The organism is Rhodopseudomonas sp. NSM, assembly GCF_052445935.1.
GTDB lineage: Bacteria > Pseudomonadota > Alphaproteobacteria > Rhizobiales > Xanthobacteraceae > Rhodopseudomonas.
Genome location: NZ_JBQTCH010000008.1, coordinates 55,953 through 113,623, shown reverse-complemented (window position 1 = coordinate 113,623; position 57,671 = coordinate 55,953). Strand labels below are relative to the sequence as shown.

The window sequence follows — 57,671 nt, the reverse complement described above, 5'->3', positions numbered from 1 at the left end:
CGGACTGTCCGATCGACGCGAACGACCAGTTCGAGGCGCGGATGCTGTGGATGCACGAGCACCCGATGGTGCCCGGCCGGCAGTATCTGCTGAAACTGGCCTGCTCGGAAACCACGGCGATCGTGACCGAGATCAAGTTCCGGGTTGATATCAACACCGGACATCGCATCGCGGCCAAGACTATCGCCATGAACGAGATCGCGCAGGTCACGCTGTCCGCCAACGCCAGGATCGCGTTCGAGCCCTACACCGCCAATCGGGCGCTTGGCGGCTTTGTTCTGATCGACAAATCGACCTTCGAGACGGTCGGGGCGGGTATCATCGACGCCGCGCTGAGTGACGCTCATCACCTGCATTGGCAGACGCTCGAAGTGTCGTCCGTCAGTCGCGCGCGGCAGAAGTATCAGAATCCGCAGTGTCTCTGGTTCACCGGATTGTCGGGCGCGGGGAAGTCGACGATCGCCAATCTCCTCGACAAGCGCCTCAACGCCGAGGGTCGGCACACTTATCTGCTCGACGGCGACAACGTCCGTCACGGCCTCAATCGTGATCTCGGCTTCACGGAGGCGGACCGCGTCGAAAACATTCGGAGGGTGGCCGAAGTCGCGAAGCTGATGGTCGACGCCGGGTTGATCGTGCTGGTGAGTTTCATTTCGCCGTACCGGAGCGAAAGGCAGATGGCGCGCGAGCTGTTTCCGCCGGATGCGTTCAAGGAGATATTCGTCGATACCCCGCTCGAAGAATGCGAGAGGCGGGATTCCAAGGGGCTCTATGCGCTGGCCCGCGGCGGCAAGCTGCGGAATTTCACCGGGATCGACAGCGTCTACGAGGCGCCGCTCGATCCCGACATTCACGTTCGCACCATCGACATCGGCCCCGACGCGTGCGTGGCGAAGATCATGTCGATGATCGGCACGGGCGCGGCCGACAGCGTTTTTTGACAGCCATCGGCGTCGCCGATGACGCCATTCCATTTTTCAGATTGCCGGCATTGCCGATCGAGGAGCGCGAGCATGATTCACAAGGTCACCCGGGACGACGTCGTGTCCGGCTACAAAGTCATTCTCGGGCGCGAACCCGAAAGCGAGCGGGCGATTCAAAGCCACATCGACAGCGGAAGCGAGCTGTGGCCCTGGGTCGAGTCCCTGACGCGCTCGGCCGAGTTTCGCCGGAGGAGCGGATGGCGCCCGTTGTGCTTCGTCCACATCCACAAGACGGCGGGCTCCTCGATGCTGGTCGGCCTGCAGAAGGCGCTGGGTCCCGGCGGGCTGTATTGGCGGGGTGAAACGGAGCCGTTCGATGCCTTCGAGCATCGCACCGGTGACGAACTGACCGGCTTCGCGGCCATCGGTGGTCACATTTCCCGGACCGAGTTTCGTGAGAAGATCGGCGACGACGGAGTCTTTGCCGCGGTCCTCCGAGATCCCGTCGCGAGGGCGATTTCCCTGTTCGATTTCATGAAGTCGCCGTTCTCGACGTCTCACCCCATACGCGACGAAATCCTGGATCTCGATCTCGAAGGAGCGTTGCGGCGGTCGCAAGGATTTGTCGATCTCGTCGCAAATCAGCAATGCAAACTGATCGGGAGCGAACCCACCTTCGCTGCGGCGGTCGCCGAGATTGCGTCCAACGCCTGGATCATCGGTGATATCGCCCAATCCGAGAAGATGTTTGTCAGGATGTGCGGGAAAGCAGGTGTTGCCGCGACACAACTGCCGCGTGTCAATATCGGCCGCGACGGCTATGCGGATGGCATCACCGAGAAGTGCAGGAGTATGCTGCGGGAGTTGAATGCCGAGGACGTGAAGCTCGTCGATTGGGTGAGATCGCTTGGTGATTGACGGGCAAGCGGCGGCCCGATGCCAGTCGCGGAGCAACGACGAGAAGCGATGGGAAACTTGACAGACAAGCGGTTCACTGGAAAAGCGAGTTGATGCGCTGGCGAAATAAGAGGTCAAGCCCCCATGAATCACGTGCTGATCAATCGCGATGAAATCGATGGCGTTTACAGGGAGGTTCTGGGGCGTCCGGTTGATCAGGCCGGGCTTGACCATTTCGGATCGCTGATCGTTCCCTACAAGATGACGAAAGGGCGGTTGATGTACATCCTTGCGGGGAGCGAGGAGTTTGCCAACCGTGATGACGATAGCAGGAACAGGGTGCTGTCTACGATCAAGAGCACCGTTCATCCCGCCGAACGATTGCACTGGTTTCATTCCATCAGACTGTCCGATGGGTTCGTCACCAACGGGATGCAGCAGCAGGACCAAGTCGCCGAACTGGTCTTTAAGCATTCCGTTCGCGGAAAGTCGGTGCTCGATATCGGCGCGTGGGATGGGTATTATTCTTTCGAGGCTGAACGGCGCGGTGCTTCGGATGTTTTGGCGACCGATTGGTTCTGCTGGGGCGGCCCGGGGTGGGGGACGAAAGCCGGCTTCGATTTTGCTCATGCCGAGCTCAATTCGAAAGTTCGGACTGCTGAAGTCGACCTGTTCCAGCTCGATCCGGCGCAGCACGGGACGTTCGACGTCGTGCTGTTTCTCGGAGTGCTCTACCATCTCGTCGATCCGTTGGGCGGACTGCGCAAGGCGGCCGAGATGGCGGCAGATCAGTTGATCGTCTTCACACACACCAGGAACAATGGGACGGCGAGTCCCTCGATGGCGTATGTCGAGGGCCTCAATGGAGACGATACGACTTACTGGTACCCAAACCTGTCATGTATCACTGCGATCCTGGAGAAGAACGGTTTTACGCGATTTGAAACTCTGGAGGGGCCGGTTGGACCCGAGAACGGAGAGCCGCGTCATCTCGTTCACGCGTTCCGTTGATCCCCTTGGTCGCTTGGATCACGTCCAACTGGTCGTGATCACCTCCACAATCCGCGCGCTCGCCGTGCCGTCGCCGTAGGGGTTCGCCTTGCCGGCGAGGCGTCGGTCGGGGGTTTGCAGCAGGGCCGATGCGCGGGCGACGATCAGGTCTTCGTCGGCGCCGACCAGTTCGGCGAAGCCGGCGTCGATGCCTTCCTGCCGTTCGGTGGTCGTGCGCAACACCAGCACGGGAACGCCGAAGCTCGGCGCCTCTTCCTGAATGCCGCCGGAATCCGACAGCGCCAGCACCGAGCGGGCCAGCAGGTAGACGAAGTCGATGTAGCCGAGCGGGTCGAGCAGCAGGATGTTGCCGGTGTCGCCGAGCAGCGGCATCACCTGCGCGCGCACGTTGGGATTGAGGTGCACCGGAAACACGAAGCGCAGCCGCGGGTGCGCGCGCGCGATCCGGCGGATCGCCCGGCAGATCGCGGCGAGATCGTCGCCGAAGCTTTCGCGGCGGTGGCAGGTGATCAGCACGATGTCGCCCGGCGCCGCGGTGATGTCGTGGATTTGCGGCGAGATCATCGCGCGGCCGGTCGGTGCGGCGAGGCGGGCGTCGAGATCCAGCAGGGCGTCGACCACCGTGTTGCCGGTGAGGTGGATCAGGCCGGGATCGATGCCCTCGCGCAGCAGCGCGTCGGCGGCGCGCCGGGTCGGGGCGAAATGCAGGTCGGCCAGCGCGCCGATCAGCTTGCGATTGCCTTCTTCCGGGAACGGATTGTAACGACGATACGACCGCAACCCGGCCTCGACATGGCCGACCGGGATACGCTGATAGAACGCCGCCAGCGCGCCGGCGAAGGCGGTGGTGGTGTCGCCCTGCACCAGCACCAGGTCCGGCTTCACCGTGCGCATCGTGTCGGCCAGCCGGGTGATCAGCACCGCCGCGAGTTCCGTGAGATCCTGGTCGGGGCGCATCACCGCCAGATCCTGGTCGGGAACGAGGCCGAACGCGTCGAGCGTTTGCTGCAGCATCTCGCGGTGCTGGCCCGACACGCAGACGAAGGTGTCGAACTGCGCCGGCCGGCACCGCAATTCGGCAATCACCGGCGCGAGCTTGATGCACTCCGGGCGGGTGCCGAACACCACCATTATGGTCTTTGTCATGTCAGGCGGCCTGGTTGCTGCCGCCGAAACCGATCGACAGCGGCAGGTCTGTCGCACGCCCTCGGGAGACGGAGAAGGAAGCCTTCGCGGGGTCGTATGCGATCATCGCCGACGCCTTGTCCCGCATGAAGTCCAGGCAGGTCTCTTCATTGACGAACAGCAGCCGCTCGCCGGCGTCGTCGCAGTCGCGGACGATGGTGGCCAGGAATTCGCTGTGGGCGGACAGCCGATCCTGCTCGCTCTGCCAGCCATAGGCGTAGCGTTCGGAGAACGGGTGGTCGAGAAATCCGAAGAATTGCGAGCCGGCCCTGGCGGTCCGGAAGGCGTCCTTGAAGACCTGCAGGCGGTCTCCTTCCGCCAGCATGCAGTCGCCATGCAGCATGCAGGACTGGCTGTGCGAAACGAAGCCCGCCGGGCCGTAGGGCGCTTCGCCGCCACGCGCCATCAGATATTCCGGATCGTTGGCGATGATGCCGCCGACGAAGCCGTCATAGCCGGCTCGCGCCAGTGCCGCCGGGACGTAGGTCGGGTTCTGGTGGAACGGCGAGACGGCATAGCGCACGGTCAGGCCGGGGATGCGGCTCTCCAGCCAGTGTTTCGAATCTCTGGCCTCGGCTTCCGCGGCGTCGGCCGTGCCGCCCCAGCGCGGCGCGTGGCTCACCGAATGCGACAGGATCGAGCCGCCGGCCGCGCGCAGCTCGCGCAGCAGCGCCAGATGCTCGGCGCGCTCCGGCTGGTCGGTCTTGATCGCCAGCGACAGTGGGACGCGCTGCTGTCGGTAGAGCTCGAACAGCGGCCGCGCCGACGCAACATCCTCGTCACAATCGAGCCGCATCGTCACCGCGGCGCCGACGCCGTGCGGCACGTCGCGCAGATGCGGACGGCACGGCAATTCGGTGTGTCGATAGTGCGACACGAAGGTTTCGACGATCTGCCAGTCCGGCCCGTCGATCGGGCCCAGCGGCCGGGCGAACCACAGCACCGCGGAGGCCGGCAAATCGCGCAGCGTCGCGATCGCGCCGGCGGCCTCGGGGCCGCCACAGTCGAGCACGGCGACAGCGCCCGCCTGCACCGGCCGCGCCAGCGATCCGATCGACCAGGGATCGGCCCCGATGCCGATCCGGCCGTATCCGAGATTGTTCCATTCATCGGCGAAATCGAACCGGCACAGCCGTCGCACGCGCAGCGGCGACGACGCCCCCAGGCCGCGGCCGGCATACCGGATGGCGCCGGCGCTCTCGCTGCTCTGCTGAACGGCGGCCGGCGCGCAGCTCGCCACATGGGCGAGCCCGGCGTCGATCGGGCCGACCTCGATACCGGCGAGTTCCGCGATCGCGGACCCGAGCGAGCCGAACAGCATCAGCTTGGCGCCGCGGCCGATCAGGGCGCGGAAATAATCCGCCTTGCTGTCGTCTGGTGATACCGCAAGCACGACGCTGCCCGGGCCGATGTCGGGCCAGTCCCCGCGCCACGCCCGAACCTGACCTCGCGTGAAGCTGCGCACCATGGCCCGCGAGAGAAGCTCCTCTTCAAGGGCCATCTCGGGGCCGAACAGGCAATTGATCATGATACTGACAGCAACTCGCGCTTCGACGCCCCGCGGAAGGTCGGCAGTGAATGCCATTTCAATGATATTGGCAATATCGCCGCGGAATCGAGGACGGCGTCAGCGACCGATCGGCGCAACGGGCCCGCGGATCGAGGCCGCTTCGGGGCGCGGAAGCGGTTGCGGCGGTGTTGCGTGCACCGGGCGATCGCAGCGGCGGCCGTTTCCGAAGAGCGGCTGCCGCGCGAATCATCAGGTGTGTATCATAACTGCATCGCCAAACGAGATCGGCGGTAAGAGGTTGAAACAATTCGGCATTTATAATGGCTGCGGAGCCTTGTGTCGTGCCGGCAGAATCTATATCAATCGCCCCGATCCAGCCCGACGGCACAATCGATTAGTTGTTCGATATGGAAGATCCGCGCTTTCAGGAGGCGTCTACGTGACCGTGAGTTACCGCAAGATCGACAAGTGCAGAATCTCGGGAAGCGAGAATCTCGTCTCCGTTCTCAATCTCGGCAAGCAGGTGCTCACCGGCGTGTTCCCCAAATCGGTGGACGAGAACATCACGGCGGGACCGCTCGAACTGGTTTGGTGCTCCGACAGCGGCCTGCTGCAACTCGCGCATTCCTACGATGCCGGCGAGATGTACGGCGAGAACTACGGTTATCGCTCCGGCTTGAACCAATCGATGGTTCGCCATCTGGTGCAGAAGATCCACGGCCTGGAAAAGCTGGCCAATCTGTCGCCCGGCGACGTGGTCGTCGATATCGGATCGAACGACGCGACCTCGCTGTCGGCCTACACGACGCCGTCGCTGAAGCGCATCGGCATCGATCCCACCGGTCACAAATTCCGCCAGTACTACAAGGACGACCTTGTCCTGGTGCCGGACTTCTTCTCGGCCGAGGCGTTCAAGTCCACCGGCGCCAAGCCGGCCCGCATCATCACGTCGATCGCGATGTTCTACGATCTGGAGTCGCCGATCGACTTCGCGCGCCAGGTTGCGGAAAGCCTCGCCGACGACGGCATCTGGCATTTCGAGCAGAGCTACATGCCGTCGATGCTGCGGATGAGCAGCTACGACACGATCTGCCACGAGCATCTCGAATACTACTCGCTCGGCGTCGTGAAGCAGATTCTCGACGCCGTCGACATGAAGATCGTCGACGTGCAGATGAACGCCGTGAACGGCGGCAGCTTCGCCGTCACGGCGGCCAAGCGCAGCAATCCGATCCGAAGCAACCAGGCGGTGATCGAGTGGCTGCTCGGCCAGGAGGAGCGGATGGGTCTCGGCACGCCGCGTCCGTTCCGTGATTTCGAGGAGCGGGTCTACCGCCACCGCTCGGACCTGACGCGCCTGCTGCGCTCGCTGGTCGCCGACGGCAAGAAGATCATCGGCTACGGCGCGTCGACCAAGGGCAACGTCGTTCTGCAGTTCTGCGGTATCACCAGCAAGGACGTGATCGCGATCGCCGAGGTCAATCCGGACAAGTTCGGTTCGTTCACCCCGGGCTCGCACATCCCGATCATCTCCGAGGCCGAGGCCAAGGCGATGAAGCCCGATTATTTCCTCGTGCTGCCGTGGCACTTCAAGGAGGGCATCGTCGCACGCGAGCAGGAATTTTTGAACAGCGGCGGCAAGATGATTTTCCCGTTCCCTGAAATCGAAATTCTTTAACGGTCCCGCGGGCAGGTATTCTCAATGAAGCGTGCACTTATTACCGGCATTACCGGGCAGGACGGCGCCTATCTCGCGCAGTTCCTGCTCGGCAAGGGATACGAAGTCCACGGCCTGATGCGCCGCAGCAGCGCCGCCGACGTGGTCGATGCGAAGCTGCGCTGGCTGAACATTCACAAGGATATCCGCGAAGTCGACGGCAACCTCATCGACCTCTCGTCGCTGATCCGCATCATTCGCGAAGTGAAGCCGGACGAGGTCTACAATCTCGGCGCGCAGTCGTTCGTGAAGGCGTCGTGGAATCAACCGCTGTTGACCGGGACCGTCACCGGTCTCGGCGCCGCCAACGTTCTCGAGTCGATCCGTCTCGAACGTCCCGAGGCTCGCTTCTATCAGGCGTCATCCTCGGAAATGTACGGGATGATTCAGGAAGAGATGCAATCGGAGAGGACCCCGTTCTATCCGCGCTCTCCGTATGCGGTCGCCAAGCTGTATGCGCACTGGATGACGGTGAACTACCGCGAGAGCTACGGCATGCATGCCAGCAGCGGCATCCTGTTCAATCACGAGTCGCCGCTACGTGGCATCGAATTCGTCACGCGCAAGGTCACGGATGGCGTCGCGCGGATCAAGCTCGGTCTGGCCGACGAGTTGCGGCTGGGAAATATCGACGCCAAGCGCGACTGGGGTCACTCGAAGGAATACGTCCAGGCGATGTGGCTGATGCTGCAGCAGGACAAGCCGGACGACTACGTGATCGCCACCGGGCGGACGACGACCGTTCGCGACATGTGCCGGATCGCCTTCTCCCATGTCGATCTCGAAATGGAAAGATACCTCAAGATCGACCCGGCATTGTTCCGGCCCGCCGAAGTCGACGTGCTGTTCGGCAATCCGGCGAAAGCCAAGGAAAAGCTCGGCTGGTCCGCAAAGATCACGCTCGAGGAGATGATTCGCGAAATGGTCGATGCGGATCTGGCTCGCCTTCGCAACGTACGGACGTAACGGGCGGTTCAGTGTCGCAAGTCGAGGCGATCAAGGTACTGATTACCGGCGGCGGCGGCTTCGTCGGCCAATGGGTCGTCGAGGCGTTGACGCGGGCTCTGCCGGCCGGCAGCGAGATATTGATTGCGGATCGCGCCCAGCCCGAGGTCGTCAGCGGCGATATCCGATCGGCGTCGCTCGACGTGACGGATACCGATTCCGTCAACGATCTGCTTCGGCGCGAACGTCCGACGCATATCCTGCATCTGGCAGCGATCTCGGCCGTCACCGACGCCTCGCGCGACACCCGGGGCGCCTGGGCCGTCAATTTCGGCGGCACGTTCAACATCGCCCTCGCGATCGGTGACTTCTGCCCCGGCAGCCGGCTGGTCCATTGCAGCAGCGCCGAGGTCTACGGGGCGACGTTCAATAAAGGGCTGCCCGTCGACGAGACCGCGATGCTCGATCCGACGAATTCCTACGGCGCGGCGAAGGCGGCCGCCGACATCATGCTCGGGCAGATGGCGCGGCTGCAGCTACGCGCGATCCGGATGCGTCCGTTCAACCATACCGGGCCCGGGCAGAGCGAGAAGTTCGTCGTGCCCGCTTTCGCGGCGCAGATCGCCCGGATCGAACGCGGCGAACAGGAACCCGTGATCAATGTCGGCGACATCGACACCCGACGCGACTTCCTAGACGTTCGCGACGTCGCGGACGCCTACGTCAAGGCTCTGCTCGAATTCGATCGTCTGCCGCAGGGATGCGCCATCAACCTCGCATCCGGTCAGGCGCGGACCGTCCGCAGCGTGCTCGAATTGATGCTGGCGCAATCTCAGGTCCGGATCGAGGTTCGGTCGGATCCGAGCAGGGTCAGGGTGAACGATACGCCGCTGATCGTCGGCAATGCCGACCGCGCCAAAGAGCTGCTGGATTGGGAGCCGAGGCGGTCGTGGGACGAGACCATCCGGAACGTGCTCAATTATTGGCGCGAGAGACCTGATCGCGCTTAGCGGGGCGGCCGGGGCGGTTTGTGTTCCGAAAAAGCGGTGCTAGAAGCATCCTACGTCTGATGGAGCATGGATCATTTCGGCGCCTGGAACGGGACTGGGACTTGCCAAGGCCTTTTGCAGAGCGTTTTTCGCGCGTATCAGGGCAGCGCGCTCTGTTGCTTTCCGAAGGGGACAGACCGAGCCTTTCGCTTCGATACTGTCCAATTCGATCCTCTTCTCCCTCGCAAGGGAATCGTGCGTGAAAGATGCCCAGTAAAATTTTCTTGTTCGCCGATCACACCTCCATCTGCGAAGCAAACTCGGGTGTCCAGCGAGTTGTGCGGGGCCTTGCCAGCGCCCTGCGCCGGCATCCGATCGACGTCGTTCTGGTCGGGTGGTCGCCCGATGATTGCGCGCTGATCGAACTGGATGCAGAGCGCCAGCGCCATCTCGCCAAGTATCATGGCCCGCAATTCCAGGAGCCGTCGGCGCCGAACGTCCCGCTGCATCTGTCGCCTCATGCCGATGATCTGGGCGGTAGCTGGCTGATCGTTCCCGAAGTCACCCATCTGACCTATCACAGCAAACCGCCGACACTGGAAATCCTGCTGTATGCGCGACGCTTCCGGATGCGCAGCGCCGCGATCGTCTACGACCTGATTCCGCTGAAGCGTCCCGAATATGCGGACATCAGACCCGTTCATTCCGAGTATCTGCAGCATCTGTTCTTCGCCGATCTGCTGATCCCGATCAGCGATGCGGCGGGCAAGGATCTCGCGCACTTCCATCGCCACACCTCGCCGGAGCTGAGCGACCGCGCGCCGCTGAACCGGTTCTTGAGGCTGCCGCACGAACTCTCCAGCATCGCGCGCTCCGCGTTGCCGGAGCAGCAGGATGCCGACCTGATCCTTTCGGTCGGCACGGTCGAGCCGCGCAAGAACCAGGTCGCGCTGATCAAGGCATTCGCCAAGGTGCGGGAGCGCTTGCCGGAACGGCCGCTGCGCCTGAAGCTTGTCGGCAACGTGCACCCCCTGGTCCGGAGCGAGATCGACGCATTGTCGGCCGAGGTCGCCGGCGTCGAGGTCCTGAATTTCGTTGCGGAGGCCGATCTTCACGCGCTCTATGCAGAAGCTCTGTTCACCGTCTTCCCCTCGGTCGAGGAAGGCTACGGCTTGCCGATCGCGGAGAGCCTCTGGCTCGGCGTTCCCTGTGTCTGCGCGAATTTCGGCTCGATGCACGAGGTCGCCGCCGGCGGCGGCACCGTGGGGATCGATACCAATGACGGCGATGCCCTGGCGGATGCGCTCGAGCGCCTGATCGTCGATTCCGAGCGGCGCGCGACGTTGCGACGTGAAGCGGGCGAACGCGAGCTGCAGGATTGGGCTCAGTACGGCCGAGATTTTCTCGATCTGCTGAGCGATTCGCCCGGCATCACCCACGCTTATTACTGGGTGAGTTCGACGGTCACCTACCACGGCAATTCCGGCGTGCAGCGTGTGGTGCGCCAGTTGGCATCCGCCCTCGAGCGGCTGGGCGTCGCCCTCGATTTCGTCAAATGGGATCGCGAACGGCAGACCTTCATCGGCATCACGGCGGACGACGCCAGTCATTTGGGCAACTGGCATGGCCCGACGGCCGCGCGCGCCGGAGATCCGATCCCGCGCGACCTCGAGGATTCGTGGCTGATCGTGCCCGAGCTGGTGCTGCCCGATCCCAATTTGCTGCAGATCATCCACGCCGCCCGCGCGCTGAAGATGAAGATCGGCGTCGTGTTCTACGATCTCATTCCGGTGACGCTGACCCAGCTCTACTCGCCGGAAGCGCAGCAGGGGTATCACTATTATTTCGACGTGATGAAGCAGGCCGACGTCATCTTCCCGATCTCGCGGACGATGGGAGACGACCTGTGGTCCTATTATTGCGCACGGTTGCCGCGCCTGACGACGATCCGGCAGCGGATCGTCCCGCTGCCGTTGGCCGCGGAAATGCGGCCCCTGACGCGCAGCACCGAGATCAACCGCAATGCCGGGCCGACTATCACCGTGCTGATGGTCGGCACGTTCGAGCCGCGCAAGAATCACCTCCCTGCCATCCACGGATTCAGGCAGGCGCGAAAGGTTCTGGCGGCGAAGAGTTCGGCGACCAAGCTGCAGCTGAAGCTTGTCGGCTCGGTCAGGGATCACGAACTATACGCGCGCGATCTGATCGCGGAAGTCTCGCAGGAATCCGACATCACGATCGTTGACCTGCCGGGTGATGAGGAACTGGCGACCTTCTACAACGAGTGCGACTTCACGATCTTTCCGTCGCAGCTCGAAGGCTTCGGACTCCCGGTTGTGGAGAGCCTGTGGCACGCCCGTCCCTGCATCTGCAGCGACAAGGGCGCCGTCGCGGAGGTCGCGCAGGGCGGCGGCTGCGTCCTGATCGACGCGCAGGACGGCGACATGCTCGGCGAGAAGATCGCCTGGCTTGCCGAAAACCACGAGGCTCGCTGGCGGCTGGCGGAGGAGGCAGTCGCCCGCGTGCTGCCGACCTGGGAGGACTACGCCCGCCAGTTGACGTGGCATCTGCACGATCGCGGGCCGACCTTCCCCAACGCATTCGAGCGAAATCTGCCGGCTCTGCGGCCGCAGTCGGTGCAGCGGAAGCGGCAGCAATTCAGGCTGTCGGTCTGCATCTCGACCTACAACCGGGCGGAATGGCTGCGGCACAGTTTGAAGCTGCTGCTGGTGAGCGCCGAGGCGGCCGGCGGCAGCGTCGAGGTGCTGGTGGTCGACAATACATCGACCGACCATACGCCCGAGATCGTCGTTCCCTATCTGCAGAACCCGAACTTCCGCTACATCCGCAATCCCGAAAACGTCGGAATGCTCGGCAATCTCGCCGTGACCGCCAAGGCCGCGCGCGGCGACTACGTCTGGATCCTCGGCGACGACGATCTGACCCGGACCGGCGTGGTGCCTCGGATCATGCAGGCGATCGAGGCGCACCCGACCGCCGAGCTGATCTATCTGAACTACGCCTACACGCATTTCGACAAGCCCGAGCAACTGTCGAATATCGACGAGATCGTACTGAAGGCGATCCCGATCGCGCCGTCGACGCCGAGCCATTTCTCCAACGAGATTCGCTCCTTCGCCGCGCTGAACGAGAACCTGTTCACCGCGATCTACGCCTGCGTGTTCCGCAAGGATCATGCCGTGGCGGCCTACACGCAGGACACCTCCGGTCCGCCGTTCTCGAACCTGATGACCTGCATCCCGACGTCGGACTACGTGCTCAGGCACATGGTCAACCGGCCGGGCTACTGGATCGGCGACCCCTACATCATCGTCAACATGAACGTCTCGTGGCTCCGCTGGGCGCTGATCTGGCACCTCGAGCGGATGCCGGATCTGTTCGATCTGGCGGAGACGCAGGGAGTTTCGTCGGACCAGATCGCGCCCTACCGAGCCAACCACAGCGCCGATACGCCGACATGGGCGCGCCACGTCTATTTCGGCGCGGACGCCGAACTGGCTCCGATGTTCTCGATGGCCCGGCTGATCGAACGCTGCAAGCACATCCCGCGTTTCCAGGAGCAGCTGCCCGACTTGTTCGATGTGTATTCGCGGGCCTATCTGAACGATCGGGTCGTGGTCGACGATCTGTCGCCACGGCAGATGTTCGAGCGGTTCGGCTTCATCGACAAGATCGTGCGTTAGGTCGGCGCAGGTGAGTGCTTTAGCGGAGAGCGATAGAGCCATGGTGTTGCCCTATCTCAAGTCCCGTCTGGTCTTCCCGCTGGCCGAAAAGCTGTCGGCGCGGGACGTCCGGAGTCGGGTGCGCGCCATCAACCGGGATCTCGCCACGCCGTGGGCCGATCGCCAGCGCCGCAATCGCTTGCGGCTCGCCGAGATGGTCCAGTGGGCGCAGCACGAAATCCCGTTCTACAAGGATCTGTTCTCGCGTCTTCGGTTCGATCCGGTCAAGATCCTCACGGATATCCGCTATCTCAGCAACATTCCGGTGCTGACCAAGGCGGATCTGCTCGAGGCCGGCGATCGCATCGTTCATCCGGAGGCGATGACCCATCTCAACATGCAGATGAGCCGCACCAACGGCTCGACCGGGGCGTCCCTGCCGGTTTATTTCAGCCCCGCGGCGAAGGACGAATCGGCGGCCGTCACCCGCATCAGCCAGCAATGGATCGGATTCGGCGAAGCCGACGAGCAACTGCACATCTCGTCCGAGCTGCCGGGAGAGGTCCCCCCCGAGGCGATCCGGGAAGAATGGTGGCGCAGGGCCGCGACCAATCGGATCAGTGTCGAGTGTTCGTCGTGGTCGGATGATAACCTGCAGACCCTGTGGTCCGACATCGAGCGCCACTCTCCCTTCCTGATCCAGGGCCATCCGTCGACGATCTATCATCTGGCGAACTTCGTCAGGGAACGCGGCCTTTCCCCACGTGGAAAATTCAAGGTGTTCGTCTCCACCGGCGAGCGACTCGGCGAAACGCAGCGTGCGACGATCGAAGACGTCTTCGGTTGTCGGGTCGCCAACCGCTACGGCAACGCTGAATTCGGCATCGTCGCGCACGAGCGCTTCCTTTCGCCGCCCGACGAGCCGAACGGCGAGGGCGACGTGACGCCTGCGGAAGCGACCGCGCGGCACTATCTGCAGATCATGGACCCGTGCGTCTGGGTCGAAACATTGCCGTCGACGCCCGGCGTCAGCGGCCCGCTGGTGGTGACGTCGCTCGTCAATTTTGCGGCTCCGCTCATTCGCTATGCGACCGGAGACGAGAGCCGGGTCGTCAAGGGGCGCGCCGGCGTCTATCTGGACGGGGTCGAAGGCCGCGTCCACGATGTCGTCGTCATCAACGGCGCCCGCTATTCGACCAGTTTCGTTCAGGATGTGCTGTCGCGCCACATGCTTGTCACCGATTTTCAGTTCGTGCGCGGACCCGGAGAGGTGCTGGAATTGCGCCTGGCTCTCCACAGCCCCCGCGACGAAGAGGCCGTCCGAAATCAGGTGATCAGTGTACTCGGCGAAGGCGTCAGGCTATCTTTCGTGCCGCGTGCGCAGTTCATTAGGGTCGGCCGCCAGCAGAAATTCCGCTACGTCGTCGACGTCTGACCGACGACCGGCGCACGAAACTGCAACCCGGGACTGAGATGCCGCACCACTTTGATCTCGAAAAGTACCGACTGATCGCCGACGGCTACACCGAGTGCGGTGCGCTGCTGAATCGCGCGATTCGTGAGCTGCCGGCGCAGGGCGGCATCATCGCGCTCGGCCCGGGGGACTACCGGCTCGAAGAGCCTCTTCAGATCCAGCGTAACAACGTGTCGCTGATCGGTGTCGGGCGGGAAGCGACGAGACTGCTGGTCGACAATGGTCTGGGCTGCGGCGTGATCGTCGGAAATCCGAACGCGCGCGTATCCCGGATCTCCATTTCGGATCTGACCGTCAACACCAGACATTCTTTGGCGACGGGGTGCGGCGTCCAGTTCAACAGCAGTTACGACGTCCAGATGTGGCGATGCATGATTGCCAACATGAATTGCGGCGTCGAGGTCCTGGACTCCAGCTTTGTCTATCTGACAGATCTCGAAATCGTCGATCCCAGGGCGGAAGGTGGCGTCGGCGTTCTGGTGCACGGCGAGCGTGTCCACAATGATCAGTATCTGACGCGTGTGTTCGTGCAGTGCCCCGGCGCCTCGCAGCCGTGCGAGGTCGGGTTTCGAATTGCGAACTCACAGGGCATCTGGGTCGACGCCTGCGGCGCGTTTCATTGCGGCATCGGCATCCACTTGGTCGCCACACCCGAGCGATGGCTGGAGCACGTCTTTCTGGCGCGCAATGCGGTCGACAATTGCACCCGCAGCGGCCTGCGAATCGACTCGACCCCGACGGGGATGGTGCGACGCGTTCAATCGATCGGCGATTGGTCGAGCTCCAATCAGGGAGCCGGTATCGTGGTCAACGATCCTTACGGCACGGTGCATGACATTTCCTTCAACGGCGCCCGCGTTTACAACAACGGCGAGGCGGGCGTGGTGATCAATGGCGGCAGCCACATCTCGATCGACGCCGCTTCGATCGCCGGCAACGGCCGACTCAATCCGGATGCGTCCGGAATTCATGTGGACGCCTGCCGGATGCTTGCGGTCCGCAACAGCACCATCGGCGCTTATTCCGGCTTCGAGCCGACGCACGATTTTGCGATCTTCGGGCTCGACACGGTCGGGCGAGGGCTGGTCTCGGGGAACGTCTTCGAGCCGAGCCGCTCGGGCACCTTTCATTCGCTCAATGAAAGGGTGGTAATGCATGGCAACCTCGATTTGCAGAATGCGCAATGACACAAGATGAAGTCGTTCACGTCGCGGGCGCCTGCTTCGACATCGAGACGCAGCCGCCGTCCGCGGCCGATGCGCTGGTCGGCTGGCTGCGATTCGGTCGACGCGACCATCCGCACAAGCCCAAGCAACTCAGGCTCGGCCCGATCGACCTGCAGATCCGAGCCGGGTCTGTCCTCGGAATCCTGGGGCCTCGCCCGTTGCTCCATCGCAAGCTGTTCACGAGTATCGAAGGTCGCGAAGCGCCTTCGGCCGGAACGATACGGGTCACCGGCAGGGTGTCTTCGGCAGCAGCCATTCGCGACGGCCTGCAGCCGCGGCACTCGGTCGCCGACGCCCTGAGCGCTGCGCTGGTGTCGCCCGGTGGCGATCCCGACGCGGCCAAGCGCCGCCTCGAAGTCGCCTTCCTGTTTGCCGGGATGCTCGATCTCGCCTACGTCCTGGTGCGCGATATTTCCGAGATGGACCGCGCGCGGATCGCGGTCACCGCGTGCCTGTTCCGCGATGCCGATATCTATCTGCTCGACGAGATGTCGTTGATGTTCGATCCTCAGATGCTCGGAAAGATCCGGGGACACGCTGCGGTTATGGCGGCGTCGGGCAAGACCGTGGTGCTGGCGTCGGCGTCCGACGATTGGCTACGTTCGGCTTCGGACGTCATCGTCGAACTCGGTGCCGGGATAGCGAGGAACAGGTCGCGGGCGGGTTGAAGCGTGTTTCGACCAGAGCCGTTCTGTTTCCGATGGAATCAGCACTGGCGTTCAGGATCCTCGCCGCAGGCACAACCTCATGATGAGGAGGCGCGCAGCGCCGTCTCGAACCATGTGCCGCCGGCCCTGCGTCGCCGCATCCTTCGAGACGCCCGGCTTCGCCGGGCTCCTCAGGATGAGGAGTCAGTGCATCTGGCAAGGGCCAGATCGCTTCAATCAGTCGATGAAGCGCTCCAGCCGGCGGATCGATCCGCCGTCGCTCACTCGTACGACAGTTCCAGATAGTGTCCGAGCAGATGCATGACGACGTGCGGCCATGAGAAGTTGGTCACGACGTGGTGCCGCAGATCGTTGCCCCGCGGATTCGACAGCGCGCGTGCCAGCGCCGAATTGATCGAATTCTGATCGTTCGGATCGGCATATTCGGCATAGCCGGCGAAATAATCGCGCGTGCTGCCTTCGTTGGTGATCACCAGCGCGGCCCCGGCCGCCGCCGCCTCGAGGGCGGCGATGCCCGGTGTTTCGAGCTGACTGGGAAACAGGAAGGCCTCGCAATGCTGATACGCCGCAGCGAGGCGCGGGTCGCCCTGGTCGAGCGGACCGACGAACCGAAACGCTTCCGCGCCGTTGCGGACGCATTCGTCGAAATAGTCCTTCTCACGGATACGGCCGATGCACACCAGCGGAAGCCCGACCGACCGCGCGGCACGGATGGCGCCGATCTGGTTCTTGCGCCGCTCGATGTTGCCGACCGACAGAATATAGGGTCCGCTGATGTCGGCCCACTCACGAAAGGCGCCGTCCAGTACCGGCGTCATGAACGACAGATCCACGCCGTTCGGCACGACCCGCGCCTTTTCTCTCGGAAGGTTGGTGTGCTGAGCGAGGTTTTCGATTTCGGCCCTGGAGTTGCAGACGATCATGTCCGCGATGTCGTAGTATTGGCTGATCTGGCGGCGGTTCAGATTCTCGCTGTTCGACGCGTTGACCCAGAGATTCGGACTGAGGACGACCTTCGAACGCAGCGTCTTGACGTAGTCGAGAAACCCTTCGGCCCCGGCGACCATATGAAAATGATGGAAGATGCGGGCTTCGCTGAGCCGGGGATGCCAGATGTCGTGAAGGATGACTTCACATTCACTCGGCATGTATTGATGATATTTCAGGATCTGCATTTCGCCCCCGCCCGGCAACTCCATGGCGTAGGGGTGAACGTTGAAGATGGCTTTGATCATAAGACGCCCGGTCCTTTGGCTGCCGATTCTTAACATTATTTGCGGACTGAACAAGAGAGCAGGATCTCGACCTCTGCGGTGTGCGTCGAGGCCGGGCGGCAAAATCGTGCTGCGGCCATTTGACCGGCCGGGTGCGACGGCGGTCGGTCGGGATCGCCGGGCGCTGCGGATCGGACCTCCGCCGGCACCGCGTCATGCAGCGGCGGCGTCCGGTCGCGGCGGCGCGGTCACGATCCGCTCACACCCCGGCGGCAGTCGGCGCGTTCACTCGCTCTGCGGTTGGTACTTCGCCATCACCTCGGCAGGATCTCCGGAAGCGGCGATGCGATGGTTCTCGATGAAGAAGGCCTGGTCGCACAGTTTGATGATGTCGCCCGCGGCGTGCGACACCAGCACAATGGTGCCGCCGTCGGCGCGAAACCGCTTGATGACTTCCTGGCATTTGGCCTGGAATTTGTAGTCGCCGACGGCGAGGACTTCGTCGACCAGGAGTATCTCCGGGTCGAGCTGCGACACCACCGAGAAGCCGAGCCGCGCCAGCATCCCGCTCGAATAGAAGCGGATCGGCGTCTCGATATGTTCGGCGAGCTCGGCGAAGTCGATGATGCTGTCGAGCCGCCGCCGAATCTCGGCGCGCGAAAATCCGAGCACGACGCCGTACAGCTCGATGTTCTCACGGCCGGACAGATCGGGATGAAAGCCGGCGCCGAGCTCGAGCAGGGACGAGACCCGGCCGTCGACGTCGATCGTGCCGCTGTCCGGCTTCATGATCCCGGCGATCAGGCCGAGCAGCGTGCTCTTGCCGGCGCCGTTCCGGCCGACGAAGCCGACGGTCGATCCATGGGCGATTTCGAACGAGATGTCGTCGAGCACGAGGTGGTTGCCGCTGTACTTCGAGAACTGGAAACCGTTCAGGATGAAGTTCTTGAATCCCCCGGTCAGGAAGGTGCGGTCCGCAAACGTCTTGCGGACATGGTCGAACTTGATGGCGCAGCTCATGACGACGCGGCTCCGGAAGGACTAGATGACTTCGGCAAAGCGATCGACCAAAGCGCGATAGATCAAGATGCCGAACGCCATTGCGATCGCGGCATAAAGATACGCCAGGCCGATATTGCCCCATTGCAGCGTTCCGTTCAGGAAAACGCCGCGCCAGGCCTCGATCAGGGGTGTCATCGGATTGAGATAGATCAGCGTGGCGTACTGCGCGGGAACGCGCTCGATCGGATAGATCACCGGCGACAGGTAGAACATCATGTTCAGGCCGATCGCGAGAATCCGCTCCATGTCTCTGAAGAACAGATTGCTCGACGACAGCGCCAGGCCGAGGCCGAGCTGCAGCAGGAACTGCGCCGGGCAGATGATCAGGATGCCGAGCGGAATCGCCCAACCAAAATGCAGTCCGTAGGCGAACAGGAATACCAGCGTGACCGGGATCGACATCACGAAGTGGAACGTGTCCTGCAGGTTCAGCGCGATCGGAAGAACGAAGCGCGGAAACACCGACTTCTTGATCAGGCTGCCGTTCGCCAGGAAGACCCCGCAGGCCCCGATCAGGTAGTTGCTGAACCATTGCCACGAGAACAGCCCGATGATCAGGAAGACCACATAGTTCGGGACGTTCGTGGCCATGATGACCTGGAGCGCAAAATAGAACACCATCGCCGAGGCCAATGGATTGGCGATCGACCACAGATAGCCGAGGACGTTGTTCTTGTAGCGGACCTTGACCTCCTTCTGGGTCAGGGTCGTCACCAGATCGAAATACTGCTTCAGCGAGAAGCTTCGACGGCCACGCGGGGGGCGCGGCGGCGTGGCAGTGGTGTCGGCTATCATGGGCCGTTCCAATTGATCAGAGGGGAGGCCGGACAGCATCGGCGAGGAGACGTCGCCCGAAACGCTGATTTTGCGATCGTCGGCTCGGCAGATGCCGGTTCATTGCGTTCAAGTCAAGGCCTTCATTGAGCGCCGGCGGGTGGTCGGTCGCGTCGTTCCCCCAGCGCCGACGAATAGATCGACGACACCCGCCGGAGGAATGCAGACTGGGAATATTCTCCGTCGACACGCTCGGCGCCGGCGCGGCCGAGCCGGACCGCGTGCTCCGGATCGTCGAGCAGGCGATTGACGGCTTGCGCCAGCGCCCGGGAGTCGTTCGGCGCAACGCTGAGCCCTTCCAGCTCGTTGCGGGCGATCTTGGGCACGGCCGTCGGCAGGGTGGTATTGACGATCGGAAGCCCGGCCGCCATCGCCTCGATCTGGACGATGCCGAATGCTTCGGCGGTGGTCACGGAGGGCAGTACGAACACCCGCGCGGCGTGCAGATGGACCTTCATGTCGCCCCGCGGCAGCAGGCCGGTGAAGGTGACGCGGTCGGCGACACCGAGTTCGCCGGCGAGTTGCACTAGCGCCTGCCGTTCGCTGCCGTCTCCGATCAGGATCAGATGCGCATCGATGTCCTGCAGCGCTCGGAGCAGCACGGGGTATCCCTTGTAGGGGACCAGCCGCCCCATTGAGACGATCATGCGGGGATACCGGCTGCGCAATGCGGCCGCGCGCTGCGCCTGGTCGGCATCGAGCCCGGCCCATTCCTCGGGCTTGATGCCGTATGGGATGCTGCTGCACTTGGCGACGTGCGGCGCCAGGAATTCCGAGCGATCGATAATGCTCTGATCCGACACCACGATCCGGTCCGCCCGGGCGAGCGTGTGCCTGATGATGGGAGCAAGCAGCTTCACGATCGCGCGCCGGCCGATGATTTCGGCGTGCCAATGCACGACCACCGCGACGTCGTCCGGAACGCCGAGGGCGATTCCGAGGTCATTGAGCGGGAATGGCGCATGCAGCGCCAACACGTCGAAGTCGCTCGCCTTGCGCCGAAGCACGAACGGGAATTGCGGGGCGATCGGCATCGACAATAGCTCGCCGAACGATCCGACCGCTTCGACGCCGGCGCCCCCGATGTCGAAGCGACGGCCCCATCCGCGTTTGCGCGCGGTCAGAATGGCGCTGTGGTCGCCCGAACCGTTCAGCCCGATCAGTTGCGAGATGACTTCCGGGATACCGCCTTCGACGTCCGGGCGGTAGATCTTGTACGAATGAAGGATGCGCATCGGCCGAACGTTCCCGCAACTCGAAGCCAATCAATCGACGCGGTTGTAGGCATCCTCGAGCCGGACGATATCGTTCTCGCCGAGATACGAGCCGACCTGGACCTCGATCAGTTCCAGCGGAATACGCCCCGGATTGGCGAGCCGGTGCACCGCGCCGACCGGGATGTAGGTCGACTGGTTCTCGTGCAGCATGCGGACTTCCTCGCCGATCGTGATCTCGCCGGTGCCGTGCACCACGACCCAATGCTCCGATCGATGGAAGTGCTTCTGCAGCGACAATTGCTGTCCCGGCTTCACCAGGATGCGCTTGACCTGGTGCCGTCCGCCGTTGTTCAGCGTCTCGTAGTAACCCCACGGCCGATAGATCCGTCGATGCTCGGTGGCTTCCACGCGACCCGCGGCCTTGAGCTTTTCGACCAGCACCTTGATCTCGCTGGTGATGCCGCGAGGCGCGACCAGCACCGCGTCTGCCGACGCGATCACCACCACGTCGCTGAGGCCGATCACCGTGGTCAGGATCGACTCGTCGCTGTGCACGATCGCATTTTTGACGTCGACGACTTCGCAGGGGCCCGACAGTGCATTGCCGGCGCCGTCCTGCTCGGCGTTGGCCCAGATCGCTTCCCAGCTGCCGAGGTCCGACCAGCCGAAATCGACCGCCAGCACCGCACTCCGGTCGGTCTTTTCCATCACTGCATAGTCGATCGAGATTTTCGGCGCCGCCTCGAACGGCGCCTTGGCGAGCCGCGTGAAATCCAGATCGCCGACCGCGCCGGCGACGGTGGCTTCCGCCGCCTCTGCAAGCTCGGGTTGAAACCGGACGATTTCATTCAGCATCGTTTCCGACCTGAACAGGAAATTGCCGCTGTTCCACAAATAACCGTCGCGGATGTAGTGTTCGGCCATGTCGCGGGTCGGCTTCTCGGCGAATTTGTCGAGCTTGTGCACCGGTCCGTCGCCGAGGGGGAGGCCCGGCTTGAGATAGCCGTATCCGGTCGCGGGCTCGTCGGGAATGACGCCGAAGGTGACGATGTAGCCGTCCTCGGCGGCCTGCAGCGCGTCGGCGCAGGCCGTGTGGAAGGCGTCGACCTTCTTGATCGCGTGATCCGAGGCCAGCACCAGCAGAATCGATTCGGGAGACCGCCGCCGACCGAGCACGGCGGCGACCGCGACGGCCAGCCCGGAATCGCGTCGAAACGGCTCCAGCACGATGTCGGCCTCGACGCCGACCTGCTGCAACTGATCGGCGACGACGAAGCGGAACTCGGCGCTGGTGACGATGATCGGTTTGGCGAACAGCGCGTTGCCGACAACCCGGATCGCCGTTTCCTGGAAGGTCGAGCGCTCGGAGAACATCGCGATGAACTGCTTCGGCATGCTCTCGCGCGACGCGGGCCACAGCCGCGTTCCAGCGCCGCCACACATGATGACAGGAATAATCTGCGATGTCATAGTGCCTCGCACGGGCTCGCGCGGAGATATCGGCGAGCTTCGATCGATTGGAATTTGTCGGGGGTGTTTAGCATATCGCCCTTTGGGGGACAGCGCATTTTCGCAGCAGCAATCCGCCACATCGTCGCCACAGTAATCGATCCCTCTGCGACACGTTACTCTGCCAGCCACATGTTGGAGATCAAGCGATGCCGGCAATCGTCCCCACGTCCGTGATGCGGCAGTCGGCTGTCGCGAGCGGCGATCCGGATATCGTCGCGACGTTGAAGGCGTCGATCATCGACCACTCGCTACCGTTGTGGGCGACGGAGGGCTGGGATCAGGCGAGCGGCGGCTTCGTCGAACGCCTCGACCGGTCGGGGCGGGCGGACCGCGAAGCGCCGCGGCGGCTGCGGGTTCAGGCCCGGCAGATCTATTGCTTCGCCAAGGCTGCGAAATCGGGCTGGTATCCGGAAGGCCGCGCCATCGCGCTCAAGGGGCTGGAATACCTGCTGGAAAAGGCAAAGGGACCGGACGGCCGGCCGGGTTTCGTTCATCTGCTCGGAGCCGATGGAGCGACGCTCGACGCGCGCCGCGATTGCTACGATCATGCCTTCGTCCTGCTGGCGCTGTCGAATGTGTATGCGCTGGAACGTGACGCGCAGGTGCGTAGCGAGATCGACGAGTTCGTCGGCTTCCTCGATGGCGAGATGCGTTCGAGCCACGGCGGATATCTCGAGAGCGTGCCGCCCGCGCTTCCGCGCCGGCAGAATCCCCATATGCATCTGCTGGAAGCGATGGTCGCCGCATTCGATGCGACCAACGATGTAGGATTCCAAACCCGCGCGGGCGAGTTGTTCGCGTTGTTCGCCGCGCATTTCTACGACAAACCCCGTCGCGTCCTGGGCGAGTATTTCGAGGACGACTGGTCGAGGATCGAGCCGGTCCGCGTCGAGCCCGGTCATCAGGCGGAATGGGTCTGGTTGCTCAAGCAGTTTCAGCGGATCAGCGGATGTCCGACGGCCCATTACCGCGAGCGATTGCTGAGTTCGACCTTGCGCTACCGTGACGAAGCCACCGGCTGTCTGACCGACGAGGGTGACGCGAGCGGGCGCATCACGAAATCAACGAGGCGGTGCTGGCCGCAAACCGAACTGGCAAAGGCATGGCTGGCCCAGGCCGAGGACGGCATCGAGGGGGCACACGTCCAGGCCCGGGCGGCGTTCGCGAGTCTTCACGCGCACTATCTGTCCCACCCGGTGCGGGGCGGGTGGTACGACCAGTTCGACCAGGAGGGCCGCTCCCTGGTCGAATTCATTCCCGCGTCGACGTTCTATCACATCCTCTGCGCGGTTCACGAAGCCGACACCGTCCGGATCTGATCCGCGTTCGCGGGACGCAGCTATCGCGTTTCCGGGCGAAGAACACGCATCGCCGGGTTGGGAGCTCTGATTCCATCAAAAGCAGAGCTGCTCTAGTCTAGGATCGGCTGCCGCGAATTGCCTTGCTGAGCAGCCGCAGCGGGTAGGTGATCCGCCAGGACAGCGAGTTCTCGAATTCGCTGGCTCGCCGCCGCTCGTCTTCATAGGCCGCCGTGAGCGCGCGAATCGTCCTGCAGGGCAGGCACATCGGCTTCGGTGTGGGCCATGGTGCTCTTCATGACGTAGCGGCAGCTTGCGCCGATGCAGATCGGGTCGAGTGAATTGCTTTTGATGTTCTTCCGCAGCCGCTGCATCTCCGGTCCGTTCCAGATTTCCATGGCGCTGGCGTCGTGGGGGTTGGCGAGCGGCTTCGTGGCCATGCAGCAGGGTTTGACTTTGCCGCTCACCTCCATGGCGAGCCAATGCCACGGGGCGCGACACTCGCGGTATTCCGGCATCGCGCTCGATGCTTCGTCGGCCCGGCCGTACAGCGTGACCTGGAATCGGGGATCGACGAACAGGTACAACCCCAATTTATCGGCGGTTGCGCGCGCCTGTTCGATGCACCTCCGGATCAGCTCCTGATTGTGTTCCGGCAGATTTTCCCTGTAGTTGAAGGGGTGCCCGTTCTTGACGACGGTCCAGTTGAAACCCTGGCCGGAGTTCAGATGGTACAGTTCGACTCCGTCGACGCCGATGTCATGTGCGAGGCGAACCAGTTTCGGAGCATCGACCGCGTTGGTCTTGTTCACGGTCATGTTGAAAAGAACTCGGATCGGATTGCCGTTCTGCTTCCGCTGTTCGACCAGGGAACGCATGTTGCTGACGAGTCGGTCGAAATCGCCCCCGCGGATCTTCGCGTAGATTTCAGGGGTTGCGGCGTCGAACGAGACGCTGATGTGATCGACATTGTATTTCAGGAGGCGTTCGATGTTCTTGGCATTGAACGTCAGCCCGTTGGTGTTGAATTCGATCTTGGCGCCGGGATTGTTGTCGAGGAGCGTGAACCAGTCCCAGAATTTGCGCGCCATCAACGGTTCACCGGCGCCGCCATGGATCTGGATGCGCGAAGCGCCCATGGCTGCGTCTTTGATTCTTGGTATCAGTTCAGGCGGAAAGTCGTCGTAGTTCGCGTTGTTGTCGCCTTCCTGCCGGTGATGGGCGAAGCAGGTCACGCAGCGCAGGTTGCATTTGTCGCTGACGGCGATCGTGAGCTCGCTCGGGGTATAGTCGGCAATGAGAGGGAGCTCGTGCAATCCGACTTCGCGCTTGTAGCGGTTGATCGCCTCGGAGGATGGCGTGTCGACATTGAAGACCATCAGGCCCAGATCGCGGGGGTCGCCTTCCGGCCGGTACGGGCTCGACAGATCGAAATGCAGCAGGTCGCCCGACCGGGCATTCAGATGGGCGAGATCGATCAGCAATTTGCCGCGTCCGAGACGGATCGGAAGCGAGGCGTCGGCCGACGGGCCGGCGACCCGGCAGTCGGTGTCGCCGAAATATTCGGGACGGGCATAGTCGATCAGAAGGTATCGCCCGGCGGCGGCGGGCACCGCGAGCTCGGCCACTTTGCTGGACCACCTCCACGCGACATCGCCATTCGATTCGATCGGATGCCATCCGTCGCGGAAAATCAGCTCTTTAGAGGCAATCATTTGTGTCCCCAATCAACGGCGGATGTTCCGTCGCATAAAACGGCAATTGATAATTGCCGCCCCGCAATATTCAACGGTAAATTGTAACCACCGACGGGCGGCCGGGATCGGCAGGTGCGGGGAACATCAGCATCGACCGGGACGAACCCTGTTCCTGTGTTCAGTTGTGAGCGCTGCGCGATGCGAAGCCGGATAAACGGCATTGCGATGCCCCGGTGTCTTGCTGTACGCCGCTGATCTATGATGGCTGCAAACTCGAAACCCGTCGTGCTGTTCTCGACTGCCGATTGGGATTCGCCATACTGGACCAACAAGCAACACATTGCGAGCCGGCTCGCCGATCGCGGCTACCGTGTGCTCTACGTCGAGACGGTCGGGATCAGGAGGCCCGGCATCAATGCGCTGGATGCCCGGCGCATCGCGGCGCGTCTGCGACGCGGCACCGCGCCAATCCGCGAAGTGCGACCGAACCTGTGGGTATTCTCGCCGCTGACGATTCCGCTCGGCCATCGATTCGGCCCGATCAGCCGTTTCAACCATTGGCAGCTCGAACATCGCGTCCGGTCCTGGCTGCGCGCGCAGAACGCCGCGCATCCGATCGTGTGGACCTACCACCCCTACATGCTCGGCGCGGCGAGCGCCGTGCGGCCGAGCGCAATCGTGTATCATGCGGTCGATGATCTCGGCGCGATACCAGGGGTCGACCGGACCGAATTCGAGAGCGTCGAGCGCCGCCTTCTGGAGCGGGCGGATCACGTGTTCGTCACCAGCCTGGCGCTGGACGAGCATTGCCGGAAAATCGCGGGTGCGCGCACACACTATTTCAACAACGTTGCCGACATCGAACATTTCGGCGCCGCGCGGCGCGGTCGTCCGCTGCCGACCGACCTCGCGGAGATCCCGGGGCCGCGGCTGATGTATGTCGGCGCGCTGTCCAACTTCAAGATCGATTTCGGGCTGCTCGCCGCGCTGGCGAAGGCGAGGCCGGACTGGCACCTCGTCTTCATCGGCGAGGAGCGGGAGGGGCAGCGAGACGAGACGATCGCCGAATTGCGGGCGATGCCAAACGCCCATTTTCTCGGATGGCGGCCCTACGCGCAGCTTCCGGACTATCTGCGCGGCGCCGATGTCGCGCTGCTGCCGCAACTCATCAACGACTACAGCCGCTCGATGTTTCCGATGAAATTCTTCGAGTATCTCGCGGCGGGTCGACCCGTGATCGCGACCGCTCTGCCGGCGCTCAGGGACTTCGCCGCGATCCATCGCGTCGCCCACGGCGTCGCCGGGTTCGAGGTCCAGGTTGAGCATGCGCTTCAGCGGCCGGCGGAGGGGGTGCTGCCGCTCGACCATCCCGTGCTGACGGCGAATTCATGGGAGGCGCGGCTGGATGCGATGATCGCGATCATCGACGGCGCGCCGGCCAAGACCGATCGGACCTCTGGCCGAGGATCAAGCTGATCGCCGCGATCGCGCTCCGGGTTGTTCGAGGCGCGCGTTTCGCCGGCACTGCCGGACTTGCCACGCGGTGTGCCGCCGTTACAGCCAGCGCTTCCTTCGCTTGAAGCTTTTCAAATTCTTGAAGCTCTTGCGCTGATCGCCGGCGCCGCCGAGGTAGAATTCCTTGACGTCCTCGTTGTCGCGCAGTTCGTCTGCGGTGCCGTCGAGCACAACCTTGCCTTGCTCCATGATGTAGCCGTGGCTCGCCACCGAGAGCGCGGCGCGCGCGTTCTGTTCGACGAGCAGGATGGTGACGCCGAGGTCGCGGTTGATCTGCCTGATGATCGAGAACACTTCCTTCACCAGCAGCGGCGACAGGCCCATCGACGGCTCGTCCATCAGGATCATCTTCGGCCGGGCCATCAGCGCGCGGCCGATCGCCAGCATCTGCTGCTCGCCGCCGGACAGATAGCCGGCGAGCCCGGTGCGTTCCTTCAGCCGCGGGAAGTAATTGTAGACCATGTCGATATCGGCGGCGACGTTGCGGTCGCTGCGGGTGAAGGCGCCGAGCCGCAGGTTTTCCAGCGAGGTCATATCCGAGATGATGCGGCGGCCTTCCATCACCTGGAAGATGCCGCGGCGGACGATCTTGTCCGGGTCGACGCCATCGATCCGCTCGCCGTCGAACACGATTTCGCCGCGGGTCACCTCGCCGTCCTCGGTCTTGAGCAGGCCGGAAATCGCCTTCAGCGTCGTCGACTTGCCGGCGCCATTGGCCCCGAGCAGCGCCACGATCGCGCCCTGCGGCACGTCGAGGCTGAGGCCGCGCAGCACCAGAATGACGTCGTCATAGACCACCTCGATGTTCTTGACGCTGAGCAGCGGAGCGACGGTCGGAGCAGGGGAAGGGCGGGTGTCGGTTTGCGCGGTAGCTTGCACGACGAACTCCGAAGTTCTCTCTTGCGGACTGTGAGGCCGTTCGCGGCGCCATCCGAACACCTCTCCCCGCGCGCGGGGAGAGGTCGACCGGACGAGCGCAGCGAGGCCGGTCGGGTGAGGGGGCGCTTCAGCACGGCCGAGCCTCTGCGACTCGTTTCGGCGCCCCCTCACCCCGACCCTCTCCCCGCACGCGGGGAGAGGGAGATCAGGCGTGCGCGCTCAGCTCACCACCCCAGCCATTCCGGCTTGCGCGGCAGGTCGACGGTCTTGACCTTTTCGAGCTTGATCGTGCCCTTGGCGATCAGGTCCTTGAGGTCGCCGTCGGTCGGGCCCGACACCTTGGCGCGATACAGGTCGACCTTGGTGGTGCCGCGGTGATCCTTGTCGGTCCAGGTCGACGGATTGCAGACGCCGTCCATCCCGGCCGGCACCCAGTCCTTCTTCTGGTAGAAGCCTTTGCGGACGTTCTCGCCGGTCGCGCCGCCATTCGCCGCGGCCCAGTCGAGCGCTTCCTTCATGTACAGCGCCGAACAGACGGCTGCGACGTAGTGCACCGGGCGATAGACGTTGCCGGAGGGGTCGGAGGTCTTGGAGATCTCCTCGACGGTCTTCATGCCGGGCGCGTTGCCGCCCCAGGCGACCGCGGTGCGCAGCGGGAAGATCACGCCGTCGGCGGCATCGCCCGCGGTCTTCGCGGCGTTCTCGTCCATGCCCCAGACGTTGCTCATGAACTGCACGTCGACGCCGGCCGCCTTGCAGGCCTTCATTACCGAAATGTTCGACGCCGCGGTGTTGCCCAGATAGGCGTAGTTGGCGCCCGAGCTCTTCAGGCTGAGGCACTGCGCGCTGTAGTCGCCCGGTGCCAGCGCGAACACCAGCGGCGGCAGCACTTCGAAGCCGAGCTCCTTGGCGAGCGCTTCGCCGGCGGCTTTCGGCGCGTTGGGATAGGGGTGGTTGGCGCCCATATGGACGAATTTCGGCGCGCCGGACTTGCCCTTGGCCTTCCAGTCCTCCGCCGCCCACATCAGTTCGGCGCGCAGCGCATCCGAATAGGACGGGCCATAGAAGAAGTTGTAGGGCGCCGGCTTGGCCTTGCCGCTGGTGCCCTCCGGATCGGTCAGCGCGGCGGCGTAGGAGCCCGACAGATCGGGGATCTTGTCCTGGGCGAGAAAGCCGGTCAGCGCCTCGGTGTCGGCGGTGCCCCAGCCCATGATCGCCGCGACCTTGTCGCCGCCGGACCACTTCTTGTACAGCGCGATCGCGCGCGGCACCTGATAGCCGTAATCGTTGGTGTCGACATTGAGCTGCTTGCCGCCGACGCCGCCCTTCTTGTTGACCCAGGCGAAGGTGTCGGCGACGGCCTGGCCGTAGGGCGTGCCGACGTCCGAGGTGCCGCCCGAATAATCGGCGAGATGGCCGATCGCGATCTGCGCCTGCGCGGTCGCCGACGTCGCGGCGATCAGCAGCGCCAGCGACGCCGTGCTCAACAGGGATTTCATCGTCATGGTTGGTCTCCTCCTGTGGTTCTTCGTCGAGTTCTTGTGGTTCGTTCGTCCCGACCTCAGTGTGAAAACGGGTAGAGCTTCCAGTACGCCTTGATCTGCCGCCAGCGATGCGCCAGCCCGTCCGGCTCGAACACCAGGAAGGCGATGATGATCAGGCCGATCGCGATCTCGCGCAGGAAGGTCAGGTTGTTGTTGAGCTGCAGCGCGCGGTCGATGGCGCCGCCCTTCAGCTCCATGCTGATCCATTCCATCGCTTCCGGCAGCAGTACCACGAAGGCGGTGCCCATCAGCGTGCCCGAGATCGAGCCGATGCCGCCGATGATGATCATCGCCAGAAACAGGATCGAGCGCTCGATGCCGAAGCCTTCGTTCGACACCACGAGCTGATAATGCGCGTACAGCGCCCCGGCGATGCCGGCGAAGAACGCCGCCAGCCCGAACGACAGCGTGCGATATTTGGTGAGATTGATGCCCATGATCTCGGCGGAAAGGTAATGGTCGCGCACCGCCACCAGCGCCCGGCCGTCGCGGGTCCGCATCAGGTTGGTCACCAGCAGGTAGCTGACCAGCAGATAGGCCAGCACGACGTAGAAATATTGCTTGTCGCCCCGCAGCATGTAGCCGAACAGCGAGAACGGATTGGCGGAGGCCGGCACCGAGCCGCCGGAGAACCATTCGGCGCGGGAGAAGAAGTCGATCAGGATGTACTGCGCCGCCAGCGTGGCGATGACGAGATAAAGGCCTTTCAGCCGCGCCGCCGGCAGCCCGAACACCAGCCCGACCAGCGCGGTGATGACGCCGGCGAGCGGGATGGTGAAGAACACCGGGATCGGCAGATTGTTGTTGAGATAGGCCGAAGTATAGGCGCCGAGCAGGAAGAACGCGGCATGGCCGATCGAGATCTGTCCGGTGAAGCCGACCAGAATGTTCAGGCCGAGTGCGGCGATGCCGAAAATGCCGATCTGGATCAGCACGCTCAGCCAGTAGCCCGACAGCACCAGCGGCGCGAACGAGATCAGCACGATGCCGAGGATCGCCGCGTTGCGGCTGGTCCTGGTCGGGAAGATCGTGGTGTCGGCGGCGTAGCTGGTGCGGAAATCGCCGGCGGGGATCAGTGACGGGCTTGCCATATCAGATGCGCTCGATGTCCTTGGTGCCGAACAGCCCGTAGGGCTTGATCATCAGGATGATGATCATCACGTAAAACGGCGCGATTTCGTAGAGATTGCCCCAGTGCAGATATTCGCTGTCGATATACTGCGCGAGATTTTCCAGCAGGCCGATGATGATGCCGCCGAGCACCGCGCCCCCGATCGAGTCGAGCCCGCCGAGGATCGCCGCCGGAAACACCTTGATGCCGTAGGCCGACAGGCCGGACGACACGCCGTTGACCACGGCGACGACGACGCCGGCGACCGCCGAGACCGTGGCCGAGATCGCCCAGGCCATCGCGAACACGCTCTTCACCGAGATGCCGAGCGATTGCGCGACCTGCTGGTTGAACGCGGTGGCGCGCATCGCCAGGCCGTATTTCGACACTTTGAAGAACCACGCCATCCCGATCATCATCGCGATCGAAACCACGAGACTCATCACATAGACGGTCTGGATCTGCAGCCCGGCGAACGACACCGACTGGCTGGTGAAAATCTGCGGGAACGGCTGTGGGCTGACGCCGAAGATCCATTTCAGCGTCGCCTGGAACACGGTGGACAGCGCGATCGTCACCATGATCACCGAGATGATCGGCTCGCCGATCATCGGCCGCAGCACCACGATCTGGATCGCGATGCCGAACGCGAACATGAACACCAGCGTCAGCGGCATGCCGACATAGAACGGCACCTGATATTTGGCGAGCAGCGCCCAGCACACCCAGGCGCCGATCAGCAGCAGCTCGCCCTGCGCGAAGTTGACGACCTGAGTGGCCTTGTAGATCAGCACGAAACTCATGGCCACCACGCCGTACAGCGTGCCGACCACGAGGCCGTTGACGAGAAGCTGGAACAGAAGCTGTGTGTTCATGCGGCGTGACTACCAGCGAGGGGGCGCTTCCCCTCTCCCCTTGTGGGAGAGGGTGCCCGAGCGAAGCGAGGGCGGGTGAGGGGGCGCCGACGTCGCGCCCGACCCCTCACCCGGTTGTCAGCGGGGCGGGCGTTGATGCTGCCCTCTCCCACAAGGGGAGAGGGCGCAGTCACTGGCGTTGTTGCGATCGACAGCGCGCTCATTCCGCCGCCTCCGCATGCGCCGCGCCATGGCCGAGCTCGACGACCTTCAGCGACGTCCGGATCCGCTGCGTCGTGCCGTCCTGGAACTGGATCTGGGTGTCGACCGGGATCTCGCTCCGGCCGCCATAGATGCCGTCGATGATGTCGGCGTATTTTTCGTTGATGACGCTGCGACGGACCTTGCGGGTGCGGGTGAGTTCGCCGTCGTCGGCGTCGAGCTCCTTGTAGAGCAGCAGGAAGCGCGAGATCCGCTGCGCCGGCGGCAGCGTCGCATTGACCGATTCGACCTCGCTGCGCAGCATCTCGTAGACCTCGGGCCGCGACGCGAGGTCCGAATAGGTGGTGAAGCCGATCCGCTTTTTCTCGGCCCATTTCGAGATGATCGAGTAGCGGATGCAGATCATCGCCGCGAGCCGGTCTCGCCCGGCGCCCAGCACCACGGCTTCGGCGACATAGGGCGAGAATTTCAGCTTGTTCTCGATATATTGCGGCGAGAACTTCTCGCCATGCGAGGTCTCGGCGAGATCCTTGATGCGGTCGATGACGACGAGCTGGCCGCTCGCATTGAAATAGCCGGCGTCGCCGGATTGCATCCAGCCGTCCTTCATGTCGGCGGCGGAGGCCTCCTCGTTCTTGTAGTAGCCGAGATACATGTTGGGGTGGCGCACAACGATCTCGCCGATGCCCTGGACGTCGGGGTTCTCGACCTTGATCTCGATCTCGGCGCCCATCGCCACGCCGGTGGTGTCCGGATCGACCGCGTCCGCTCTGTGCAGCGTGTAGGCGCCGAGCAGTTCGGTCTGGCCGTACAGCGTGCGCAGCGGCACGCCCATCGCGCGGAAGAATTTGAAAGTATCCGGCCCGAGTGCGGCGCCGCCGGTCGCCGCCGAACGCAGTCGCGTGAAGCCGAGCCGGTCGCGCAGCGCGCGGAACAGCACGGCGTCGGCGAACGCCGAATGCTTGCCGTCGGCGAGCGCCGCGAGGCCGGCCTTCATGCCGGTCTCGTACAGCCGCTGCTTCAATGGCGAGGCGTCCATCACCCGCGACCGCACATCCGCCGCGATGCCTTCCCAGACGCGCGGCGCGAACAGCACGAAGGTCGGCGCGATCTCGCGGAAGTCGTTCATCATCGTGTCGGGCTCTTCGACGAAGTTGACCTTCATCCGGCACAACAGCGCTTTGCCGAGCGCGTAGACCTGCTCCATGATCCAGGGCAGCGGCAGCACCGAGACGTATTCGTCCTCCGGCCCCTTGGGATCGAAGCTGAGATACGTCGCGCAGTGCTTCAGCACGCGCCCCGCGGCCAGCATCGCCAGCTTGGGATGCGCGGTGGTGCCCGAGGTGGTGCAGAGGATCGCGACGTCCTCGCCGCCCGTCGCATCGACCAGGCGATCGTAGATCCCCGGCTCGCGCGCGGCGCGGGCGCGGCCCATTTCGGCGAGCTGGTCGGCCGGCAGCAGCCGCGGGTCGTCGTATTTGCGCATCCCGCGCGGATCGGAATAGACGATGTGCTTGAGGTTCGGCACGCGCTCGGCGAGAAGCAGCAGCTTGTCGACCTGCTCCTCGTCCTCGGCGAACACCAGCTTCGCCTCGCCGTAGCTCAGCAGATATTCGGCCTCCTCGTCGAGCACGTCGCGATACAGGCCGAGGCTCATGGCGCCGATTGCGTGCGTGGCGATCTCGGCGGACACCCAGTCCGGCCGGTTGTCGCCGATGATGCCGATGACGTCGCCGCGGCCGAGCCCGAGTTCGACCATCCCGAGCGCGAAGTCGTGCACCCGGGTCTGGTAGTCGGCCCAGGTGAAGACGCGCCACAGCCCGAGCGACTTTTCGCGCAAGGCGATCTCGCCGCCGAACTCGCGCGCATTGAGCCGCAGCAGCTTGGGAAACGTATCGGCTGCCGCGACGCGGCCGGCGTAGTCCATCATGCCACGCGCTCCGCAACGCCCGGATGGCCTGGCGCGTCGTCGGGATCGACCAGCACCTCGTCCTCCTCGCCGAGATAAGCACGCCGGACGTGCGGATCGGCGAGCACGTCTGCGGGTTCGCCCTCGGCGATCTTGCGGCCGAAATCCAGCACCACGACGCGGTTGGAGATGTCCATCACCACGCCCATGTCGTGCTCGATCATCACCACCGTCATGCCGAACTCCTCGTTGAGGTCGACGATGTAGCGGGCCATGTCCTCCTTCTCTTCGAAGTTCATGCCGGCCATCGGCTCGTCGAGCAGGATCAGCTTCGGCTCCAGCGCCATCGCGCGCGCCAGCTCGACGCGCTTGCGCAGCCCGTAGGAGAGGGTGCCGGCGGTCGCCTTGCGCACCGACTGCAGGTCGAGAAAGTCGATGATCTCCTCGACCTTGTGGCGATGTTCGAGCTCTTCGCGCCGGGCGCCGAGCCAGTACAGCGCCCCGGTGAGGAAGTTGTTCTTCAGCAGGTGGTGGCGCCCGACCATGATGTTGTCGAGCACGCTCATGTGGTGGAACAGCGCGAGATTCTGGAAGGTGCGGCCGATGCCGAGCGGCGCGCGCGCATTCGGCTTCAGCGCGGTGATGTCGCGGCCGCGGTAGAACAGCTGGCCTTCTGTCGGCCGGTAGCGGCCGGAGATGCAATTGACGATCGAGGTCTTGCCGGCGCCGTTGGGGCCGATGATGGAAAACAGTTCGCCGTCATTGACGGCAAAGCTCACCTCGCTCAGCGCGCGGACGCCGCCGAAACGCAAGGATACATTGCGCACTTCTAACGCGTGTTCCAACCCTGTTCCTCCCCCGGACGCCCTTCACCACATTGTTGTGTGGTGGCAGGATGCCCTCGCGTGCCTTGGCGGCTTTTTCGCTGGTCCGACTCTATAGCAGCCGGGTTGCCGAAGATATGCGACTATTTTAATCTGGAAAGTGGGTTCGAGCGCAAGGCGGAGGACGAGACGGCGCTTGAAGGCCGCGGGCGCGCGTGGCCGAATTCCGATTCGGTGTCGGAAACTGCCGGGAACGCCGCGTAACAGCACTTCGGGCTGGGGGCGCGGTTGCGCGTCCCCTGGTCATTCGGCCGTCGTCCTCTGTCCTCCATCCTGCCGGATCTGAGATGACCAGAAAATTCATGATCACGGGTGGCGCCGGCTTCATCGGGTCGGCGGTCGTGCGCCGGCTGATCGAGGCGACCGACCACGAGGTGCTCGTCGTCGACAAGCTGACCTATGCCGGCAATCTGGAATCTCTCGCGCCGGTGTCGTCCGATCCGCGGTTTCAATTCGAACGCGCCGACATCGCCGACGCCGCGGCGATGCGGAAACTGTTCGCCGATTTTTCGCCCGACACCGTCATGCATCTCGCCGCCGAGAGCCATGTCGACCGTTCGATCGACGGCCCCGGCGCGTTCGTCCAGACCAATGTGGTCGGCACCTTCGTCCTGCTGCAGGCGGCGCTGGAGCTGTGGCGCTCGATGCCGGCCCGTCGCAAGGCGGATTTCCGCTTTCACCACATCTCGACCGACGAAGTGTTCGGCTCGCTCGGGCCGACCGGCTGTTTCACGGAGCAGTCGGCCTATCAGCCGAACTCACCCTATTCGGCGTCGAAGGCCGGATCCGATCATCTGGTGCGCGCCTGGCATCACACCTATGGCCTGCCGACGGTGATGACCAATTGCTCGAACAATTACGGTCCCTATCAGTTTCCGGAGAAGCTGATCGCGCTGACGATCATCAACGCGCTCGAAGGCCGGCCGCTGCCGGTCTACGGCGCCGGTACCAATGTGCGCGACTGGCTGCATGTCGATGATCACGCCGAAGCGCTGCTGCGCGTCGCCGCCAACGGCGTCGTCGGCGACAGCTACAATGTCGGCGGCCATAACGAGCACACCAACATTTCGGTCGTGCGGGCGATCTGCCGCATCGTCGACGAACTGGCGCCGGACGCCGCCATCGGCCCGCGCGAGCGCCTGATCGAATTCGTGGTCGACCGGCCGGGTCACGACCTGCGCTATGCGATCGATGCTGCGAAGATCGGCCGCGAACTCGGCTGGCAGCCGCGCCACAGTTTCGAGACGGGATTGCGTCAGACCGTGCAATGGTATGTCGACAACGCCGACTGGTGGAAGCGGGTCCGCTCCGGCGCCTACCGGGGCGAACGCCTCGGCATCGCGGTCTGACGAAAGCCCAGGAGAACATTCGTGCTGACAGTCACGCCGACCGCGATCGAGGTCGTCAAAGTCATCGTTCCGAAGGGCTTCGCCGATACCCGCGGGGTGTTCTGCGAGACCTACAATCACCGCCGCTTCGTCGAGCACGGCATCGCGTTCGACTTCGTTCAGGACAACCAGTCGAGCTCGGCGCAGGCCGGCACGATCCGCGGCCTGCATTTCCAGAGCCACCCGGCGGCGCAGGACAAGCTGGTGCGCGTGCTGCGCGGCCGGATTCTGGACGTCGCCGTCGATCTGCGGCGCGCGTCGCCGACATATGGCAAATGGGTCGCGGAGGAGCTGTCCGCGGACAACGGCAAGCAATTGCTGGTTCCCGTCGGTTTCGCACACGGCTTCTGCACGCTCGAGCCCGATACGCTCGTGCTCTACAAGGTCACCGGCTATTACTCGCCCGCGCATGATCTCGGGGTCGCCTGGAACGATCCGGATCTCGCGATCGACTGGCCGGTCACGCCGGACAAGGCCGTTCTGTCCGACAAGGATTCGAAACTGCCGCCGTTCCGTTCTCTCCCGGCCTATTTCGAGTAGCCGATGCGCCTCGCAGTCACAGGGCGTCACGGCCAGGTCGTCCGATCGCTGCTGGAGCGCGCGCCGGCCGATGTCGAGATCGTCACGCTCGCCCGTCCCGAGGTCGACCTGCAGGAGCCCCGCGCGGTGGCCGAGGCGATGGTCGCGGCGCGGCCCGATGCGGTGGTCAACGCCGCGGCCTATACGGCGGTCGATCTCGCCGAAACCGAATCCGAACTCGCTCACCGCATCAACGGAGAAGGCGCAGGCGCCGTCGCAGCCGCCGCGGCCCGCCTCGGAATTCCGGTGGTGCATTTGTCGACCGACTACGTGTTCGACGGCAGCCTGTCGCGGGCCTATCGCGAGGACGACGTCCCGTCGCCGCTCGGCGTCTACGGCGCCAGCAAGCTCGCCGGCGAACGCGCGGTCGCCGGCGCCAATCCGGATCACGCGATCCTGCGCACGGCCTGGGTCTACAGCCCGTTCGGCAAGAACTTCGTCCGCACCATGCTGACGCTGGCGCAGAGCCGCGAGGAGGTGTCGGTGGTGTGCGATCAGCTCGGCGCGCCGACCTGCGCGCTCGACATCGCCGACGGCGTCATCGCGGTGGCGCGCAACCTGCTGGCGCGTCCGGAGGAGGCGGCGCTGCGCGGCGTGTTTCACATGACCAGCAGCGGCGAAACGAACTGGGCCGGGTTCGCCGAGGCGATCTTCGCGTGCTCCGCCGCCGCGGGCGGCCCCTCGGCCCGGGTGAAGCCGATCCCGACGGCCGATTATCCCACCCCGGCGCGCAGGCCCGCCAACTCCCGCCTCGACACCACGCGTCTCGCCGAGCGTCACGGCGTCCGCCTGCCGGCCTGGCAGGACTCGCTCGCCCCCTGCGTCGCCCGGCTGCTCGCCGCGGCGCGCGCCGCTCCATGAAACAGGCTTCGACATGACCCGCGTTTCCAGGGGCATCATTCTCGCCGGAGGCAGCGGCACGCGGCTGCATCCGATGACGGTGTCGGCCTCCAAGCAGTTGCTGCCGGTCTACGACAAGCCGCTGATCTACTACCCGTTGTCGACGCTGATGATGGCGGGGATCCGCGAGGTCCTGGTGATATCGACCCCGGCCGACCTGCCGCGGTTCCAGCAATTGCTCGGCGACGGCGCGCGCTGGGGCATGTCGTTCAGCTACGCCGAACAGCCGCGCCCGGAGGGGCTCGCCCAGGCCTATGTCATCGGCGCCGACTTCGTCGCCGGCGGGCCGTCCGCGCTCGTGCTGGGAGACAACCTGTTCTACGGCCACGATCTGATCCCGCTGTTGCAGAGCGCCGCGGGCCGAAGCGAGGGCGCCACGGTGTTCGCCTATCAGGTCAGCGACCCGCAGGCGTATGGCGTCGTCGCGTTCGACGAGAACCAGAATGCGATCTCGATCGAGGAGAAGCCCGCGAAGCCGCGATCCAATTGGGCGGTCACCGGCGTGTACTTCTACGATGCACAGGCGGTCGACATCGCCGCCGGCCTGAAGCCTTCGGCGCGCGGCGAGCTCGAGATCACCGATCTCAACCGCGCCTATCTCGAACGCGGCCAATTGCGCGTCGAAAAGATGGGGCGCGGTTTTGCCTGGCTGGATACCGGGACGCCGGACAATCTGCTGGAGGCGGCCGAATTCGTGCGCATCCTGGAGAAGCGGCAGGGCCTGAAGATCTGCTGCCCCGAAGAGATCGCCTTTCACATGAAGTGGATCGACGCCGGTCAGCTCGAAGCCCTGGCGAAGCCGATCGCCAACAGCGGCTATGGCCGATATCTGCTGGCGATCGCACAGCGCTGAAAAGCGGCAGCCACGCGGGCTACCTCAGCGCCTGACTGGAAATGCAGGCCGCCAAATCAACGCCTCCCTCCGTCATTGCGAGCGAAGCGAAGCAATCCAGAGGCGCCGAGTGGGATTGCTTCGTCGCGGAGCCTGTGCTCGGACGGCGCGGAGCGCCGATCCGGGTGCTCCTCGCAATGACGGACTTTAGTGCCTGATCTTGTTGCTCTCATTTTGAGTCAGCCTCTCAGCGCCGCCGCCAGATCGTCGCCTGCGCCTGCTGGTCCGGCAGATCGTAAGTGGTGCCGCGCGCGTAGCGGGTCTGGTCGTTCATGGCGTCCACGATCCCCGCCATCCGCGAATACACCCATCCGACCGAAGGCAGTTCGTAGCGGCCGGTCGGGGCGTCGATGGTGACTATGATGTCGGCGGTCGACCGCGCGATCCGTTCGGCCGTCACCCGCCGGACATCCTCGCGGGTGGCGAGGTCGGCGATGAACGGATCGGGCACGATCGTGTGGCAGCGGCAGTGCTCGCGGATCACCCAGGCGAACAGCTTGCTCGACCCGAAAGTGGCGAGCACCGTGACCTCGCGGGCGCCGTCCAGCTCCTCGAGATAGGGACGGATCAGACTGAGATCGGTCGGTCCGCTGTTCGGGCTGGGGTGGATCGCGTAGGTGTAGGCGACCTCCGGGATGGCGTGGCCGACATTGACCAGGAGAAGAGATGCTGCGGCAGCGACGGCGACGATGGCGCGCACCCACGCCGACAGCAGGTCGCGCAGCCGGCCGAGCATCAGCCCGGCGCCGACTCCGCTGCATATCCACACCGCGAACACCCAGGTCGACATGAAGCGACCCTGGTGCTGCGGGTGGATCAGCACGCCGATCCACGCCAGCAGCGCGAACAGAAACACCACGCGCGCGCCGGGCGCGAGGCGCCGGATGCCGAAAGCGCCGATCACCGCGAAGGCCAATGCGGGGATCGCCAGCCAGGGCTGGGTGTGGAAGGCGTCGGCGAACACGTGCCAATAGAACCGGGCGCTATGCCACAGGCCGTCGCCCTGGGGATTGTTGGCCGGCCCGACGAACCACAGGAAGCGCGACAGCCGGTGCGGCAGCAGGAACGAGATCGCGATCGGCGTGATGTGCCAGTACAGCAGGGCGCGGCCGGGAATGCCGAGCGCGCGGTCGATCGCGGCCTTGTGGCGCCACCAGAACAGCGCCCACCACAGGAACACCAGCGCGTAGGCGATGGTGGTCAGGTTCTCGGGCGGATACAGCGACACGGATTTGCCGAACAGCTCCAGCGCCGTCGGGCCGCGCGCATAGATGGACGCCACCAGCGCCGCCATCAGCGCGGCGAGGATCAATAGCGGCTGCCGGAGCAGGGCCGCGATTGCTGCGCCGACCCTGACCCGGCCAATGGCGCGTACGGTCGCCAGCGTGGCGCGCCAGTGTTCGGTGGCGAAGGCGATCGCGATCGGCGCCAGCAGCAGGCCCCAGTAATTGCCTTTGTGGAAGAACAGCGCGGTCAGGATCACGGCGAGCAACCGCCAGCGTGCGGCTTTCTCGGGTTCAGCGGATGCGCGCAGATAGGCCCACAGCGCGGCGGCGGAGAGGCCGGCGCCGAGGCCTTCCAGCATCACGTCGGCGCTGATCAGCCGGAATGCCGGGCTGGCCGCCGTCAGGATGGTCGCGACGGCCGCAGCGAACAGGCCCTCCATCCGGCCGGCGATCAGCCGGCGCGCGATCAGCCATGTGAAGGCGATCGTCGCGACCCAGCCGATCAGGCTCGGCACGATGCCGAGTCGATAATCGATACCGCCGACCAGCAGCACGGCGCTCAGCACCAGCCCGTGGAGCGGCGGCCACACCTTGGCCTTTTCCAGCTCGGTGAAGAACCAGACGGGATCGAGGTTGCGCATCGCCAGCGCGAGGTCGAGCCCGAAACTGTAATGCGAGTTGCGGTCGTGATAATAGTAGCGCCACAGCAGATCGGGCGCGCGATAATAGTCCGCGAACATCACGCCGGCGATCGCGATCGCGGCGGCCAGCACGATCAGGAAGGCGAGCAGGTCGAGCCGGTTGCGACGGCCGGTCACGTTTTGCTGCTTTCGGCCGGCACGGCGAACAGCCCGGAAAACACGATTCCGATGAAGATCGAGATCATCGCGGCGCTGATCGCGTTCATCGAAAACAGCGCAGCATATTCGTCGGCCGAATAGGCGTGCGGCGGCGCGCCGTAGCGGCCGTGCAGAAAGAAATAGGCCGCGACCGGCAACCCGGCCAATGGCAGCATCAGCAGCCGCTCGCTGCGGCGAAGCAGCAGGCTGGAGAGCGTGGCGCAGGGCAGCAGAAACAGCTCGATCCCCGATGGCACGCCGAGCAGCCAGGTGCAGAACACGGTGTTGCCGGTCGCCGTCAGCGACAGCGTGATCCGGCCGAGCCGCGGATTCCTGCGGGCGATGACGGGTACGAGGCAGAAGAACGGAAACGACAACAGCGTCAGCAACAGCCACGGCATCCCGCCCGGGCCGGCAACCACCGCGACATAGATCGGATAAAACGGCGTATTGCCGGCGAGCACCAGCGCGACCAGATTGCCGGTCGCCGCGAGCGGGTCGTTGTTGGCGGCAAAATCAGCGAGCCGGGTTCTCGTTCGGGTCAGCGCAGACAGCATCAAGGCTCATGATTCGGGGGCGCCCGGGGGCACAGCCCCCCGACCGTAGTCCGAAATGACCCGATGCGGAAGCTCAGACCTCCAGCCACTCCTTGCGGACGGCATCGTTGCCCTTGAGGTCGGCGGGGGTGCCTTCGAACACGATTCTGCCGTGGCCCATCACATAGACCCGGTGCGAGATCCGCATCGCGATCGACAGTTTCTGCTCGACCAGCAGGATGGCGACGCCGCGGCGGGCGATTTCGGCGATCAGGTCGCCGACCTGCTGGACGATGATCGGCGCCAGGCCTTCGGTCGGCTCGTCGATCATCACCAGTTCCGGATCGCCCATCAGCGTCCGGCAGATCGTCAGCATCTGCTTCTCGCCGCCGGACAGCACGCCGGCCGCGGTGTCGGCGCGCTCCTTCAGGTTCGAGAACATGTCGAGCATGTCGTCGGGTCGCCATTTGCCCGGATTGCGCGGGTTCTTGACGCCGAGCATCAGGTTCTGCCGCACTGTCAGGCTCGGGAAGATGTCGCGGTGCTCGGGCACGTAGCCGAGGCCGAGATGCGCGATCTTGTAGCTCGGCAGGCCGGCGATGTTCTTGCCCTTGAACAGGATGGTGCCGTGCGGCGGCACCTCGCCCATGATCGCCTTGACCGTGGTGGAGCGGCCGACGCCGTTGCGGCCGAGCAGGCTGACCACCTCGCCGGCGTCGATATGCATGTCGACGCCCTGCAGGATGTGGCTCTTGCCGTAGTAAGCGTGCAGATCCTTGACCTCGAGCATCATCAGGCCGCCTCCTCGCCGAGATAGGCTTCCTTGACCTTCGGGTTGCCGCGGATCTCCTCGGGCGTGCCGGAGGCGATCACCTGGCCGTAGACCAGCACCGAGATGCGGTCGGCGAGGCCGAACACCACGCTCATGTCGTGCTCGACGATCAGCAGCGTGCGACCCTCGGTCAGGCGGCGGATCAGCGACACCGCGCGCTCGGTCTCGGCATGGCTCATCCCGGCGGTGGGTTCGTCGAGCAGGATGACGTCGGCGCCGCCCGCGATGGTGATGCCGATCTCCAGCGCGCGCTGTTCGGCATAGGTCAGCAGGCCGGCGGGGATGTCGCGGCGCGACGTCAAATGGATGTCCTCGAGGATCTGCGCGGTGCGCTCGCGCACCTCGGGCAGGTTGTCGACGTTCTTCCAGAACGCGTAGCGCTGTCCCGTCGCCCACAGCACCGCGCAGCGCAGGTTCTCCCACACCGTCATGTTGGCGAACACGTTGGTGACCTGGAACGAGCGCGACAGCCCGCGGCGGTTGATCTGGAACGGGCGCAGGCCGGAGATTTCCTCGCCGCGCAGCAGGATGCTGCCCGAGGTCGGCCGCATATAGCCGCTGATCAGATTGAAGGTGGTGGATTTGCCGGCGCCGTTCGGGCCGATCAGTGCGTGGCGCTCGCCCTGGGCGATGCTCAGCGTGATGTTCTGGATCACCTTGGTGATGCCGAAGCTCTTCTCGACGCCGTGCAGTTCGATCGCATTGCTCATAGGGCGTGCACCTTGGCGCGGGCGGCGGTGAGGGTCTCGTCCCAGGTCTGGCCGACGCGGGCCCAGGCCATCCGGCACAGCACGAAGCCGACCACGATCAGCGCCGCGGAGATCGCCCAGGTCAGCGGGCTCGCCGCGTCGAACGGGATGCCGAACGCCTTGCGGTACGAATCCTCGTGCGGGTTGACGGTGTAGTGCACGATGGTCTCGATCATCAGCATCAGCCCGGTGACCAGCGCCAGCGTCGGCAGCGCGGCGATGAGATAGCTCGGCAACATCCGCGACAGCATGCCGGCGCGGATCAGCGGCCGGTGCATCATCAGGAGGCCGGTGATGCCGCCGGGCGCATACAGCACCACGGCGATGAAGAACAGGCCGAAATACAGCTGCCAGACCTGGGTGAGGTCGGAGAGGCCGAGCGACAGGATGGTGACGAAGATGGCGCCGACGATCGGGCCGATGAAGAAGCCGATGCCGCCGATATAGGCGGCGAACAGCACGGTGCCGGACTGCACTGCGCCGAGATAGGCGGAGTTGGCGATCTCGAAATTGATCGCGGCGAGCGCGCCGGCGATGCCGGCGAAGAAGCCCGCGAAGCAGAAGGCCAGATAGCGAACGACGTGCGGGTCGTAGCCGACGAACTGCACGCGTTCGGGATTGTCGCGCACCGCGTTGCACATCCGGCCGAGCGGCGTCCGGGTCAGCGCATACATCGCGATGATCGCAATCAGCGTCCACGCCGCGACCAGATAATAGATCTGGATCTGCGGGCCGAAGGAGAGCCCGAACACCTTGAACAGCTTGGTGCGGTTGGCCGAGATGCCGGCCTCGCCGCCGAAGAAGGTGCGCAGGATCAGCGCCGAGGAGGCGACCAGTTCGGCGAGGCCGAGCGAGATCATCGCGAAGGCGGTGCCGGAGCGCTGCGTCATCACCCAGCCGATCAGGGCGGCGAGGAACAGCCCTGCCATGCCGCCGATCAGCGGCACCAGCGGCAGCGGGATCGCCCATTTGTTGGCGCCGAGCATGTTGATGGCGTGGATCGCCAGGAAGCCGCCGAGGCCGTAATACACCGCGTGGCCGAACGACAGCATGCCGGTCTGGCCGAGCAGGATGTTGTAGGACAGCGCGAAGATGATCGAGATGCCGACCAGGCTGAAGGTGGTCAGCGAGCCGCCGGACGAAAAGATCTGCGGCAGCAGCAGCAATATCAGCGCCGTCGCCACCCAGGTTCCGTAGAATTTCAGGCGGTCGGACAGCGCCGGCCGTGGCGGCGCGACGCGGGAAGCGAGATCGGTCATGTTTCGCGGGTTCCCAACAGCCCCATCGGCCGGAAGATCAGGATCAGCACCAGCAGCAGATACGGCATGATCGGCGCGATCTGCGCGACCGACACGTTCCAGATGTCGCTGAGCCAGGATTGCGCCAGGTCGGGTCCGAGCGGCCCGAACACCGAGGCGAGCGAGCCGTTGATCGAGACCGCGAAGGTCTGCACCAGCCCGATCAGCAGCGACGCGATGAACGCGCCCGGCAGCGAGCCGAGGCCGCCGACCACGACGACGACGAACAGGATCGGGCCGAGCATCGCCGCCATGTTGGACTGCGTCACCAGCGACGGACCGGCGATGACGCCGGCGACGGCGGCGAGCGCGGTGCCGACGCCGAACACCAGCATGAAGATGCGTTCGACGTTGTGGCCGAGATGGCCGACCATGTGCGGATGGGTCAGCGCCGCCTGCACGATCAGGCCCACCCTCGTGCGCTTCAGCACCAGCAACAGGCCGATGAAGATCACGATCGAGACCCCCAGCATGAACATCTTGTAGGCGGGGTAGTTGGTCGAGAAGATCGTGAAGGCGGGGAAGTCGAGCAGTTCCGGCACGCGGTAGTCGACCGGGACCTTGCCCCAGATGATCGACACCACTTCCTCGATCGCGAATGCCAGGCCGAAGGTGAACAGCAGTTCCGCGACATGGCCGTTACGATGGACGCGGCGCAGGCCGAAGCGTTCGACCGCGGCGCCGATCGCGCCCGCCAGCAGCGGCGCGAAAATCAGCGCCGGCCAGAACCCGAACCAGCGGCTGATCTGGAAGCCGAAGAACGCGCCGAGCATGTAGAAGCTGGCATGGGCGAAGTTCAGCACGCCGAGCATGCTGAAGATGACGGTGAGCCCGCTCGCCATCAGAAAGAGCAGCATCCCGTACAGGACGCCGTTGAGGGTGGAAATGACGATCAGCTCGAGCACGTGTCTGCCTGCAACTGAGGGGAGGGCGTATCGATCACCTCTCCCCGCGGGCGGGGAGAGGTCGGATCAGCGCGAAGCGATGACCCGGGTGAGGGGGCGTCTCGCCGAGTCTGAGCCTCGCGGGGACGCCCCCTCACCCCGACCCTCTCCCCGCCTGCGGGGAGAGGGAGAAGCGCTTGACGCCGTTACGGCCGGTCCATCTTGCAGGTGGTCGGAACGATCGTCTGGTCGGTGTCGATCTTGGCGGCCAGCTTCCAGCCCCAGCCGGTGTTCTCTTCGTCGAACTGGCCCTGCGGGATGCTGCCGAACGAGGAGATGTAGATCGGCTGGAAGAACTGGTGGTCCTCGGCGCGCATGAACCCTTCGCCGCCGTTGAACACTTCGAACTTCAGGCCTTCGAGCGCCTGCGCCACCTTCACCGGATCCACCGACTTGGCCTTCTCGGCCGCGGCGGCGAACATCCGCATTTCATTGACGGCGCGCGGGTACCACAGGCTCAGGCCGACCTTGGCGCGGAACGCCTTTTCGTAATCCTGCGACGTCTTGTGCTCGACATTGGCGAAGCCCTCGGTGATCTGGAACACCTTGTGGTCGAGGCCGGTCTGCTTGATCGCGGTCGGGCCGCCGGCGCCGCCGGCGTAATAGGTGTACCAGTTGACCTGGAGGCCGGCGTCGGCGGCGGCCTTCAGCAGCAGCGCGATGTCCTGGCCCCAATTGCCGGTCACCACGGTGTCGGCGCCCGAAGCCTTGATCTTGGCGATGTAGGGCGCGAAGTCGGTGATCTTCAGCAGCGGATGCAGTTCGTCGCCGACGATCTGGACGTCGGGGCGCTTCTTGGACAGCATCGCCCGGGCGGTGGAGCGGACCGACTGGCCGAACGAATAGTCCTGGTTGATCAGGTAGACCTTCTTGATCGAAGGCTGGTCCTTCATGTAGTTCGTCAGCGCTTCCATCTTGATGTCGGAGTTCGCGTCCCAGCGGAAGTGCCAGAAGCTGCACTTCTCGTTGGTGAGCACGGGGTCGACCGCGGCGTAATTGAAGTACAGGACTTCCTTGCCGGGGTTGCGTTCGTTGAACTTGGTGATGAAGTCCGACAGCGCGCCGGCGACGGAGGAGCCGTTGCCCTGGGTGACGTAACGGACGCCGGAGTCGATCGCCTTCTGCGCCTGGATCAGGCTTTCCTGCGGATTGGTCTTGTTGTCGAGCGGAACGATCTCGACCTTCTTGCCGAGAATGCCGCCCTTGGCGTTGAGCTCGTCGGCCAGATACTGGAAGGTCTTGAGGCCGCCCTCGCCGACGCTGGCGCCGCCACCGGACAACGGGTCGATGTAACCGAGCTTGACTGTTTCCTGGGCACTCGCCGCGGCGCCGAGCATGGGCAGCGCGATTGCAACGGCTGCGAGAAGTCTTTTCATTCTGTTTCTCCCTTGATCCCCTGCGGGTCTTTTCTAGCTTGCAAGCGTGTTAGCGCAGATCGGTCAGGAGTTTCAACCCGCCGATTGCGCTTCTCCTGATTCATACTTATCGCCCGGCATCCTCGGCAGCCGTGGGTCGCATTGTCGTGTCCGGATGTCGGACGCGGCGTATCTCCACTGTCTTGCGCCGACAGGCTGAAAGGCGAAGGGATCGGCTGACTTTCTCGTATCGGATCGGGGCCGGGGCGGCCTTTATCATTCCGCCGCCTGGCGGGCGCCGCTGCTGTTCTTCGTCGTCGCCACGTTTCCGATCACGCCCCGCTCGCGCAGCTTTGCGATCTCGGCACCGCTCAATCCCAGCGCGTGCAGCACCTCGGTGTTGTGTTCGCCGAGCGTCGGCGCCAGCCGCTCGATCGGGTAGGGCCGTTCGGCGAAGCCTTCGCGATACGACACCGAGGGCAGCAGATGCGGCCCCATATACGGGCGGACCACCGGCTGCCAGTGCCCGGTCGCGAGCAGATGCGGATCGCCGACCAGATCCACCGGCAGCCGCGCGACGCCGGCGGCGATGCCGGCGTCCTGCAGCGTCACCATCGCCAGGTCCGGCCGGACGCCGGAGGTCCAGTGCCGGACGGCGACCTCGATCCGATCCTCGTCGGCGCGGCGGCCCTCGGCGGTGGCGAGCGCGGGATCGTGGGCGAGGTCGGGCCGGTGCATCACCCCGCACAGCGCGGCCCACTGCGCGTCGCTCTGCACCACCAGCGTCACCCACTGATCCTCGCCCGCGCAGGGAAAGCAGCCGCTCGGCACGAAGCGCGGATGCCGGTTGCCGATCCGCGGGCCGGTCGTGCCTGTCGCCGATTGCTCGATGATCGAGGCGGCGAGCATCGGCAGCATGCATTCGACCTGCGACAGGTCGATGTGCTGGCCTTCGCCGGTCCGCTTCTGATGGGTCAAAGCGAGCATCAGCGCAGCGGCGGCGTTGAGCCCGCCGACCGGATCGCCCAATGCGGCGTGCTGCATCGTCGGCGGGTCGCCGTCGCGGCCGGTCACCGACGGCAGGCCGGATGCCTGCTCGAGCGTCGAGCCATAGGCGCGGGCGGCGCTCCAGCGTCCGGTGATGCCGAACGCCGGCATCGTCACGATGACGAGCCGCGGATTGATCGCCTGCATCGCGGCGACGTCGAGGCCGAGCCGCGGCAGCACGTCGGCCGCGTAGTTGTCGATCACCGCGTCGGCGCCCGCGAGCAGCCGCTTCAGCGCTGCGCGGCCGTCCTCGGTGGTGAGATCCAGCGTGATGCCGCGCTTGTTGCGGTTCATCGTCTGGAACCAGTAGGTCTTCTCGTAGGTGCGTTCGGGATGATACGGCCCGCGCGGATCGGTGCCGCGGAACCAGTCCGGATACTGGCAGGACTCGACCTTGACGACATCGGCGCCGAGATCGCCGAGCTGGCGCACCGCCGACGGCCCGGCCCAGCCCATGGTGAGATCGACGATGCGGATGCCCGACAGCGGCAACGCCTCGTCCGGGCCCGCGGCGCGTTGGGCGACGCGCCGGCGCGGCGTCAGCTCGGCGTCGTCGTGCTCGCCGCAGAGCGGCGCGCGGCCGTTGGGCCTGCCGGGCGACCCCGTCAGCCGCTGCGGCAGCACCGGCGCCTCGAACGACGCCGTGCCGATCTCGACCTTCCCGAAGGCTCCGCGTTCGCGCATCACCGGCTGCGCCAGCAGTTGTGCCATGTCCGGCACCAGCGCCAGCGGCAGTCGCAATTCCATGCCGCGCTCGAACCATTCCGTCGCGGTCTTGCGCATCAGCACCGGCCCGATGATCGAATTCAACTCGTCGGCATGGGCGAAGCGATCGTTGGTCGCGGAATAGCGCGGGTCGGGGCCGAGTTCGGGCAGGCCGATCATCGCGCAGAAGCCGAGCCATTGCGCCGGCGTTACCACCGTGACGCCGAGCCAGCCGTCCCTGGTGGCGTAGTTGCCGACCGGAAAGCCGCGGCCGAACCGGTTCAAACCGATCCGCGGCCGCGTCGAGCCGGCTTCCAGCGCCAGCGCGATGTCGAACTCGGTGATCTGCAGCATCGCCTCGAAGGCGTTGACGGCGAACCGGCGCGCGCCCTGATCCGCGCGGGCGAACAGGCCGGCGAGCGTCGGGATGAAAGCGGTGAGGCCGGCGATCACCGCGATCTGGCCGTCGCGCGGCAGCACCGGCGGCCCCTCCGCCGGGCCGACCAGTTTCACCAGCCCGGCAAGGCTGCGGCAGACCGAATCGGTCGCGAGGTAATCGCGATACGGGCCGTGCTCGCCGAACCACGACAGCGCGGTGACGGCGAGGCCGGGCTGCGTTTCACGCAGACTGCGATGCGACAGCGCCGAGGCTTCGATCTCGACCGGATGGCGCGAGTCGATCAGCAGATCGGCGTCCGCAAGTAAGCGTTGGATCCGCGCGACGTCGTCCGGGCGGTCGAGATCCGCAATGATGCTGCGCTTGTTGGTGTTGAGCCACGCGAAGCTCGCGCTCTCGCGCCGTCCGCCGCACTCGACCAGCGGCGCGGTCTGCCGATCGGGATCGCCGCCGGGCGGCTCGACCTTGATGACCTCGGCGCCGAAATCAGCGAACAGCTTGCCGCAATAAGCCAGCGCGTCGCCGGATCCCAATTCCACGACGCGCAATTCCGACAATGGCAGCGCCCGCATGTCCACCCGACCTTGTTTTTGGTTGTCCGCATCTTGGCGGCGCGGGCGAAGCCGTCAAGTCACGATGATGCTGCAGTGCGCGGCGGCCGGCTGCCCAGCGACGCGATCATCGCGCTGATCAGCGGCTTCATGAAGAACGCGCCGTCCGGCGGCGTAATCGCGGGCATGAGTCCATAGTGCCGCAATTCGTCCGACACCACCGGGCCGACCGACGCGATCGGCGTCGCGTCGAGGCCCTCGCGCAGGCGATCCTCGCAGCCGCGCGCGGCCGCTACGTCGAACAGCCGGCGCAGCTGGTTGGAACTGGTCAGCGCGATCGCGTCGACGCGGCCCTGCGCCATCTCCTCGATCGCGGTGACGACATTCTCCTCCGCGGCGCGGGCGTCGTAGGCGTAGGGCAGCACGGTGTCGACCTCCGCGCCCTGCGCCGCGATGGCGCCGATCAGCGCGGCGTGATCCTTGTCGGGATAGAGCTGCAGGCCGACGCGATGGTCGCGCAGATCGTATTGCGCGAGCGTCGCGGCGATGCCCTCCGAGGTCGGCGTCTCGGTGGTGACATCGGCGTCGAGCCCGATCTCGCGCAGCGCGCGGCCGGGCTTGGGGCCGCGCGCGAACCGGCGCGTCTTGCCGATCGCGTCGACGAAGTCGCGCTCGCGGCCGAGGCTGCGCGCCAGCCTGGTGAGACGGCGCAGGCCTTCGCCGGTGGTCAGCACCAGATCGTCGAACGGCGTCCGGATCAGCCGGTCGATCCACGCCGCCACCGGGGCGGGCTCCGGCGCGTCGATGATCGCGACCATCGGACATTGCAGCACGTCGGCGCCCTGGTCGGCGAGCAGGCGGGAGAACTGCGCTTCCTCGCGCGTCTCCAGAATCAGGATGCGGGTGCCGTCGAGCCGTCCAGCCATGAAAATTCCGCCGATCGCCGTTTGTTTGATCATCTTGCGCCTTTGATCGGGATTGGCGCAAGCCTCGCGCCGATGCTAGAGCAGGGTCCCCGAACCGAGTTCCAGCGCCGCCGCTGCTATCAAGATCGCCCATGCCGCATCATCAATACGTGTTGACCCTGTCCTGCCCCGATCGCGTCGGCATCACCGCCGCGGTGACGACGTTCCTGTTCGAGCACGGCCAGAACGTGCTCGACGCGCAGCAATACAACGACATCGAGAGCGGCCACTTCTTCATGCGCGTGGTGTTCAACGCCGCCGACCGGGTGGTGCCGCTGGGGGAATTGCGCAACGGCTTCTCCGCCGTCGCGGTCAAATTCACGATGGGTTGGCACATGCGCGACCGCAGCACCCGACGGCGGGTGATGCTGCTGGTGTCGCAGTCCGATCACTGCCTCGCCGATATTCTGTATCGCTGGCGGATCGACGAGTTGCCGATGATCCCGACCGCGATCGTCTCCAACCATCCGCGCGAGACCTTCAGCGGCTTCGATTTCGGCGAGATCCCGTTCTACCACTTGCCGGTGACCAAGGAGACGCGGCGGCAGCAGGAGGCGGCGATCACCGCGCTGATCGCCCAGACCAAGACCGATCTGGTGGTGCTGGCGCGCTACATGCAGATCCTGTCGGATGAGATGGCGGGCCGCCTCGCCGGGCGCTGCATCAACATCCATCATTCGTTCCTGCCGGGCTTCAAGGGGGCGAGGCCCTATCACCAGGCGTTCGATCGCGGCGTCAAGCTGATCGGCGCCACCGCGCATTACGTCACCAGCACGCTCGACGAGGGGCCGATCATCGATCAGGACGTCGAGCGCATCAGCCACCGCGACACGCCGGCGGATCTGGTGCGCAAGGGCCGCGACATCGAGCGCCGGGTGCTTGCCCGCGCGATGCACTATCACCTCGACGATCGGGTGATCCTCAACGGCCGCAAGACCGTGGTGTTCGTGGATTGATGCGCGGCATCGGGCGAGAAGGTCTGGCCGTTATTACTTGGCCTCGAGATTAGTCGCACCACGTCACTTCGCCGGCAGCGCTGCCGCCAGATCGCGGGCGACCTTCTCGGGGAGGACCAGGCCCGACATCTTCCATCCGGTGCCATAGAAATGCAGCTTGATGGCGCTGTAGAGTTCCGGTTCGGAGCTCTCGCTGATCCTGATCGCGAATTCGACCGGCTGGATGAATCGAAACCGCTGCAGCAGTGACAGCACATTGCCGGTGTCGAGATCGGTGAGCTTCGGAACACCCTCGAACAAGGGCAGGCCGTCATCGGCGGGGAGTCCGCCGGTCTTCAGGATCTGCGTCAGACGGTCCGGCGTCAGCATCTTGGCGATCATCGCCTCGGCGAAACCTAATCCCACGCCGCGCACCAGGGTTCGTTCCATCGGGCGAACCTGACGGCTTTGCCCGATGCGGTCCAGATACGCGCCGACGATCTGGTCCGCCAGCGACTGGGTCAGCGACTTCACATCCGTGCGCGCGATCACCGCGGCGCCATCGCCGGATCGTGCGGCGGCGGCGAGGCCGGCCAGCGACCAGGCGGCCGATCCCAGATAGATCAGAACGGCGATCAGGATTGCGGCAAGACCGCCGAACAACCAGCGCATGTTTGATTTCTCCGGGCCCATCGATCGAACGGCGCGACGCGGCGATCGTTCCGGTTCAGCGCGGGGCTTCGCCGGCCGGCGCCGCCCCGCCGGTCTCGGCCGCCTTGGCGGCTTCGAGCTTCTGGCGCTCGGCCGCGGGCATGTTGCGCAGCCGCTCCTGCTCGCGCATGTAGGCGTCGTACTTGGCCGTGCCGGGGCGCGGCGGCGCGTTCGGCGGCAGGCCGCCGGCCCATTGCGGGACGTGGTCGGCGAGGCCGACGGTTAGTTGCTCATTGATGGTGCCGCAGCCCGCCAGACCGCAAAGAAGCACGCCGGCGGCGGCCGCGATCGTGAGACGCAACGAACTCGTTTGCATTGAAATCTCGAGGTCCCGGTTGATCGCCGCTCCGCACCTGGCGGTCCGGCTCGGTGGCGCGAAAGTCCGTCGATCGCGCCGAATGGTCTTTCTGCTATCCGATTGTGGCATACCTGATATTGCACCCATCATCCCGGCTTCCATGGCAATGATATGGCCAATCCGCCGATCAAAGCCGTGGATTCAGAGGTCGAAGGCTGCAGTCGCGCACTCTTCCGTAGCACGAGACCCTTGGCATTTGGTTGCCTTGGGATCGGCCGTGACCGGCGAGGTGCGAACGTCTCGCGATTAACATCCGGCATCACCGGATGGAAGCGCTCCAGCCTTGCAAGACACAGCGGCGCCATCTCGGCTAGGATGCGGACCGGAGCAAAAGCTTCGGACGCGAAGCACAGGGACAAGGGGAAACGCTCATGCTGATTGGCAGACGAACACTGCTGCAGGCCGCCTGCATCGCTCTCGCAACCACGGCTCCGATCGCTGCCGCGCAGGCCGCGGACACCTTCAAGGTCGGCCTGATCGTGCCGATGACCGGCGGCCAGGCCTCGACCGGCAAGCAGATCGACAACGCGATCAAGCTCTACATCAAAAAGCACGGCGATACCGTCGCCGGCAAGAAAATCGAAGTGATCCTAAAGGACGACGCCGCGATTCCCGACAACACCAAGCGGCTCGCGCAGGAATTGATCGTCAACGACAAGGTCAATGTGATCGCCGGCTTCGGCATCACCCCGGCCGCGCTCGCCGCGGCGCCGCTGGCGACGCAGGCCAAGGTGCCGCAGATCGTGATGGCGGCCGGCACCTCGATCATCACCGAGCGCTCGCCCTATATCGCCCGCACCTCGTTCACGCTGGCGCAATCCTCGACCATCATCGGCGACTGGGCGGCAAAGAACGGCATCAAGAAGGTCGCGACGTTGACCTCGGACTACGCGCCGGGCAATGACGCGCTGGCGGCGTTCAAGCAGCACTTCACCGCCGGCGGCGGCACGATCGTCGAAGAGATCAAGGTACCGCTCGCCAATCCGGACTTCGCGCCGTTCCTGCAGCGCATGAAGGACGCCAAGCCGGATGCGATGTTCGTGTTCGTGCCGGCCGGGCAGGGCGGCAACTTCATGCGGCAGTTCGCCGAGCGCGGGCTCGACAAGAGCGGCATCAAGGTGATCGGCCCCGGCGACGTGATGGACGACGACCTCCTGAACAGCATGGGCGACGCGGCGCTCGGCGTGGTCACCGCGCACATGTATTCGGCGGCGCATCCCTCGGCGCTGAACAAGGAATTCGTCGCGTCCTACAAGAAGGATTTCGGCCAGCGCCCGGGCTTCATGGCGGTCGGCGGCTATGACGGCATCCACCTGATTTACGAAGCGCTGAAGAAGACCGGCGGCAAGACCGACGGCGATTCGCTGATCGCGGCGATGAAGGGCATGAGCTGGGAAAGCCCGCGCGGCCCGATCTCGATCGATCCGGAGACCCGCGACATCGTCCAGGATATCTACATCCGCAAGGTTGAGAAGGTCGACGGCGAACTCTACAACATCGAATTCGCCAAATTCGACGCCGTCAAGGACCCCGGCAAGACGAAGAAGTAAGGCGGAGCCACGCGTGCTGAGGTCGATACTCCCCGCCACCCCATCCACGTCATGCCCGGGCTTGTCCCGGGCATCCACGAACTGCGGTGCATGGGGCTCGTGGATGGCCGGGACGAGCCCGGCCATGACGGGCGGCGAGTTGGTGGCTCCACAAATCGCGGCCGTCATCCTGAGGTGCGAGGGCGAAGCCCGAGCCTCGAAGGATGACATGCTCCGGCAGAACATCGCCGCCGCCCTTCGAGGGCCGCGAAGACGCGGCCACCTCAGGGTGACGGCGCCCACCCGATCGGCGCGACCCTCATGACCTTCCTCACCATCCTGTTCGACGGCATCGCCTACGGCATGTTGCTGTTCGTGCTGGCGTGCGGGCTGGCGGTGACGCTGGGGCTGATGAATTTCGTCAATCTCGCCCACGGCGCCTTCGCGATGGCCGGCGGCTATGTCTGCGCGGTGCTGGTCAACAATATGGGCTGGCCGTTCTTCGCCGCGCTGCCGATCGCGTTTCTCGCCAGCGCGCTGATCGGCGCCTTGTTCGAACGACTGCTGTACCGCCACCTCTACGACCGCTCGCATCTCGATCAGGTGCTGTTCAGCGTCGGCCTCGTCTTCATGTCGGTCGCCGCGGTCGATTTCATCATGGGCTCGTCGCGGATCTTCATCAAACTGCCCGAAGTGCTGCAGGGCCAGATCGACCTGTTCGGCATCGGCATCGGCCGCTACCGGCTGATGATCATCGTGATCTGCGGCCTGCTCACGGTGGCGCTGCAACTGACGCTGGCCAAGACCCGCTTCGGCAGCCGGCTGCGCGCCGCGGTCGACGATCCGCGCGTCGCTTCCGGCCTCGGCATCAACGTCCCGCAGGTGTTCGCGCTGACCTTTGCGTTCGGCTGCGGGCTCGCCGGCTTCGGCGGTGCGCTCTCCGCCGAGATCCTCGGCCTCGATCCGTATTTTCCGCTGAAATTCATGATCTACTTTCTGATCGTGGTCACCGTCGGCGGCTCGTCGTCGATCACCGGGCCGTTCCTCGCCTCCTTGCTGCTCGGCATCGGCGACGTCGCCGGCAAATACTATCTGCCGAAGATGGGACCGTTCATGATCTACACCATCATGATCGTGATCCTGATCTGGCGTCCCAACGGCCTGTTCGGCCGTACCGCGGCGCGGTGACCGCATGACCGCGCCCGCAGACAATGTCGGCTTCCATGCCCGCCGCACCGCGCGCTGGCACGCCGGCGAACTGGTGTTCTGGCTGGTGCTGATCGGCTGCGGCCTGCTGTTTCCGTCGCGCTACCTGATCATGACCGAGATCCTGCGGATCGGCCTGTTCGCGCTGTCGCTCGATCTGATCCTCGGCTATGCGGGCATCGTCTCGCTCGGCCACGCCGCGTTCTTCGGCGTCGGCGCCTATGCGGCCGGCCTGATGGCGCTGCACGGTCTCGTGCCCGAGCCGGTGCTGGCGCTGCTGGTCGCGGGACTGATCGCCGGCGTGCTCGGCTTCGCCACCAGCTTCCTGGTGATCCGCGGCGTCGATCTCACCCGGCTGATGGTGACGCTCGGCATCGCGCTGCTGATGGAGGCGCTGGCCGAGCGGTTCTCCGACATCACCGGCGGCAGCGACGGCCTGCAGGGCATCGTGATGCAGCCGATCCTCGGCCTGTTCGAGTTCGACATCTTCGGCCAGGTCGGGTTCTGGTACAGCGTCGCGGTGCTGTTCGTGTTGTTCCTGCTGGCGCGCCGCGTGGTGCATTCGCCGTTCGGCCTCAGTCTTCGCGCGATCCGCAACAATCCGCTGCGCGCCGCCGCGGTCGGCATTCCGGTCAACCGGCGGCTGGTCGCGGTCTACACGCTGGCCGCGGTCTATGCCGGCATCGCCGGCGCGCTGTTCACCCAGACCACGCAGCTCGCCTCGCTCGACGTGTTCTCGTTCGAGCGCTCGGCCGATCTGGTGCTGGTGCTGGTGCTGGGCGGCACCGGCTATCTGTACGGTGGCATGATCGGCGCGGTGATCTTCAAGATCCTGCAGGAGATCTTCTCGACCATCACGCCGCAATACTGGCTGTTCTGGATCGGGCTGGTGCTGGTCACGATCGTGCTGATCGGCCGCGAGCGGCTGGAGCGCTGGGTGATGTTCGTGCCGCGCCAGGTGATGCGCGCGCTGCGCCGGTCGAAGCCGACGGGAGGCGCGGCATGACGCTGGCGCTGCAGACCGTCGGCCTCGACAAGCATTTCGGCGGCCTCCACGTCACCCGCAGCCTGTCGCTGAATATCGAGGCCGGCGCGCGCCACGCGCTGATCGGCCCCAACGGCGCCGGCAAGACCACGGTGATCAACCTGCTCACCGGCGTGCTGAAGCCGGATGCCGGCCGCATCCTGCTGGAGGGGCAGGACATCACCCAGATGCCCGTGCACCGGCGCGTGCTGCGCGGGCTGTCGCGGACCTTCCAGATCAATCAGCTCTATGCGGACCTGACGCCGCTGGAGACCATCGGCCTCGCGGTGTCGGAACGCTCGGGCCACGGCGGCGACTGGTGGCGGCGGATGGGCACCCGTGCCGATATCAACGGCGAGATCGCCGAAAACCTCGCGCGCTTCCACCTGCTCGACGTCATGAACGAGCCGACCGGGCGGCTGCCTTACGGCAAGCAGCGCCTGCTGGAAATCGCTGTGGCGATCGCCACAAGGCCGCGGGTGCTGCTGCTCGACGAGCCCGCCGCCGGCGTGCCCGAAAGCGAGCGTCACGATATCCTCGGCGCGGTGGCGAATCTGCCGCGCGACGTCACCGTGCTGCTGATCGAGCACGACATGGATCTGGTGTTCTCCTTCGCCGACCGGATCTCGGTGCTGGTGTCCGGCGCGCTGCTGGTCGAAGGCCCGCCGGATGAAGTCGCGCGCGATCCGCAGGTCAAGGCGGTGTATCTCGGCGAGGACGCCCATGGGTGAGCTGCCAAATGTCTGAGCTGTTGGCGATCGACAGATTGCGCGCCGGCTATGGCGAGGCCGTGGTGCTGCCGGAGCTGTCGCTGCAGCTCGACGAAGGCCAGGCGCTGGCGCTGCTCGGCCGCAACGGCACCGGCAAGACCACGCTGATCAATTCGATCGTCGGCGTCACCCGGCGGTTTTCCGGCACGATCTCGCTCGGCGGCGTCGACATCACCGCGCTGAGGCCGGACCAGCGCGCCCGCGCCGGGATCGGCTGGGTGCCGCAGGAGCGCAACATCTTCAAGTCGCTCACCGTCGAGGAAAACCTCACCGCGGTGGCGCGGCCCGGCCCCTGGACCGTGGCCAAGGTCTACGAGATGTTTCCCCGGCTCGAGGAGCGGCGCGGCAATTTCGGCAACCAGCTCTCCGGCGGCGAGCAGCAGATGCTGGCGATCGGCCGGGCGCTGACGCTCAATCCGAAGCTGCTGCTGCTCGACGAGCCGACCGAAGGGCTGGCGCCGATCATCGTCGACGAGTTGATGACCGCGCTCGGCGCGATCACCCGGGCGGGCGGAATCTGCTCGATCATCGTCGAGCAGAATGCGCGAAAAATCCTCGGGCTCGCCGATCGCGTTGTGATATTGGAGCGCGGAGCGATCGTCCATCAGGCGACCAGTGCGGCGCTGAAGGACGATCCCGCCACGCTGGAGCGCTACCTCGGCGTTTCCAGCGCCGCCGGTGCAAAAAGCTGATCCTCACTGGGAGTGAAACGATGCAGAGAACCAGAGCCCCGTTCCGAGCCGACGAGGTCGGCAGCCTGTTGCGCCCGCAGAGTATCAAGGAGGCGCGCGCAAAACTGGAGAAGGGTGACATCACCGCCGCCGATCTGAAGAAGATCGAGGACATGGAAATCGAGAAGGTCGTCCACAAGCAGTCGGCGATCGGCCTCAAGCTCGCCACCGACGGCGAGTTCCGCCGCTCGTGGTGGCACTTCGACTTCCTGGCCAAGTTGACGGGGTGCGAACTCTATCATCCCGACACCGGCATCCAGTTCGCCGGCGTGCAGACCCGCAACGATTCGATCCGGGTGATCGGCAAGCTCGACTTCCCCGACGATCATCCGATGCTCGATCACTTCCGCTTTTTGAAAAAGCACGCCGACGTCGCGCATGTCACCGCCAAGATGACGATCCCGTCGCCGGCGGTGCTGCATTTCCGCGGCGGCCGCAAGGCGATCTCCAAGGAGGTCTATCCCGATCTCGACGGTTTCTTCGAGGACCTCGCCAAGACCTATCGCAAGGCGGTGAAGGCGTTCTACGACGCCGGCTGCCGCTATCTGCAGTTCGACGACACCGTGTGGGCCTATCTGTGCTCGCCGGACGAACTGGAGAAGGCTCGCGCCCGCGGCGACGATCCGGACAATCTGCAGCAGATCTACGCCCGCGTGATCAACTACGCGATCGCCGAACGGCCCGCCGACATGGTGATCACCACCCACGTCTGCCGCGGCAATTTCCGTTCGACCTGGATCTCCTCCGGCGGCTACGAGCCGGTGGCCGAAACGCTGCTCGCCGGCATCAATTACGACGGCTATTTCCTCGAATACGACTCCGAACGCGCCGGCGGCTTCGAGCCGCTGCGCTTTTTGCCGAAGGGCAACAAGGTCGTGGTGGTCGGTGTCATCACCTCGAAATTCGGCGAGCTGGAAAAGAAGGACGACATCAAGCGCCGTCTGGAAGAAGCCGCCAAGTTCGCCCCGCTGGAGCAGCTCGCGCTGTCGCCGCAATGCGGCTTCGCCTCGACCGAGGAAGGCAACATCCTCAGCGAGCAGGAGCAGTGGGACAAGCTGCGCCTCGCCGTCGAAGTCGCGCAGGAGGTCTGGGGCAAGTAGACCGCACCCTCGTCATTGCGAGCAGCGCAGCGACGAAGCAATCCAGAATCTTGCGCTCGGCGCACTGGATTGCTTCGCTTCGCTCGCAATGACGGGGATAGGGCGGTGATTTGGCGGCCTGCAT

At 64.8% G+C, this 57,671-nt stretch carries 48 protein-coding genes (1 of these 48 only partly in view); 23 read left to right on the top strand and 25 right to left on the bottom strand.

Features of this window, described 5'->3' with window-relative positions; translation table 11 throughout:
• The 3 genes from cysC to ACTZWT_RS19680 all read left to right on the top strand — a co-directional run.
• A protein-coding gene (cysC, locus tag ACTZWT_RS19690; RefSeq protein ID WP_444771376.1) for an adenylyl-sulfate kinase crosses the window boundary here: on the top strand, nucleotides 1–941 show its final stretch. It extends 952 nt beyond the left edge of the window; only the last 941 of its 1,893 coding nucleotides appear in the window; the start codon falls outside the window, past its left edge; its stop codon occupies nucleotides 939–941.
• 72 nt (nucleotides 942–1,013) lie between these two features.
• The gene (locus ACTZWT_RS19685) at nucleotides 1,014–1,841 is read left to right on the top strand and encodes a hypothetical protein (protein WP_444771375.1); all 828 of its coding nucleotides are present in this window, start codon (nucleotides 1,014–1,016) and stop codon (nucleotides 1,839–1,841) included.
• A 123-nt stretch (nucleotides 1,842–1,964) separates the two neighbouring features.
• Nucleotides 1,965–2,831, top strand: a complete 867-nt coding sequence (locus ACTZWT_RS19680) for a class I SAM-dependent methyltransferase (RefSeq protein WP_444771374.1) — start codon at nucleotides 1,965–1,967, stop codon at nucleotides 2,829–2,831.
• 18 nt (nucleotides 2,832–2,849) lie between these two features.
• On the opposite strand, the gene wecB is transcribed toward ACTZWT_RS19680, so the two are convergent.
• The gene (gene wecB / locus ACTZWT_RS19675) at nucleotides 2,850–3,977 is read right to left on the bottom strand and encodes a non-hydrolyzing UDP-N-acetylglucosamine 2-epimerase (RefSeq protein ID WP_444771373.1); all 1,128 of its coding nucleotides are present in this window, start codon (nucleotides 3,975–3,977) and stop codon (nucleotides 2,850–2,852) included.
• Between the two features lies 1 nt (nucleotide 3,978).
• On the bottom strand, nucleotides 3,979–5,544 hold the full coding sequence (locus ACTZWT_RS19670; RefSeq protein WP_444771372.1) for a hypothetical protein: 1,566 nt from the start codon (nucleotides 5,542–5,544) through the stop codon (nucleotides 3,979–3,981).
• A 421-nt stretch (nucleotides 5,545–5,965) separates the two neighbouring features.
• On the opposite strand from ACTZWT_RS19670, the gene ACTZWT_RS19665 reads away from it, so the two are divergent.
• The 7 genes from ACTZWT_RS19665 to ACTZWT_RS19635 all read left to right on the top strand — a co-directional run bounded on the left by ACTZWT_RS19665 (nucleotide 5,966) and on the right by ACTZWT_RS19635 (nucleotide 16,228).
• Nucleotides 5,966–7,204, top strand: a complete 1,239-nt coding sequence (locus ACTZWT_RS19665) for a class I SAM-dependent methyltransferase (RefSeq protein WP_444771371.1) — start codon at nucleotides 5,966–5,968, stop codon at nucleotides 7,202–7,204.
• A gap of 24 nt (nucleotides 7,205–7,228) precedes the next feature.
• Entirely contained in the window at nucleotides 7,229–8,209 is a 981-nt protein-coding gene (gmd, locus tag ACTZWT_RS19660; protein ID WP_444771370.1) for a GDP-mannose 4,6-dehydratase, read from the top strand.
• An 11-nt stretch (nucleotides 8,210–8,220) separates the two neighbouring features.
• Nucleotides 8,221–9,198, top strand: coding sequence for a GDP-mannose 4,6-dehydratase (locus tag ACTZWT_RS19655; RefSeq protein WP_444771369.1), 978 nt, complete (start codon nucleotides 8,221–8,223; stop codon nucleotides 9,196–9,198).
• Between the two features lie 317 nt (nucleotides 9,199–9,515).
• Complete coding sequence (locus ACTZWT_RS19650) at nucleotides 9,516–12,881, top strand: glycosyltransferase (protein ID WP_444771368.1); 3,366 nt, start codon at nucleotides 9,516–9,518, stop codon at nucleotides 12,879–12,881.
• 40 nt (nucleotides 12,882–12,921) lie between these two features.
• A complete protein-coding gene (locus tag ACTZWT_RS19645; protein WP_444771367.1) occupies nucleotides 12,922–14,295 on the top strand; it encodes a phenylacetate--CoA ligase family protein in 1,374 nt (457 codons plus the stop codon).
• Between the two features lie 209 nt (nucleotides 14,296–14,504).
• Nucleotides 14,505–15,521, top strand: coding sequence for a hypothetical protein (locus ACTZWT_RS19640; RefSeq protein ID WP_444771366.1), 1,017 nt, complete (start codon nucleotides 14,505–14,507; stop codon nucleotides 15,519–15,521).
• Nucleotides 15,518–16,228 carry an ATP-binding cassette domain-containing protein gene (locus tag ACTZWT_RS19635; RefSeq protein ID WP_444771365.1) on the top strand — a complete coding sequence of 237 codons (711 nt, stop codon included), beginning with the start codon at nucleotides 15,518–15,520 and terminating at the stop codon, nucleotides 16,226–16,228. Before ACTZWT_RS19640 ends, ACTZWT_RS19635 begins: the two co-directional genes overlap by 4 nt.
• A 260-nt stretch (nucleotides 16,229–16,488) precedes the next feature.
• Here the strand turns inward: ACTZWT_RS19635 and ACTZWT_RS19630 are convergent, their stop codons facing one another.
• The 5 genes from ACTZWT_RS19630 to ACTZWT_RS19610 form a co-directional block, all read right to left on the bottom strand.
• Nucleotides 16,489–17,565, bottom strand: coding sequence for a glycosyltransferase (locus tag ACTZWT_RS19630; RefSeq protein WP_444771364.1), 1,077 nt, complete (start codon nucleotides 17,563–17,565; stop codon nucleotides 16,489–16,491).
• A 162-nt stretch (nucleotides 17,566–17,727) separates the two neighbouring features.
• Nucleotides 17,728–18,462, bottom strand: a complete 735-nt coding sequence (locus ACTZWT_RS19625; RefSeq protein ID WP_444771363.1) for an ABC transporter ATP-binding protein — start codon at nucleotides 18,460–18,462, stop codon at nucleotides 17,728–17,730.
• 21 nt (nucleotides 18,463–18,483) lie between these two features.
• Nucleotides 18,484–19,299 (bottom strand): ABC transporter permease, encoded by an 816-nt coding sequence (locus ACTZWT_RS19620; protein WP_444771362.1) that lies wholly within the window; start codon nucleotides 19,297–19,299, stop codon nucleotides 18,484–18,486.
• 122 nt (nucleotides 19,300–19,421) lie between these two features.
• Complete coding sequence (locus tag ACTZWT_RS19615) at nucleotides 19,422–20,573, bottom strand: glycosyltransferase (RefSeq protein ID WP_444771361.1); 1,152 nt, start codon at nucleotides 20,571–20,573, stop codon at nucleotides 19,422–19,424.
• 30 nt (nucleotides 20,574–20,603) lie between these two features.
• Nucleotides 20,604–22,025, bottom strand: a complete 1,422-nt coding sequence (locus tag ACTZWT_RS19610) for a mannose-1-phosphate guanylyltransferase/mannose-6-phosphate isomerase (RefSeq protein WP_444771360.1) — start codon at nucleotides 22,023–22,025, stop codon at nucleotides 20,604–20,606.
• A gap of 188 nt (nucleotides 22,026–22,213) precedes the next feature.
• Here ACTZWT_RS19610 and ACTZWT_RS19605 point away from each other — a divergent pair, with 188 nt between their 5' ends.
• A complete protein-coding gene (locus tag ACTZWT_RS19605; protein ID WP_444771359.1) occupies nucleotides 22,214–23,386 on the top strand; it encodes an AGE family epimerase/isomerase in 1,173 nt (390 codons plus the stop codon).
• A 200-nt stretch (nucleotides 23,387–23,586) separates the two neighbouring features.
• On the opposite strand, the gene ACTZWT_RS19600 is transcribed toward ACTZWT_RS19605, so the two are convergent.
• Nucleotides 23,587–25,080, bottom strand: coding sequence for a radical SAM protein (locus ACTZWT_RS19600; RefSeq protein WP_444771358.1), 1,494 nt, complete (start codon nucleotides 25,078–25,080; stop codon nucleotides 23,587–23,589).
• A gap of 243 nt (nucleotides 25,081–25,323) precedes the next feature.
• On the opposite strand from ACTZWT_RS19600, the gene ACTZWT_RS19595 reads away from it, so the two are divergent.
• Complete coding sequence (locus ACTZWT_RS19595) at nucleotides 25,324–26,538, top strand: glycosyltransferase (protein WP_444771357.1); 1,215 nt, start codon at nucleotides 25,324–25,326, stop codon at nucleotides 26,536–26,538.
• A gap of 78 nt (nucleotides 26,539–26,616) precedes the next feature.
• Here ACTZWT_RS19595 and ACTZWT_RS19590 read toward each other — a convergent pair whose 3' ends face one another.
• From ACTZWT_RS19590 to ACTZWT_RS19565, 6 genes are all read right to left on the bottom strand, one after another.
• The gene (locus tag ACTZWT_RS19590; protein WP_444771356.1) at nucleotides 26,617–27,456 is read right to left on the bottom strand and encodes an ABC transporter ATP-binding protein; all 840 of its coding nucleotides are present in this window, start codon (nucleotides 27,454–27,456) and stop codon (nucleotides 26,617–26,619) included.
• Between the two features lie 224 nt (nucleotides 27,457–27,680).
• Entirely contained in the window at nucleotides 27,681–28,961 is a 1,281-nt protein-coding gene (locus tag ACTZWT_RS19585; RefSeq protein WP_444771355.1) for an ABC transporter substrate-binding protein, read from the bottom strand.
• Between the two features lie 56 nt (nucleotides 28,962–29,017).
• Nucleotides 29,018–30,091: a branched-chain amino acid ABC transporter permease gene (locus tag ACTZWT_RS19580; protein ID WP_444771354.1), complete on the bottom strand. Its 1,074-nt coding sequence runs from the start codon at nucleotides 30,089–30,091 to the stop codon at nucleotides 29,018–29,020.
• A gap of 1 nt (nucleotide 30,092) precedes the next feature.
• Nucleotides 30,093–30,986, bottom strand: coding sequence for a branched-chain amino acid ABC transporter permease (locus ACTZWT_RS19575; protein ID WP_444771353.1), 894 nt, complete (start codon nucleotides 30,984–30,986; stop codon nucleotides 30,093–30,095).
• Nucleotides 30,987–31,185: 199 nt separating this feature from the next.
• Entirely contained in the window at nucleotides 31,186–33,117 is a 1,932-nt protein-coding gene (locus ACTZWT_RS19570; protein WP_444771352.1) for a long-chain fatty acid--CoA ligase, read from the bottom strand.
• Nucleotides 33,114–33,941 carry an ABC transporter ATP-binding protein gene (locus ACTZWT_RS19565; RefSeq protein WP_444771351.1) on the bottom strand — a complete coding sequence of 276 codons (828 nt, stop codon included), beginning with the start codon at nucleotides 33,939–33,941 and terminating at the stop codon, nucleotides 33,114–33,116. The genes ACTZWT_RS19570 and ACTZWT_RS19565 overlap by 4 nt, the downstream gene beginning before the upstream one ends.
• Before the next feature lie 326 nt (nucleotides 33,942–34,267).
• On the opposite strand from ACTZWT_RS19565, the gene rfbB reads away from it, so the two are divergent.
• Genes rfbB through rfbA form a run of 4 tightly spaced genes read left to right on the top strand, consistent with a single transcriptional unit; the run spans nucleotide 34,268 to nucleotide 37,700 of the window.
• The gene (gene rfbB / locus ACTZWT_RS19560; RefSeq protein ID WP_444771350.1) at nucleotides 34,268–35,329 is read left to right on the top strand and encodes a dTDP-glucose 4,6-dehydratase; all 1,062 of its coding nucleotides are present in this window, start codon (nucleotides 34,268–34,270) and stop codon (nucleotides 35,327–35,329) included.
• A gap of 21 nt (nucleotides 35,330–35,350) precedes the next feature.
• Nucleotides 35,351–35,908, top strand: a complete 558-nt coding sequence (gene rfbC / locus ACTZWT_RS19555; protein ID WP_444771349.1) for a dTDP-4-dehydrorhamnose 3,5-epimerase — start codon at nucleotides 35,351–35,353, stop codon at nucleotides 35,906–35,908.
• A gap of 3 nt (nucleotides 35,909–35,911) precedes the next feature.
• The gene (gene rfbD, locus ACTZWT_RS19550) at nucleotides 35,912–36,808 is read left to right on the top strand and encodes a dTDP-4-dehydrorhamnose reductase (RefSeq protein WP_444771348.1); all 897 of its coding nucleotides are present in this window, start codon (nucleotides 35,912–35,914) and stop codon (nucleotides 36,806–36,808) included.
• A gap of 13 nt (nucleotides 36,809–36,821) precedes the next feature.
• A complete protein-coding gene (gene rfbA, locus ACTZWT_RS19545) occupies nucleotides 36,822–37,700 on the top strand; it encodes a glucose-1-phosphate thymidylyltransferase RfbA (protein WP_444771347.1) in 879 nt (292 codons plus the stop codon).
• Between the two features lie 226 nt (nucleotides 37,701–37,926).
• On the opposite strand, the gene ACTZWT_RS19540 is transcribed toward rfbA, so the two are convergent.
• The 9 genes from ACTZWT_RS19540 to ACTZWT_RS19500 form a co-directional block, all read right to left on the bottom strand.
• The gene (locus ACTZWT_RS19540) at nucleotides 37,927–39,783 is read right to left on the bottom strand and encodes a glycosyltransferase family 39 protein (protein ID WP_444771346.1); all 1,857 of its coding nucleotides are present in this window, start codon (nucleotides 39,781–39,783) and stop codon (nucleotides 37,927–37,929) included.
• A complete protein-coding gene (locus tag ACTZWT_RS19535) occupies nucleotides 39,780–40,361 on the bottom strand; it encodes a hypothetical protein (RefSeq protein ID WP_444771345.1) in 582 nt (193 codons plus the stop codon). The genes ACTZWT_RS19540 and ACTZWT_RS19535 overlap by 4 nt, the downstream gene beginning before the upstream one ends.
• A 73-nt stretch (nucleotides 40,362–40,434) precedes the next feature.
• The gene (locus ACTZWT_RS19530) at nucleotides 40,435–41,130 is read right to left on the bottom strand and encodes an ABC transporter ATP-binding protein (RefSeq protein ID WP_444771522.1); all 696 of its coding nucleotides are present in this window, start codon (nucleotides 41,128–41,130) and stop codon (nucleotides 40,435–40,437) included.
• A gap of 2 nt (nucleotides 41,131–41,132) precedes the next feature.
• Entirely contained in the window at nucleotides 41,133–41,882 is a 750-nt protein-coding gene (locus tag ACTZWT_RS19525; protein ID WP_444771344.1) for an ABC transporter ATP-binding protein, read from the bottom strand.
• Nucleotides 41,879–43,180, bottom strand: coding sequence for a branched-chain amino acid ABC transporter permease (locus tag ACTZWT_RS19520; RefSeq protein ID WP_444771343.1), 1,302 nt, complete (start codon nucleotides 43,178–43,180; stop codon nucleotides 41,879–41,881). Before ACTZWT_RS19520 ends, ACTZWT_RS19525 begins: the two co-directional genes overlap by 4 nt.
• Nucleotides 43,177–44,124 (bottom strand): branched-chain amino acid ABC transporter permease, encoded by a 948-nt coding sequence (locus ACTZWT_RS19515; RefSeq protein WP_444771342.1) that lies wholly within the window; start codon nucleotides 44,122–44,124, stop codon nucleotides 43,177–43,179. The genes ACTZWT_RS19520 and ACTZWT_RS19515 overlap by 4 nt, the downstream gene beginning before the upstream one ends.
• A gap of 185 nt (nucleotides 44,125–44,309) precedes the next feature.
• Nucleotides 44,310–45,539 carry a branched-chain amino acid ABC transporter substrate-binding protein gene (locus tag ACTZWT_RS19510; RefSeq protein WP_444771341.1) on the bottom strand — a complete coding sequence of 410 codons (1,230 nt, stop codon included), beginning with the start codon at nucleotides 45,537–45,539 and terminating at the stop codon, nucleotides 44,310–44,312.
• 255 nt (nucleotides 45,540–45,794) lie between these two features.
• Nucleotides 45,795–48,239, bottom strand: a complete 2,445-nt coding sequence (locus tag ACTZWT_RS19505) for a CaiB/BaiF CoA transferase family protein (RefSeq protein ID WP_444771340.1) — start codon at nucleotides 48,237–48,239, stop codon at nucleotides 45,795–45,797.
• A 59-nt stretch (nucleotides 48,240–48,298) separates the two neighbouring features.
• Nucleotides 48,299–49,144, bottom strand: a complete 846-nt coding sequence (locus tag ACTZWT_RS19500; RefSeq protein WP_444771339.1) for a uroporphyrinogen-III synthase — start codon at nucleotides 49,142–49,144, stop codon at nucleotides 48,299–48,301.
• A 131-nt stretch (nucleotides 49,145–49,275) separates the two neighbouring features.
• Here ACTZWT_RS19500 and purU point away from each other — a divergent pair, with 131 nt between their 5' ends.
• Nucleotides 49,276–50,139 (top strand): formyltetrahydrofolate deformylase, encoded by an 864-nt coding sequence (gene purU, locus ACTZWT_RS19495; protein ID WP_444771338.1) that lies wholly within the window; start codon nucleotides 49,276–49,278, stop codon nucleotides 50,137–50,139.
• Between the two features lie 63 nt (nucleotides 50,140–50,202).
• Here the strand turns inward: purU and ACTZWT_RS19490 are convergent, their stop codons facing one another.
• Both ACTZWT_RS19490 and ACTZWT_RS19485 read right to left on the bottom strand, forming a co-directional pair.
• Complete coding sequence (locus ACTZWT_RS19490; RefSeq protein ID WP_444771337.1) at nucleotides 50,203–50,790, bottom strand: DUF2939 domain-containing protein; 588 nt, start codon at nucleotides 50,788–50,790, stop codon at nucleotides 50,203–50,205.
• Between the two features lie 55 nt (nucleotides 50,791–50,845).
• Nucleotides 50,846–51,145, bottom strand: coding sequence for a hypothetical protein (locus ACTZWT_RS19485; RefSeq protein ID WP_444771336.1), 300 nt, complete (start codon nucleotides 51,143–51,145; stop codon nucleotides 50,846–50,848).
• Between the two features lie 413 nt (nucleotides 51,146–51,558).
• Here ACTZWT_RS19485 and ACTZWT_RS19480 point away from each other — a divergent pair, with 413 nt between their 5' ends.
• From ACTZWT_RS19480 to ACTZWT_RS19455, 6 genes are all read left to right on the top strand, one after another.
• Nucleotides 51,559–52,737 (top strand): ABC transporter substrate-binding protein, encoded by a 1,179-nt coding sequence (locus ACTZWT_RS19480; protein WP_444771335.1) that lies wholly within the window; start codon nucleotides 51,559–51,561, stop codon nucleotides 52,735–52,737.
• A gap of 300 nt (nucleotides 52,738–53,037) precedes the next feature.
• Complete coding sequence (locus tag ACTZWT_RS19475; RefSeq protein ID WP_444771334.1) at nucleotides 53,038–53,904, top strand: branched-chain amino acid ABC transporter permease; 867 nt, start codon at nucleotides 53,038–53,040, stop codon at nucleotides 53,902–53,904.
• Nucleotides 53,905–53,908: 4 nt separating this feature from the next.
• The gene (locus ACTZWT_RS19470; protein ID WP_444771333.1) at nucleotides 53,909–54,928 is read left to right on the top strand and encodes a branched-chain amino acid ABC transporter permease; all 1,020 of its coding nucleotides are present in this window, start codon (nucleotides 53,909–53,911) and stop codon (nucleotides 54,926–54,928) included.
• Nucleotides 54,925–55,677 (top strand): ABC transporter ATP-binding protein, encoded by a 753-nt coding sequence (locus ACTZWT_RS19465; protein ID WP_444771332.1) that lies wholly within the window; start codon nucleotides 54,925–54,927, stop codon nucleotides 55,675–55,677. Before ACTZWT_RS19470 ends, ACTZWT_RS19465 begins: the two co-directional genes overlap by 4 nt.
• A gap of 8 nt (nucleotides 55,678–55,685) precedes the next feature.
• Entirely contained in the window at nucleotides 55,686–56,408 is a 723-nt protein-coding gene (locus ACTZWT_RS19460) for an ABC transporter ATP-binding protein (protein WP_444771331.1), read from the top strand.
• A 20-nt stretch (nucleotides 56,409–56,428) separates the two neighbouring features.
• A complete protein-coding gene (locus ACTZWT_RS19455) occupies nucleotides 56,429–57,547 on the top strand; it encodes a cobalamin-independent methionine synthase II family protein (RefSeq protein WP_444771330.1) in 1,119 nt (372 codons plus the stop codon).
• Nucleotides 57,548–57,671 lie beyond the last annotated feature (124 nt).

What these genes read in the sequence shown, in the direction of transcription:
- ACTZWT_RS19685 (WP_444771375.1), top strand. Translation starts at nt 1,014, where the DNA reads ATGATTCACAAGGTCACCCGGGACGACGTCGTGTCCGGCTACAAAGTC.
- ACTZWT_RS19680 (WP_444771374.1), top strand. Translation starts at nt 1,965, where the DNA reads ATGAATCACGTGCTGATCAATCGCGATGAAATCGATGGCGTTTACAGG.
- wecB (WP_444771373.1), bottom strand. Translation starts at nt 3,977, where the DNA reads ATGACAAAGACCATAATGGTGGTGTTCGGCACCCGCCCGGAGTGCATC.
- ACTZWT_RS19670 (WP_444771372.1), bottom strand. Translation starts at nt 5,544, where the DNA reads ATGATCAATTGCCTGTTCGGCCCCGAGATGGCCCTTGAAGAGGAGCTT.
- gmd (WP_444771370.1), top strand. Translation starts at nt 7,229, where the DNA reads ATGAAGCGTGCACTTATTACCGGCATTACCGGGCAGGACGGCGCCTAT.
- ACTZWT_RS19645 (WP_444771367.1), top strand. Translation starts at nt 12,922, where the DNA reads ATGGTGTTGCCCTATCTCAAGTCCCGTCTGGTCTTCCCGCTGGCCGAA.
- ACTZWT_RS19635 (WP_444771365.1), top strand. Translation starts at nt 15,518, where the DNA reads ATGACACAAGATGAAGTCGTTCACGTCGCGGGCGCCTGCTTCGACATC.
- ACTZWT_RS19625 (WP_444771363.1), bottom strand. Translation starts at nt 18,462, where the DNA reads ATGAGCTGCGCCATCAAGTTCGACCATGTCCGCAAGACGTTTGCGGAC.
- ACTZWT_RS19620 (WP_444771362.1), bottom strand. Translation starts at nt 19,299, where the DNA reads ATGATAGCCGACACCACTGCCACGCCGCCGCGCCCCCCGCGTGGCCGT.
- ACTZWT_RS19615 (WP_444771361.1), bottom strand. Translation starts at nt 20,573, where the DNA reads ATGCGCATCCTTCATTCGTACAAGATCTACCGCCCGGACGTCGAAGGC.
- ACTZWT_RS19610 (WP_444771360.1), bottom strand. Translation starts at nt 22,025, where the DNA reads ATGACATCGCAGATTATTCCTGTCATCATGTGTGGCGGCGCTGGAACG.
- ACTZWT_RS19605 (WP_444771359.1), top strand. Translation starts at nt 22,214, where the DNA reads ATGCCGGCAATCGTCCCCACGTCCGTGATGCGGCAGTCGGCTGTCGCG.
- ACTZWT_RS19600 (WP_444771358.1), bottom strand. Translation starts at nt 25,080, where the DNA reads ATGATTGCCTCTAAAGAGCTGATTTTCCGCGACGGATGGCATCCGATC.
- ACTZWT_RS19595 (WP_444771357.1), top strand. Translation starts at nt 25,324, where the DNA reads ATGGCTGCAAACTCGAAACCCGTCGTGCTGTTCTCGACTGCCGATTGG.
- ACTZWT_RS19585 (WP_444771355.1), bottom strand. Translation starts at nt 28,961, where the DNA reads ATGACGATGAAATCCCTGTTGAGCACGGCGTCGCTGGCGCTGCTGATC.
- ACTZWT_RS19580 (WP_444771354.1), bottom strand. Translation starts at nt 30,091, where the DNA reads ATGGCAAGCCCGTCACTGATCCCCGCCGGCGATTTCCGCACCAGCTAC.
- ACTZWT_RS19575 (WP_444771353.1), bottom strand. Translation starts at nt 30,986, where the DNA reads ATGAACACACAGCTTCTGTTCCAGCTTCTCGTCAACGGCCTCGTGGTC.
- ACTZWT_RS19570 (WP_444771352.1), bottom strand. Translation starts at nt 33,117, where the DNA reads ATGATGGACTACGCCGGCCGCGTCGCGGCAGCCGATACGTTTCCCAAG.
- rfbB (WP_444771350.1), top strand. Translation starts at nt 34,268, where the DNA reads ATGACCAGAAAATTCATGATCACGGGTGGCGCCGGCTTCATCGGGTCG.
- rfbD (WP_444771348.1), top strand. Translation starts at nt 35,912, where the DNA reads ATGCGCCTCGCAGTCACAGGGCGTCACGGCCAGGTCGTCCGATCGCTG.
- rfbA (WP_444771347.1), top strand. Translation starts at nt 36,822, where the DNA reads ATGACCCGCGTTTCCAGGGGCATCATTCTCGCCGGAGGCAGCGGCACG.
- ACTZWT_RS19535 (WP_444771345.1), bottom strand. Translation starts at nt 40,361, where the DNA reads ATGCTGTCTGCGCTGACCCGAACGAGAACCCGGCTCGCTGATTTTGCC.
- ACTZWT_RS19530 (WP_444771522.1), bottom strand. Translation starts at nt 41,130, where the DNA reads ATGCTCGAGGTCAAGGATCTGCACGCTTACTACGGCAAGAGCCACATC.
- ACTZWT_RS19525 (WP_444771344.1), bottom strand. Translation starts at nt 41,882, where the DNA reads ATGAGCAATGCGATCGAACTGCACGGCGTCGAGAAGAGCTTCGGCATC.
- ACTZWT_RS19520 (WP_444771343.1), bottom strand. Translation starts at nt 43,180, where the DNA reads ATGACCGATCTCGCTTCCCGCGTCGCGCCGCCACGGCCGGCGCTGTCC.
- ACTZWT_RS19510 (WP_444771341.1), bottom strand. Translation starts at nt 45,539, where the DNA reads ATGAAAAGACTTCTCGCAGCCGTTGCAATCGCGCTGCCCATGCTCGGC.
- ACTZWT_RS19505 (WP_444771340.1), bottom strand. Translation starts at nt 48,239, where the DNA reads ATGCGGGCGCTGCCATTGTCGGAATTGCGCGTCGTGGAATTGGGATCC.
- ACTZWT_RS19500 (WP_444771339.1), bottom strand. Translation starts at nt 49,144, where the DNA reads ATGGCTGGACGGCTCGACGGCACCCGCATCCTGATTCTGGAGACGCGC.
- purU (WP_444771338.1), top strand. Translation starts at nt 49,276, where the DNA reads ATGCCGCATCATCAATACGTGTTGACCCTGTCCTGCCCCGATCGCGTC.
- ACTZWT_RS19490 (WP_444771337.1), bottom strand. Translation starts at nt 50,790, where the DNA reads ATGCGCTGGTTGTTCGGCGGTCTTGCCGCAATCCTGATCGCCGTTCTG.
- ACTZWT_RS19485 (WP_444771336.1), bottom strand. Translation starts at nt 51,145, where the DNA reads ATGCAAACGAGTTCGTTGCGTCTCACGATCGCGGCCGCCGCCGGCGTG.
- ACTZWT_RS19480 (WP_444771335.1), top strand. Translation starts at nt 51,559, where the DNA reads ATGCTGATTGGCAGACGAACACTGCTGCAGGCCGCCTGCATCGCTCTC.
- ACTZWT_RS19475 (WP_444771334.1), top strand. Translation starts at nt 53,038, where the DNA reads ATGACCTTCCTCACCATCCTGTTCGACGGCATCGCCTACGGCATGTTG.
- ACTZWT_RS19470 (WP_444771333.1), top strand. Translation starts at nt 53,909, where the DNA reads ATGACCGCGCCCGCAGACAATGTCGGCTTCCATGCCCGCCGCACCGCG.
- ACTZWT_RS19465 (WP_444771332.1), top strand. Translation starts at nt 54,925, where the DNA reads ATGACGCTGGCGCTGCAGACCGTCGGCCTCGACAAGCATTTCGGCGGC.
- ACTZWT_RS19460 (WP_444771331.1), top strand. Translation starts at nt 55,686, where the DNA reads ATGTCTGAGCTGTTGGCGATCGACAGATTGCGCGCCGGCTATGGCGAG.
- ACTZWT_RS19455 (WP_444771330.1), top strand. Translation starts at nt 56,429, where the DNA reads ATGCAGAGAACCAGAGCCCCGTTCCGAGCCGACGAGGTCGGCAGCCTG.